46 protein-coding genes and 2 pseudogenes are annotated in these 47,982 nt (G+C 58.2%); 19 read left to right on the plus strand and 29 right to left on the minus strand.

Annotation, left to right across the window (positions count from 1 at the left end; genetic code table 11):
* Positions 1-29: 29 nt before the first annotated feature.
* Positions 30-737 carry an aspartate/glutamate racemase family protein gene (locus HMPREF9371_RS06295; protein WP_040660285.1) on the plus strand — a complete coding sequence of 236 codons (708 nt, stop codon included), beginning with the start codon at positions 30-32 and terminating at the stop codon, positions 735-737.
* On the opposite strand, the gene HMPREF9371_RS06300 is transcribed toward HMPREF9371_RS06295, so the two are convergent.
* The 7 genes from HMPREF9371_RS06300 to HMPREF9371_RS06330 all read right to left on the minus strand — a co-directional run bounded on the left by HMPREF9371_RS06300 (position 683) and on the right by HMPREF9371_RS06330 (position 8,923).
* The gene (locus HMPREF9371_RS06300) at positions 683-2,251 is read right to left on the minus strand and encodes a DNA recombination protein RmuC (RefSeq protein ID WP_009119155.1); all 1,569 of its coding nucleotides are present in this window, start codon (positions 2,249-2,251) and stop codon (positions 683-685) included. The genes HMPREF9371_RS06295 and HMPREF9371_RS06300 overlap by 55 nt on opposite strands.
* 71 nt (positions 2,252-2,322) lie before the next feature.
* Positions 2,323-3,909, minus strand: coding sequence for an inorganic phosphate transporter (locus tag HMPREF9371_RS06305; RefSeq protein WP_040660287.1), 1,587 nt, complete (start codon positions 3,907-3,909; stop codon positions 2,323-2,325).
* A gap of 209 nt (positions 3,910-4,118) precedes the next feature.
* Positions 4,119-5,489 carry an adenylosuccinate lyase gene (gene purB / locus HMPREF9371_RS06310; RefSeq protein ID WP_009119158.1) on the minus strand — a complete coding sequence of 457 codons (1,371 nt, stop codon included), beginning with the start codon at positions 5,487-5,489 and terminating at the stop codon, positions 4,119-4,121.
* Between the two features lie 126 nt (positions 5,490-5,615).
* Positions 5,616-6,596 carry a TerC family protein gene (locus HMPREF9371_RS06315; protein ID WP_009119159.1) on the minus strand — a complete coding sequence of 327 codons (981 nt, stop codon included), beginning with the start codon at positions 6,594-6,596 and terminating at the stop codon, positions 5,616-5,618.
* 136 nt (positions 6,597-6,732) lie between these two features.
* A complete protein-coding gene (rpmE, locus tag HMPREF9371_RS06320) occupies positions 6,733-6,948 on the minus strand; it encodes a 50S ribosomal protein L31 (protein ID WP_009119161.1) in 216 nt (71 codons plus the stop codon).
* 134 nt (positions 6,949-7,082) lie between these two features.
* Positions 7,083-7,877: a thymidylate synthase gene (locus tag HMPREF9371_RS06325; RefSeq protein WP_009119162.1), complete on the minus strand. Its 795-nt coding sequence runs from the start codon at positions 7,875-7,877 to the stop codon at positions 7,083-7,085.
* A 95-nt stretch (positions 7,878-7,972) separates the two neighbouring features.
* The gene (locus HMPREF9371_RS06330; protein ID WP_040660289.1) at positions 7,973-8,923 is read right to left on the minus strand and encodes an AEC family transporter; all 951 of its coding nucleotides are present in this window, start codon (positions 8,921-8,923) and stop codon (positions 7,973-7,975) included.
* A gap of 121 nt (positions 8,924-9,044) precedes the next feature.
* On the opposite strand from HMPREF9371_RS06330, the pseudogene HMPREF9371_RS13410 reads away from it, so the two are divergent.
* Positions 9,045-9,191: pseudogene (locus HMPREF9371_RS13410) on the plus strand (lipoprotein signal peptidase); the annotation flags it as partial.
* A 64-nt stretch (positions 9,192-9,255) separates the two neighbouring features.
* On the opposite strand, the gene HMPREF9371_RS12750 reads toward HMPREF9371_RS13410, so the two are convergent.
* From HMPREF9371_RS12750 to HMPREF9371_RS06365, 7 genes are all read right to left on the minus strand, one after another.
* Entirely contained in the window at positions 9,256-9,678 is a 423-nt protein-coding gene (locus tag HMPREF9371_RS12750; RefSeq protein ID WP_198003616.1) for a DUF5339 domain-containing protein, read from the minus strand.
* 159 nt (positions 9,679-9,837) lie between these two features.
* Positions 9,838-10,851 (minus strand): tRNA dihydrouridine(20/20a) synthase DusA, encoded by a 1,014-nt coding sequence (dusA, locus tag HMPREF9371_RS06340; RefSeq protein WP_009119165.1) that lies wholly within the window; start codon positions 10,849-10,851, stop codon positions 9,838-9,840.
* A gap of 68 nt (positions 10,852-10,919) precedes the next feature.
* Positions 10,920-11,471 carry a ubiquinone biosynthesis accessory factor UbiJ gene (locus HMPREF9371_RS06345; RefSeq protein ID WP_009119166.1) on the minus strand — a complete coding sequence of 184 codons (552 nt, stop codon included), beginning with the start codon at positions 11,469-11,471 and terminating at the stop codon, positions 10,920-10,922.
* A gap of 28 nt (positions 11,472-11,499) precedes the next feature.
* A complete protein-coding gene (locus HMPREF9371_RS06350; protein WP_009119167.1) occupies positions 11,500-12,042 on the minus strand; it encodes a DUF2059 domain-containing protein in 543 nt (180 codons plus the stop codon).
* Between the two features lie 498 nt (positions 12,043-12,540).
* A complete protein-coding gene (gene hpaR, locus HMPREF9371_RS06355) occupies positions 12,541-13,152 on the minus strand; it encodes a homoprotocatechuate degradation operon regulator HpaR (RefSeq protein WP_198003617.1) in 612 nt (203 codons plus the stop codon).
* Positions 13,153-13,482: 330 nt separating this feature from the next.
* Positions 13,483-14,280 (minus strand): aldolase/citrate lyase family protein, encoded by a 798-nt coding sequence (locus HMPREF9371_RS06360; RefSeq protein WP_040660293.1) that lies wholly within the window; start codon positions 14,278-14,280, stop codon positions 13,483-13,485.
* Between the two features lie 11 nt (positions 14,281-14,291).
* A complete protein-coding gene (locus tag HMPREF9371_RS06365; RefSeq protein WP_009119170.1) occupies positions 14,292-15,749 on the minus strand; it encodes an amino acid permease in 1,458 nt (485 codons plus the stop codon).
* A 522-nt stretch (positions 15,750-16,271) separates the two neighbouring features.
* On the opposite strand from HMPREF9371_RS06365, the gene HMPREF9371_RS12530 reads away from it, so the two are divergent.
* The 4 genes from HMPREF9371_RS12530 to HMPREF9371_RS06380 all read left to right on the plus strand — a co-directional run bounded on the left by HMPREF9371_RS12530 (position 16,272) and on the right by HMPREF9371_RS06380 (position 20,410).
* The gene (locus tag HMPREF9371_RS12530; protein WP_156787000.1) at positions 16,272-16,580 is read left to right on the plus strand and encodes a hypothetical protein; all 309 of its coding nucleotides are present in this window, start codon (positions 16,272-16,274) and stop codon (positions 16,578-16,580) included.
* Between the two features lie 19 nt (positions 16,581-16,599).
* On the plus strand, positions 16,600-18,477 hold the full coding sequence (locus tag HMPREF9371_RS06370) for an FAD-binding monooxygenase (protein WP_009119172.1): 1,878 nt from the start codon (positions 16,600-16,602) through the stop codon (positions 18,475-18,477).
* A 74-nt stretch (positions 18,478-18,551) separates the two neighbouring features.
* Positions 18,552-19,853 carry an NAD(P)/FAD-dependent oxidoreductase gene (locus HMPREF9371_RS06375; protein WP_009119173.1) on the plus strand — a complete coding sequence of 434 codons (1,302 nt, stop codon included), beginning with the start codon at positions 18,552-18,554 and terminating at the stop codon, positions 19,851-19,853.
* Between the two features lie 185 nt (positions 19,854-20,038).
* Positions 20,039-20,410 (plus strand): cupin domain-containing protein, encoded by a 372-nt coding sequence (locus tag HMPREF9371_RS06380; protein WP_009119175.1) that lies wholly within the window; start codon positions 20,039-20,041, stop codon positions 20,408-20,410.
* A gap of 140 nt (positions 20,411-20,550) precedes the next feature.
* Here HMPREF9371_RS06380 and HMPREF9371_RS06385 read toward each other — a convergent pair whose 3' ends face one another.
* The 3 genes from HMPREF9371_RS06385 to HMPREF9371_RS06395 all read right to left on the minus strand — a co-directional run bounded on the left by HMPREF9371_RS06385 (position 20,551) and on the right by HMPREF9371_RS06395 (position 22,448).
* A complete protein-coding gene (locus tag HMPREF9371_RS06385; RefSeq protein ID WP_332247803.1) occupies positions 20,551-21,291 on the minus strand; it encodes a Rossmann-fold NAD(P)-binding domain-containing protein in 741 nt (246 codons plus the stop codon).
* The gene (locus tag HMPREF9371_RS06390) at positions 21,252-21,848 is read right to left on the minus strand and encodes an LOG family protein (RefSeq protein WP_040660904.1); all 597 of its coding nucleotides are present in this window, start codon (positions 21,846-21,848) and stop codon (positions 21,252-21,254) included. The genes HMPREF9371_RS06385 and HMPREF9371_RS06390 overlap by 40 nt, the downstream gene beginning before the upstream one ends.
* Before the next feature lie 84 nt (positions 21,849-21,932).
* Complete coding sequence (locus tag HMPREF9371_RS06395; RefSeq protein ID WP_009119178.1) at positions 21,933-22,448, minus strand: hypothetical protein; 516 nt, start codon at positions 22,446-22,448, stop codon at positions 21,933-21,935.
* 38 nt (positions 22,449-22,486) lie between these two features.
* Here HMPREF9371_RS06395 and HMPREF9371_RS06400 point away from each other — a divergent pair, with 38 nt between their 5' ends.
* The 3 genes from HMPREF9371_RS06400 (at position 22,487) to HMPREF9371_RS06410 (ending at position 25,429) form a co-directional block, all read left to right on the plus strand.
* Positions 22,487-24,013 (plus strand): GH3 family acyl-acid amido synthetase, encoded by a 1,527-nt coding sequence (locus HMPREF9371_RS06400; protein WP_009119179.1) that lies wholly within the window; start codon positions 22,487-22,489, stop codon positions 24,011-24,013.
* A gap of 152 nt (positions 24,014-24,165) precedes the next feature.
* Positions 24,166-24,744, plus strand: coding sequence for a DJ-1/PfpI family protein (locus HMPREF9371_RS06405; RefSeq protein ID WP_009119180.1), 579 nt, complete (start codon positions 24,166-24,168; stop codon positions 24,742-24,744).
* 70 nt (positions 24,745-24,814) lie between these two features.
* Positions 24,815-25,429, plus strand: coding sequence for a glutathione S-transferase family protein (locus HMPREF9371_RS06410; protein WP_009119181.1), 615 nt, complete (start codon positions 24,815-24,817; stop codon positions 25,427-25,429).
* A 79-nt stretch (positions 25,430-25,508) separates the two neighbouring features.
* Here HMPREF9371_RS06410 and HMPREF9371_RS13420 read toward each other — a convergent pair whose 3' ends face one another.
* From HMPREF9371_RS13420 to HMPREF9371_RS06425, 6 genes are all read right to left on the minus strand, one after another.
* Complete coding sequence (locus tag HMPREF9371_RS13420) at positions 25,509-25,688, minus strand: lipoprotein signal peptidase (RefSeq protein ID WP_232203081.1); 180 nt, start codon at positions 25,686-25,688, stop codon at positions 25,509-25,511.
* 116 nt (positions 25,689-25,804) lie between these two features.
* Entirely contained in the window at positions 25,805-25,966 is a 162-nt protein-coding gene (locus HMPREF9371_RS13890; RefSeq protein ID WP_332247831.1) for a lipoprotein signal peptidase, read from the minus strand.
* A 109-nt stretch (positions 25,967-26,075) separates the two neighbouring features.
* The gene (locus HMPREF9371_RS06415) at positions 26,076-28,070 is read right to left on the minus strand and encodes a TonB-dependent receptor domain-containing protein (protein ID WP_040660295.1); all 1,995 of its coding nucleotides are present in this window, start codon (positions 28,068-28,070) and stop codon (positions 26,076-26,078) included.
* 377 nt (positions 28,071-28,447) lie between these two features.
* Entirely contained in the window at positions 28,448-30,340 is a 1,893-nt protein-coding gene (gene speA / locus HMPREF9371_RS06420) for an arginine decarboxylase (protein ID WP_009119185.1), read from the minus strand.
* 44 nt (positions 30,341-30,384) lie between these two features.
* Entirely contained in the window at positions 30,385-30,516 is a 132-nt protein-coding gene (locus tag HMPREF9371_RS13425) for a lipoprotein signal peptidase (RefSeq protein WP_083813991.1), read from the minus strand.
* A gap of 138 nt (positions 30,517-30,654) precedes the next feature.
* Positions 30,655-31,812 carry an alpha-hydroxy acid oxidase gene (locus tag HMPREF9371_RS06425; protein ID WP_040660297.1) on the minus strand — a complete coding sequence of 386 codons (1,158 nt, stop codon included), beginning with the start codon at positions 31,810-31,812 and terminating at the stop codon, positions 30,655-30,657.
* A gap of 266 nt (positions 31,813-32,078) precedes the next feature.
* Between HMPREF9371_RS06425 and rimP the strand changes: the two genes are divergently transcribed.
* From rimP to infB, 3 genes are read left to right on the plus strand one after another with little or no spacing between them, the layout of a single operon-like run.
* Positions 32,079-32,510, plus strand: a complete 432-nt coding sequence (gene rimP / locus HMPREF9371_RS06430) for a ribosome maturation factor RimP (RefSeq protein WP_009119187.1) — start codon at positions 32,079-32,081, stop codon at positions 32,508-32,510.
* Positions 32,511-32,538: 28 nt separating this feature from the next.
* Positions 32,539-34,035 carry a transcription termination factor NusA gene (gene nusA / locus HMPREF9371_RS06435; protein ID WP_009119188.1) on the plus strand — a complete coding sequence of 499 codons (1,497 nt, stop codon included), beginning with the start codon at positions 32,539-32,541 and terminating at the stop codon, positions 34,033-34,035.
* Positions 34,036-34,047: 12 nt separating this feature from the next.
* A complete protein-coding gene (infB, locus tag HMPREF9371_RS06440; RefSeq protein WP_009119189.1) occupies positions 34,048-36,831 on the plus strand; it encodes a translation initiation factor IF-2 in 2,784 nt (927 codons plus the stop codon).
* 23 nt (positions 36,832-36,854) lie between these two features.
* Here the strand turns inward: infB and HMPREF9371_RS13430 are convergent.
* Positions 36,855-36,964 (minus strand): annotated as a pseudogene (locus tag HMPREF9371_RS13430) (lipoprotein signal peptidase); the annotation flags it as partial.
* A 124-nt stretch (positions 36,965-37,088) separates the two neighbouring features.
* Between HMPREF9371_RS13430 and HMPREF9371_RS06445 the strand changes: the two are divergent.
* The 6 genes from HMPREF9371_RS06445 to HMPREF9371_RS06465 all read left to right on the plus strand — a co-directional run bounded on the left by HMPREF9371_RS06445 (position 37,089) and on the right by HMPREF9371_RS06465 (position 40,382).
* Positions 37,089-37,421, plus strand: a complete 333-nt coding sequence (locus tag HMPREF9371_RS06445; protein WP_009119191.1) for a hypothetical protein — start codon at positions 37,089-37,091, stop codon at positions 37,419-37,421.
* Between the two features lie 29 nt (positions 37,422-37,450).
* Positions 37,451-37,906, plus strand: coding sequence for a hypothetical protein (locus HMPREF9371_RS06450; RefSeq protein ID WP_009119192.1), 456 nt, complete (start codon positions 37,451-37,453; stop codon positions 37,904-37,906).
* 28 nt (positions 37,907-37,934) lie between these two features.
* Positions 37,935-38,306: a 30S ribosome-binding factor RbfA gene (rbfA, locus tag HMPREF9371_RS06455; protein WP_009119193.1), complete on the plus strand. Its 372-nt coding sequence runs from the start codon at positions 37,935-37,937 to the stop codon at positions 38,304-38,306.
* Positions 38,307-38,386: 80 nt separating this feature from the next.
* Entirely contained in the window at positions 38,387-38,560 is a 174-nt protein-coding gene (locus tag HMPREF9371_RS13435; protein WP_083813992.1) for a lipoprotein signal peptidase, read from the plus strand.
* Entirely contained in the window at positions 38,557-39,465 is a 909-nt protein-coding gene (locus HMPREF9371_RS06460; RefSeq protein WP_009119194.1) for an AAA family ATPase, read from the plus strand. The genes HMPREF9371_RS13435 and HMPREF9371_RS06460 overlap by 4 nt, the downstream gene beginning before the upstream one ends.
* Entirely contained in the window at positions 39,465-40,382 is a 918-nt protein-coding gene (locus HMPREF9371_RS06465) for a DUF58 domain-containing protein (protein WP_009119195.1), read from the plus strand. Before HMPREF9371_RS06460 ends, HMPREF9371_RS06465 begins: the two co-directional genes overlap by 1 nt.
* Positions 40,383-40,410: 28 nt before the next feature.
* Here the strand turns inward: HMPREF9371_RS06465 and HMPREF9371_RS13895 are convergent, their stop codons facing one another.
* A complete protein-coding gene (locus HMPREF9371_RS13895) occupies positions 40,411-40,557 on the minus strand; it encodes a hypothetical protein (protein ID WP_009119196.1) in 147 nt (48 codons plus the stop codon).
* Positions 40,558-40,820: 263 nt separating this feature from the next.
* Here HMPREF9371_RS13895 and HMPREF9371_RS06470 point away from each other — a divergent pair, with 263 nt between their 5' ends.
* Complete coding sequence (locus tag HMPREF9371_RS06470) at positions 40,821-41,924, plus strand: endonuclease/exonuclease/phosphatase family protein (protein WP_009119197.1); 1,104 nt, start codon at positions 40,821-40,823, stop codon at positions 41,922-41,924.
* A gap of 199 nt (positions 41,925-42,123) precedes the next feature.
* Here the strand turns inward: HMPREF9371_RS06470 and HMPREF9371_RS13440 are convergent, their stop codons facing one another.
* From HMPREF9371_RS13440 to HMPREF9371_RS06485, 4 genes are all read right to left on the minus strand, one after another.
* The gene (locus tag HMPREF9371_RS13440) at positions 42,124-42,309 is read right to left on the minus strand and encodes an ATP-dependent exonuclease (protein ID WP_083814025.1); all 186 of its coding nucleotides are present in this window, start codon (positions 42,307-42,309) and stop codon (positions 42,124-42,126) included.
* Between the two features lie 167 nt (positions 42,310-42,476).
* A complete protein-coding gene (gene hsdR, locus HMPREF9371_RS06475; protein WP_009119199.1) occupies positions 42,477-44,879 on the minus strand; it encodes an EcoAI/FtnUII family type I restriction enzme subunit R in 2,403 nt (800 codons plus the stop codon).
* Entirely contained in the window at positions 44,876-46,372 is a 1,497-nt protein-coding gene (locus HMPREF9371_RS06480; protein ID WP_009119200.1) for a restriction endonuclease subunit S, read from the minus strand. The genes hsdR and HMPREF9371_RS06480 overlap by 4 nt, the downstream gene beginning before the upstream one ends.
* Complete coding sequence (locus tag HMPREF9371_RS06485; protein ID WP_009119201.1) at positions 46,372-47,895, minus strand: class I SAM-dependent DNA methyltransferase; 1,524 nt, start codon at positions 47,893-47,895, stop codon at positions 46,372-46,374. Before HMPREF9371_RS06485 ends, HMPREF9371_RS06480 begins: the two co-directional genes overlap by 1 nt.
* Between the last annotated feature and the right edge of the window lie 87 nt (positions 47,896-47,982).

Raw genomic sequence — 47,982 nt, forward strand, 5'->3', positions numbered from 1 at the left:
CTAGTCCCGCCATTCACGAGGAAAAAGCCATGAAAACCATCGGCATCATCGGCGGCATGAGCCCCGAAAGCACGGTACTGTATTACCAAATCATCAACCGCAGCGTGAATGCCCGCCTCGGCGGCAACCACAGCGCCGACATCGTGATGCACAGCGTCGATTTCGAGCGCATTGTCGCTTTGCAAAAAGCCGGCGATTGGGCAGCAGCGGGCGCGATATTGGCCGACAGCGCCCGCCGCCTGGCCGCCTGCGGCGCCGAAGTCTTGGTGCTGGCCACCAATACCATGCACAAAGTGGCACCCGCAATCGAAGCCGCGGTTTCGATACCGCTGCTGCATGTGGTGGACGCCACCGCCGCCGCCATTCGGGCGCAAGGCTTGGACACCGTGGCCCTGCTCGGCACCCGCTTCACCATGAGCGACGGCTTTTACCGCGAACGGATGCAGCGCTTGGGCATTGCCACCCTGGTGCCGACGCCTGAGGAGCAAGATGCCGTCCACCGCATTATTTTTGACGAACTCTGCCTGGGGCACATCGAATCCCGCTCCAAAACCCGCTATCTCGACATCATTGCCGGCCTGCAGGCACAAGGCGCGCAAGGCGTGATCTTGGGCTGTACGGAAATCGGCCTGCTGTTGCAGGCCGAAGACTGTGTGCTGCCCTTATTCGACAGCGCAGAAATTCATGCTTTGTCGGCAGTGGAATTCGCCTTGTCCGGCGTTTCTCCTGCCGCCTGATCCTGTTCAGGTAGCCCGGGCAGCGCCTCGGCTTCCCCCTCCGCCTGCTCGGCCAAGCCGCGATCCAGCTGTTTGCCGGCTTTCACCCCGAGTTGGTAGAGCTTCTGCGCCCGGTTCACCAAATTGCCGCGCCCTGCCGACAGCTGCTTGAAGGCTTGCTGGTAATAGCTTTGCGCCTGTTCCAGATTTTTGCCCACCCCTTCCAGCGTGCTGACAAAGCCGACGAATTTGTCGTACAGCCGCCCGCCTTCTTCGGCGATTTTCAGCGCGTTTTGATTTTGGTATTCGTTGCGCCACAAATTGGCCACCGTGCGCAGCGTGGCCAACAGCGTACCGGGGCCGGTGAGCATGATGCGCTTGTCGAAGCACTCCTGAAACAGCTCGGGATCATGCTGCAATGCCAACAGATAAGCCGGCTCCACCGGCACGAACATAAACACGAAATCCAGCGAGGTCAGCCCTTCGATGTCGCTGTACGATTTGGCCGACAGGGTTTTGATGTGTTGGCGCACGGAAGCCAAATGGGCCGCCAGCGCGGCTTCAGCCTCTTCCGCCGTCTGCGCTTGGGTGTAGCGCACATAGGCGGTGAGCGACACTTTGGCGTCGATGATGAGCTGTTTGTTTTCCGGCAGGTGCACCAAGACATCGGGCTGCAGATAGCGGGTGCGGCCTTCGTCGTCGGTTTGGCGGCCGCCGCTCTGTACGCTGTATTCGCGCCCTTTCACCAAGCCCGAACTTTCCAGCACTTTCTCCAAAATCATCTCGCCCCAGTTGCCCTGGCTTTTGTTGCGGCTGCCCACCAAAGCCTGAGTCAGCGCCTGGGCGTCGTCGTGCAGCTGGTGGTTGAGCTGCTGCAGGCGCTTAAGCTCGTTTTCCAGCGTCAGCCGCTCCTTGGCTTCTTTTTCATAAGTGTTCTGCACCAGCTGACTGAAACCGCTGATGCGCTCGTTTAAGGGGTCCAGCAGCAGGCCGAGCTGCTCGCGGTTTTGCTCGCTGAAACGGCGGCTTTTCTCTTCCAAAATCTCGTTGGCCAACTGTTGGAACTGGCTGCTCAGGCTTTGCCGCGCTTCGCCCAGCAGGGACAGTTTCTCGTCTTGCGCCAGCCGCTCCTGCTCGATTTGGGTGCACAGCCGCTCGTGGCGCAGGCGCAGATCGGCCAGCTCCTGCTGTAATGCAGCATACTCTTGCGCTTCCTCCTGCCGGCTGCGTTCGCTCCGCTCCGCCCGCGCTTCCCATTGGCGCGCCGCTTCCGCCGCCGCTGCGGCACGGCCCTGCTCGCCGTGGCAGCGCTGCTGCCATTCGGCCAGCCGCTCCTCTGCCGCCCGGCGGGCGGTTTCGCTGTCCTGCTGCCGTTGCAGCGCCGCCTGCAGGTTTTCCTGCAGGGCGGTGTTAGCCAATTGCAGCCGGTGGCGGTCGGCCTGGAAGCGGCCGCGCAGCCACAACCACACCAGCAGGCCGTTCAGCACGGCAGCCGCCAAAATAAAAACCACCCACAGTTCAAAAGCAATATTCATGGCGCAACCATTCCAATCAAAACAATCAGGCTACCTGAAAGGTTTTCAGGTAGCCTCTTGAAAACATCCGTTCAACCGAAAATGCCGTTGAACAGCAGGAAACTCACCGCCGCCAGCGTGGCGGCTGCCGGCACGGTAATCACCCAAGCCAGCGCAATCGGTTTCATCAATTCCCAGTTGGCGTTTTTGTTCACCAAACCGATGCCGAGCACCGCGCCCACCAAGATATGGGTACTGGATACCGGTAAGCCCAAGGCAGAGGCCAGCATCACAATGGTGGCGGCCGCCAGCTCGGCGGTAAAACCGGAGGAGGGGTGCATCTTCGCCAGATTTTCGCCCACCGTGGCAATCACTTCTTTGCCGATAAACCACAAACCCACAATCAAGGCCACGCCGAATGTGAGCATGGCAATCGGCGGAATCGCCGCCTTGCTGCCCACCTCGCCGCTGCGCAACACGTCCATGATGGCGGCAAACGGGCCGATGGCATTAGCGATGTCGTTGGAGCCGTGGCTGAAGGCGAAGCCGCAGGCGGTGAACACTTGCAGCCAGCTGAACATGATGAAAGTGGCGCGGTCGGTGCTGTCGCCCGATTTCAGCTGGCGGGCATAAGCGAAAGTCGCCATCCAAATCGCCGCGCCCACCATGCCCATGATGAGGACGTTGTGGGTATCGGTCAGCCCGAGGTTGAGGTGTTTCAAACCTTTAAACAACAGCATGGCCGCAATCATCATGCCGCCCACCGCGCCCACCACCGGCACCCACACCTGCAAGGCGCGGAAAGCGGCCACTTCATGTTTGCGCCGCTCGATTTGGTGCAGCTCGCGGTAATAATCGGACTCCAAATCTTCCACGCGGTAATTGCCCTCATTGTAAATCTGGGCATCGCGCACCATGGCGGCGGTATAGGCCAGCTGCTGCACCTCGGTCATTTGGTCGAACAGCGTTTTGTGGCTTTTTTTGTAGTCCGTTCTCTGCTGGCGCAAAGCGCGAATCTGCATTTCGGCGGCTTCGTTATAACCGAGAATGTATTTTTTGATGCATTTGAAAATCAGATAAGAGGTCAGGCCGCCGAGCAGGGGCGACAGCACCCAAGAAATGGCGATTTCGCCGATTTTGCTCCACTTCACCAGACTCAAACCGCCCTCCGGGCCGCCGATCTGGAAACCCAATACCAGCGAACCGCCCACAATACCGCCGATGATGGCGTGGGTGGTGGACACCGGCCAACCTTTGCGGGTGGCAAACAGCAACCAAAAAGCCGCCGCCGCCAATGCCGCCATCATGATGTAGACAAACTGCAGCGGCCGGATATCCAAACCGCCCAAATCGACAATGCCGCTGCGGATGGTGGAGGTAACCTCGCCGCCCGCCAACACCGCCCCGCTCACTTCAAACAGGGCGGCAATCGCCAAAGCCTGCGGAATGGTGAGCGTACCGGCGCCCACCGAAGTGCCGAAAGAGTTGGCCACATCGTTGCCGCCGATGTTGAAGGCCATGAAAATGCCGAGAAAGGCGGCCAGCACGAACAGAATCGGATGGTTGTAATGGGTGTAGCCCAGTCCCCAATAAACAAAATAGGCCGAAATGGCGAGCAAAACGGCCGCCGCCACAAAATTGACGCCTTTCATACCGACTGCAGGGTTGTGGGAAGTCATCAAAATATCCTTGCGTACTGAGGGGATGTCGGAAACGCTTAACTACGCTCATATTGTACCAAAAGCGGCCCGATGATTGAGGCCGATTGCCCCGCCCTCGGCATTTGTGCAACATCGGCACACCGCTGCGCTTGACAAGCGGCGGCCCAGGCAAAACCAAAGGCTACCTGAAACGCTTTCAGGTAGCCTGTATCCATTTGCGGCAGGGTTTAAATGCGCTTGGCCAAAGCCTCGGCCTTACCCACATAAGCAGCAGGGCTCAGCTTCAGCAGTTCGGCTTTTGCTTCCGCCGGAATCTCCAGCGCCTCCACAAATACTTTCAATTCCTCCGGCGTGATGCCGTCTTTGCCGCGGGTGAGGTCTTTCAGTTTTTCGTAGGGGTTGGCCACGCCGTAACGGCGCATCACGGTTTGGATGGGTTCGGCCAGCAATTCCCAAGTGGCGTCCAAGTCGGCAGCCAGGGCGGCGGGGTTGGCTTCCAGTTTGTTCAGGCCGCGCAGGTGGGCCACCAAGCCGAGCAGGGTGTAGCCCGTGCCCACGCCCATATTGCGCAGCACGGTGCTGTCGGTAAGATCGCGCTGCCAGCGGGATACCGGCAGTTTTTCCGCCAAAAAGCCCAACACGGCGTTGGCCATGCCCAGATTGCCTTCGGAGTTTTCAAAGTCGATGGGGTTCACTTTGTGCGGCATGGTGGACGAGCCCACTTCGCCGGCTTTCACTTTCTGTTTGAAATAGCCCAAGGAAATATAGCCCCACACGTCGCGGTTGAAGTCGATCAGAATGGTGTTGATGCGGCTGAGGGTTTGGAAAAATTCGGCCATGTAGTCGTGCGGCTCGATTTGGATGGTGTAGGGGTTGAAGGTCAGCCCCAAGTCCAATTCGACGAAATAGCGGCAGTGCGCCTCCCAGTCCACATCGGGATAGGCCACCATGTGTGCGTTGTAATTGCCCACCGCACCGTTGATTTTGCCCAAGAATTCCTGTTTTTCCAGCAGGCCGATTTGGCGGTTGAGGCGGGCCAATACATTGGCGATTTCTTTGCCCAGAGTGGTGGGGGTGGCGGGCTGGCCGTGGGTGCGGCTCATCATCGGCACCGCAGCCAGATGGTGCGCCATGTCGCGCAGTTTGTCGGCCACTTCGCGCAATTTGGGCAACAGCACTTCGTCGCGCGCCTGCTTGAGCATCAGGGCGTGGGAGAGGTTGTTGATGTCTTCGCTGGTGCAGGCGAAATGGATGAATTCGCTCACGGCCAACACTTCCGGCACGCCGTTGAAACGCTCTTTCAGCCAATACTCGATGGCTTTCACGTCGTGGTTGGTGGTGGCTTCGATGGCTTTCACGGCGGCGGCATCATCCAGAGAGAAATCGGCAATCACTTGGTCGATTTCGTTGAGGGTGAAATCGCTGAAAGCCGGCACTTCGCGGATGTGCTCTTCGGCGGCCAAGGCTTTCAGCCAGCTGAGCTCCACTTTGACCCGGGCCCTCATCAGGCCGTATTCGGAGAAAATCGGGCGCAAGGCTTCAACGGATTTGCCGTAACGGCCGTCCAACGGAGACAGGGCGGAAATGGGGTTGATCATGGGCGGGCATCCTGTGGGGGAAGTAATCAAAACGGGCGGCATTTTACGCGAAAGCCGCCCCGCTTGCAGCACATCAGGCTACCTGAAAGGCTTCAGGTAGCCTGATGGCGGCCGTGTGCGCAGCGCTTAGTGTTGCGTGGAACCGTTGCGGCGGTTGTGCAGCAGGGAAATCAGAATCGACAAGCCCAAGGCGCCGAAAATCACACCGAGCGAAACCGGGATGGGCACGTGCACCCAATGCACAATCAGCATCTTCACGCCGATGAAGGTCAGCACAAAAGCCAGGCCGTATTTGAGGAATACAAAGCGGTCGGCGATATCGGCCAACAGGAAATACATCGCGCGCAGGCCGAGAATGGCGAAAATATTGGAAGTGAGCACGATAAAGGGATCGGTGGTCACGGCGAAAATGGCGGGGATGCTGTCCACCGCAAACACCACGTCGCTCAGCTCGATCATCACCAACACCAGCAACAGCGGGGTGGCCATTTTTTTGCCGTTTTCTACGGTGAAGAATTTTTCCTGATCAAAGTTCTTGCTCACCGGAATGTGGCTGGTCAACCAACGCAAGAGCGGATTGCGGCCCAAATCGGCGGCCTCTTCTTTTTCCGGCTTCAGCATTTTCAGGCCGGTGAAGATGAGGAAGATGCCGAAGATATACAGTACCCAGCTGAATTCACGCACCAGCACGGCACCGATGCCCACCATCAGCGCACGCAGCACGATGGCGCCGAACACGCCGTACAGCAGCACGCGGTGCTGATACTCGGGCGGCACTTTGAAATAGGAAAAAATCATCAGGAACACAAAAATATTGTCCACCGCCAGCGATTTTTCCAACACATAGCCGGTGAAGTATTCCAACACTTTTTCGGTGGCCACCGCTTTGCCGTAAGCCGGGTTGCCCGCCAGCTCGAAATACAGCCAGCCGGCAAAGGCGCAGGAGACGGCCACCCAAACGGCGCTCCAAAACAGGGCTTCCTTGGCGCTGACCTTGTGGGCGCCGCTTTTTCTCAAGGTCAGCATATCGATGGCAATCATGATCAATACGGCAACGAAAAACACGCCGTAAAACAGGGGACTGCCGACTTGGGGATATTCGGTCATGAGGTTTCCTCTGATGATGGTTTAAGGTGGCGGCCGGCAGCCGCCGTGTGTGATGCGGGCCGCAAAGACGCCGAAAAAACGATTATGGGGGCAGTTGCCCATAAGAAAAGGCTGCCGCAGCAGCCTTAACTCAGATTCAGCGTTTGAACATATTGCCGAATTTTTGATTGAATTTGTCTACGCGGCCGGTACTGTCCACGATTTTTTGTTTGCCGGTGTAGAAAGGATGGCATTCGGAGCACACCTCGATGCTGAACGCTTCTTTGCTCATGGCAGATTTGGTGGTGAACTGGTTGCCGCAAGAGCAGCTTACCTGAACATCGTGGTAGTCGGGATGGGTATTGGGTTTCATGATGTTTTCCTTGAGAAAGCGGGTATAGGGAATGTGCCTATACTTCAAAAGACAAGCGAGTAATTATGCCGCAAAGCCGCGGGTGGCGCAAGAAAAGGCGGACGGATTTACACGGCTGCAACCCAAACGCCACACTACACCGCCACTTCGGCTTTGATGTGCGGATGCGGATCATAATCTTGCAGCTCGAAATCCTCAAAGCGGAAGGCAAACAAATCGTCCACCGCCGGATTGAGCAGCATGTTCGGCAAAGGACGGGGCGCGCGCGCCAGCTGCAGGCGGGCTTGGTCGAAGTGGTTGCTGTACAGGTGGGCGTCGCCCAAAGTGTGGATGAATTCGCCCGGCTGCAAACCGCAGACTTGCGCCACCATCAAGGTGAGCAGGGCGTAGCTGGCGATATTGAAAGGCACGCCGAGAAAAATATCGGCGCTGCGTTGGTAGAGCTGGCAGGAAAGCCTGCCTTCGGCCACGTAAAACTGGAACAGGGCGTGGCAGGGCGGCAGCGCCATCTCGTCCACCAAGGCGGGATTCCAAGCCGACACCAGCAAGCGGCGGCTGTCGGGATTTTTTTTGATCTGCGCCACCACTTGTGCGATTTGGTCGATGTGGCGGCCGTCGGGCGCAGGCCAGGAACGCCATTGGTAACCGTACACCGGGCCGAGGTCGCCGTTTTCGTCGGCCCATTCGTCCCAAATCGACACATTATTGGCTTTCAGGTAGCCGATATTGGTGTCGCCGCGCAAAAACCACAGCAATTCGTGAATGATGGAACGCAAATGCAGTTTTTTGGTGGTGAGCAGGGGGAAGCCTGCCGCCAAATCAAAACGCATTTGATGGCCGAACACCGAGCGGGTGCCGGTGCCGGTGCGGTCGGCTTTATCGGTGCCGCTATCGAGCACATGCCGCATCAGATCGAGATATTGCTGCATAAAAGGCTACCTGAAAAGAAAACGGCGGCATTGTAACACGTGGTGCAAGCATTCTTTGCCTGCCGGCGCAGAAGCGGTTTGCCCCCAATCCGGCCTCACATCCAGCCCAGCAGGTGCATCAACACAATGCCCAGCGAAGTGGTGAGCATGGAAGCGGCGGTGGTGAAACCGAGGATATTGGCCGCCGCCGTGGCATTGCCGCCCAAGGCGCGGGTCATCACATAGCTGGCCGCTGCCACCGGCGTGGCCGACATCAGAAACAGCACCCCCATGTGCAGCCCGCGCAAGCCGAAGGCCAAACCCACCGCCACCGCCAGCACAGGCGCAAACAGCAAACGGCCGGCACTGGCCCACAGGGAAATATCACCCGCGCCGAACAGGCTCTTCATATTGAACGTGGCCCCCGCGCACAGCAAAGCCAGCGGCAGCGCCAAATCGCCCAGATACTTGGCCGTGGTCAACAAAGGCTTGGGCACACTGATCCCGCTTTGCTGCACCAGCATGGCGGCGGCAATGCCCAGAATCAGCGGGTTTTTCAACATGGTCAGCAGCATGGCGCCCAATTTGGGCCGCTGGCCCTGATGGCGGCTGAGCGTCATCACCGCCAGAATATTGTAGAGAATCGTCACCACGCCGGTGTAAACCGCCGCCACGGCCAAGCCGTCCGCGCCATAGGCATTGGCACACAAAGACAGGCCGATGATGGCGAGATTGCCGCGGAACACGCCCTGCACGAAGACGCCTTTGTCCGCCGTCTGCTTGACCCAACGCGCCGCCGCCCACTCGGCCAGAGTAAAAATCATCAGGGTGCTGCCGATGCCGGCCGCCAACAGCACGGATTGGGCGGCATAATCGGCCTCGCCGTTGAGAATACCGAGAAACAGCAGCAAGGGCAGCGACACCAAAAACACGGTGCGCGAGGCCTCGGCGCAAAACGCTTCGTTCAGGTAGCCTATCCGTTTCAAACCCCAACCCAGTAACAGCAACAGGATATTGGGCAGCATGATATTGAGGGCGAACTGCAAGGAGGAAAAAAAGGTATTCATCAGCGCAAACAAACGGAATGGCAGTCAGGATTCAGGGGGCAGCGAGCATGGCCAGCGCCGAAAGCGGGGAGGTTTGCCCCCCAGCACCGCAGCCATACCGCACCGCTGCGCTGCCAACCCCATGCTGAGACCTTTGCAAAACCCCCATCTGCGGCGCATTTCTGCGTTGTGCGCTGCTCGCTCACTTGCCTATCTATATGATATGTCTTCGTTCGCTGCGCTGCTACGCCTTGAACTGCATCCACATCTGGGGGTTTTGCAAAGGTCTCTGCTACCTGAAAAGAGAAAAACAACCCCGCCTGATGCAGGCGGGGTTGGCAGAAGCGGCCGGATTATTCGCAGTTCAGCGCTTTGGCGCTTTCGGCAAACATATCGTTGGCTTGTTTACAAGCAGCAGCCTGTTGTTCGGCAGGCGATTCAGCCAAAGATTTTTTCAGCTCTTCGTTTTGGGTGGCAAAAGAAGCAGCTACGCCTTGGTCCACTTTGGCCAAGCAAGCTTCCACGCGGTCGAAGTAGGCTTGGCAAGTCGCATCCAAAGCTGCCGGGGTGGCAGAAGTGGTAGCGGCTTCGGCAGGCGCAGAAGCCGGCTCAACCGGCGCGGCTTCAGAAGCGGGCAGAGCAGCAGAAGCAGGCATCGCTTCGCTGGCAGCCGGAGCGGCTACTTCGCTGGCAGCAGGCGCAGGGTCAGCGGCTTTGTCGCCGCAGGCGCTCAGGGCAAAAGCCATCATCATGGCGGCCAAAACAGATTGGTTCATTTTCATTGTGAAAGTCTCCGAAACAGTATATTCAGTTTTTTTGAGCGGTATCAAAACCGCCTGAATCATAGCACTATTGTGACCAAATGATGACCGCTACCCCGCAAAAGCCGGTGGCCGGTTGCGAAATGGCAACGGTTTTGCGGGCGTCGGCACCGCTTACTGCTCTGCCTGCCCCACGAAAGGCGCCAGCTCCGCCCATGCCTCTAAAATCAATTCCGGCCGGTTCGGCTTGAGTAAGGCCGCGTCCGACAGCATCCGCCGCCACGTGCGGGCGTTTTTCAGACCGTGCATCAGGCCCAGATAATGGCGGGCCATGTGGCGCACCGTGGTGCCACGGCCGGCGGCAATCTGCGCCGCCATATAGCGGTATAGCCGGTCCACCAATTCGGCATGGGTGGTTTCAGGTAGCCTGCTGCCGTAAAAACGCTGATCCCAATCGCGCATGATCATCGGATTGTGGTAACACTCGCGCCCCACCATCACGCCGTCCACCTGCTGCAGGTGGGCGGCGATCTGCTCATTGTCGGTAATGCCGCCGTTGATGATGATTTCCAACTCGGGAAACTCGCGCTTCAGGCGGTACACATATTCGTATTTGAGCGGCGGCACATCGCGGTTTTCCTTGGGCGACAAGCCGTCCAGCCAGGCATTGCGGGCATGCACGATAAAGGTGCGGCAGGCCGTTTTCCGCGCCAGGGTGCCGACAAAGTCGGCCACGGTTTGGTATTCGGTTTGCCTGTCCACGCCGATGCGGTGCTTCACCGTGACCGCGCACTCGGGGGCCGCCTCCTGCATGGCATTCAAACAATCGGCCACCAAATCCGCCTCCTGCATCAAACAGGCGCCGAACGCACCTTTCTGCACCCGCGGGCTGGGGCAGCCGCAGTTGAGATTGATTTCGTCATAAGCATAAGCCGCCGCCTTTTTGGCTGCCGCCGCCAGCAAGGCCGGATCGCTGCCGCCCAACTGCAAGGCCACCGGCTGCTCGCATTCGTCTTTCAGCAGAAAACGGGCTTCGTCGCCGTACACCACCGCACCGGCATTGATCATCTCGGTGTAAAGCCAGGTATGGCGGCTGATTTGGCGCGCCATATAGCGGTAATGACGGTCGGTCCAATCGAGCATGGGGGCCACAGACAAACGGCGAGGCGGCAGATTCGGGTTACTCATGAGCAGCGGATCATCAAAAAAGCGGGCGATTGTAGCGGAGGGGGCAAACGGAGGCTACCTGAAAGCGCTTAACGCGCCAGGCGTTTCAAACGGGCTTCCAAACGGGCGGCATCATCGCGCAGGGTTTCCACCGCCTCGGCAAACGGCGCGAAAGTGTCGCGGTGGACGGCCAAGGTATCGTCGTGGCGGCGCACATAATCGCTGACGCTGTCGAACACGCCCTGTTTCACATCCACCCAATCGCTGCGGATTTGGCGGCCGGCGGTTTGCGCCTGCTCGGCGGCCGCTTCGCCGAACAGACGGCGGATGTCTTGCGCGGCGTGGTAGCGCAGGCCGCCGATCAGCGGCAACAGCGCCATGCCCAACGCATGGTCGCCCGCCACTTCGATGTCGCCCACGCCGGGCGTCTGCCCCTGCAACACTTTCTGCACCGCGCTGTTGCGAAAGCGCAGCACGGCCTCGGGATCGCCTTGGGCGGCGGCCAGATAACCTTCTTCCGAAATCACGGCACACAGGCGCCAGCCGGCGGCAGCCAACTCGAAGCGGCGGCCGCTGTGGGCGGCCAAGGCGCTGCGCGTTTCGGGATTTTGGGCAATCAGGTGGTTGAGAATCGGATACATGGTCTGCTTTCAGGTAGCCTGAACGGCTTTATTCGGCACGGAAATCGGGATCGACTTGCCGCCAGGCGCGTTCGATTTGCGGGCGGATGCGGTTCATTTCGGCTTCGGTGTAGCGGACGCCCAGCGAACGGATGCGGGTCATGATGAGGGTGGTCAGCTGCCCCTGTTTGCGCAGCAAAGACTGCCCGGCCGGCGAGGCATAAAAAGCCACCAACGCGTCCACTTCCTCTTGGGTATAAGTTTCCCGCAGTGCCTGGCGGACGACGGCCTTCATTTCGCTGTGCAGCTGGGGCGAACTCATCGCCCGCTGCAACGCCTGGTCAATCAAGGGAAACACCGTTTTGCGCAAGGTATTCTGCTGCGCTTCGGAATAACCGCGGCGCTGCAAATCGCGCCGGAATTCCTCTTCCATCACGGCGGAGACGGCCGGCAGCATTTGGCGCACGCTGGCCTCCATATTTTGCACCGCCATCAGCCGCGCCACCGACTCTTCGCTCGGCGGCCGGGCGGCGGCAGGCGCAGCCAGCAGCAAACCCAAAACAGACACACCGGCAGCCAACCATTTGTTCATTTCAACTCCTTATTCTCTGAATCACAACCTGAGACCTTATATATGAAATTCCCAGATGCGGAAGCATCTCAAGGCGCAGCAGCGCAGCGAGTGCAACCCCATTATGAAGATAGGTATTCCCTAAGGCATAAACGCACAACGCAGAAATGCGCCGCAGACGGGCAAAGGCCTCCATTCCGAAAACCGCCTGTTTCCGTACAATGGCTACAGAGAGGCGTTAGAGAAGGGATCAAGAAAATCCCCATCACCGATAAATTCTAGGACGTGCCGTCATCATGCTTGCGAAGCGGTTTTCAGCTTCGCCAGTCCGCTGCACTACCGAGACAAAATCTGCAGCGGCAAGGCTAACCCGAAGAGGGCGGTTTGACACGCTGTGCCGGTAAAACCGGCGCAGCAGGATGGAGCATCTTGCGGGCATTTTCTGCGTCCCCTTGGGGATAAGGCCGCAGATGCGGGTTTTAACCAAACACTCGCCGCAACGCTTGGTGACGGCACGCCCTAAGTACGGGGGTTTTGAAAAGGTTTTAATTCTTCAATGATGATGTCCAGAGCCTGATACAGCCGGGCTATGGGTTCTTGGCCGATTTTTTCGGCAATGCTTTGGTATTCCTGAGCAATACGTTCTTTTGCCCGGGTATAGAGCTGTCGGGCCTGATCGGTCAGATGGATGCGGATGCGGCGCTGATCCGCCATCGGAATCTTTTCAATCAAGCCCAATTCTTCCATGCGCTTCAGCATGCCGGCCATGCTGGGACTGAGAATCAGGCATTGTTCGCACAACTGGCGCGGCTCCAAATCGCCTTGCTCGGCCAGGGCCCGGATAATACGCCATTGCTGCTCGGTCACGCCAAACTCATTGAGTATGGGGCGAAATTGAGTCATAAAGCTTTCCCGGGCCTTATATAGCAACATGGGTAGGTTACGGTATTCTTGGCTCATGGCTGAGGGCTGTTGGCGGCTAATATAATGGCGGTTTTTGATGAAATGCTCCGTCTGCTGCGGCAGTTCCGCAGAGGATGAGGAATGTACGCAGCCGTGCTGATTGCTCGATATGCGGATGGCTTTCCTCGATGGCATCACGGATTGACGAAGCCAAAAACCGCTCATCATACAAATGCCGACAAAACCTGACTGCCGCTGTATGAGCCCAGCTGCGTTTTTGTGGCCTGACCTCGCCATCCCGATACAATATAGAAGCGGTGTCCATAAAGCCATATGATTGTGTATAGGGTAGGCTTGATGGACACCATGTCGGCATCTTATACCAAACCCAACAAATAAGCCATCATTCAGGCCGGCAGGCTAAAGATGCTCTGGAGGCAGGCACACCAACCTCCCCCGTGTGTGCTTGCATAGAAAACCCGCCCTCGGTTTTGCGGGCGGGTTTCGCGGCGAAAAAATGCCGCAGATGGGATTTTGCAAAAATCTCAGGTTTGGAAATCAGTATGGCGCCATATTGTTTTGGGCGGCACCGCCGAATTTGGCCATCAAGGAAGCGGCCGCCTGGCGCAGCAGCAGGGTATCCACCCCCACCAGCATAAAGCTGGCGCCCAGCCGTTCGTAGGCTTGCGCCACTTGCGGATCTGCCGAAAACACGCCGGCGGCCTTGCCGGCTTGGGCGATGGTTTGAATGGCCTGAGCCACCGCTTGTTGGACATCGGGATGCGAAGGCTGGCCCAAATGCCCCATGGATGCCGCCAAATCGGAGGGGCCGATAAAAACGGCGTCCACGCCGTCCACGGTGGCAATTTCGGCCAGGTTTGCCAAGCCGGACACCGATTCTATCTGCACAATCAAACACATCTGCGCATCTGCTTGGGCGAAATAATCGGCCACCGCATTCCAGCGGGCGGCACGCGCCATCGCCGTGCCAACCCCTCGGATACCTTGGGGCGGGTAGCGTGTGGCGCGCACCAGTGCGGCGGCCTGTGCGGCGGTTTCCACCATGGGAATCATCAGGGTTTGTGCGCCCACATCCAGCACCCGTTTGATGGTGGCCGGATTGTGGTCTGCCAGACGCACCACGGCCTGCTGCGCCGGGTAGGCGGCCAATACTTGCAACTGGTCGCGTATGCTGCGCACATCGTTGGGGCCGTGTTCGCCATCAATCAATAGCCAGTCAAAACCGGCGGTGGCCACCACTTCGGCCGCATAGGCGTCGCCCAATCCCAAAAACAGGCCGATTTGACGTTGGCGGGCATACAGTTTTTGCTTGAATTGGTTAATGGGCATATCCATGGCAACACTCCTCATCGGCCAGAAACAAACCGGCAGCTGATGCTGCCCAGGGGGCCGTAGTCGATATGGAAAGTGTCGTTCGGGCGGATGCGCACCGGGCGGGTAAACGAACCGGCCAAGAGGATTTGTCCGGCTTCCAGGGCGATGCCGTAGGGGGCAAATTTTTTGGCCAGCCAGGCAATGCCCTTGGCCGGATGCCCCAGTACCCCTGCGGCAACGCCGGTTTCTTCGATCACGCCGTTGCGGTAGATCATGCTGGCAATGCCCAAGATTTGCAGCACGGGATACATCGGGGTTTTATAGGGGCGGGCATGATGGGGGGCAATTTTGCGCAGAATCATCAAATCCAAATGGGAGATGGCATAGGCCAGTACCCAGGTTGCCGCGGCGGCAATCAGTAAAGTGATGATGGTTTCGACGTTGCTGCCCAAAATCAAGGTAGGCAACAGGGTGATGCCGCCCATAAACAAGATGGCCACCCAAGGCGTTTTGAATTTGGGATGGATTTTTTTAAACACGCCCAATGCCTGGCCGTTTTCCGCCATGCCGTAGAGCATGCGCGATACGCTGGCCAACACGGTATTGACCGTGCTGCCGCTGGCGGTTAAGCACACCACGGCCAACACCCATTTCGAAGACTCGCCGAATACGGCGATAAAGTAGTCGAAATGCGGTACCGGCGAATTGGTCAGGGTTTCGCGGCTGATATAGGTGCCGGCACCCAAGGCCAGTAAGGCATAAATGCCGAAGATCACGAAAGCGCCGATAAACATGGAGCGCGGAATGTCGCGGGCAGGGCTTTTCGACTCCTCAATCAGCGGGCACACAAATTCCAAGCCGAAATAAGCCCACATACCCAAACCCAACAGCGCCAGCATGCTGCCGTCTATCGCGCCCCAATCGGCAAACGGGGTGTGCGGCGGCGGCACCGGCGCCCCCGTCTGGCTGATGGCCACCACGCTGATTACGGCCAAAAACACCAACATCACATAAGTCAGAAAACTTTGCACATTGGCGAAAATATCCGTACCCAAAATATTCAGCAAGGTAAACAGGCCAACCACGGCAATCACCACCACAGTGGGCGAAAAGACACCGGGGAATAAGACATTGAGCACTTCGCCCACCAGCATCACTTCGGCCGACAAGCCGAACATGGTCAGCATGATATAGCCGGTCATGGTGGCCAAAATGGCCGGGAAATGCCCCATGGCCATTTCTGTGTAAGTACTCAGGCTGCCGGCCTTGGGGAACATCAGCGACAGTTCCGCAAAGGTGGAGGCATTGCACAGAGCGATAATCAGGCCGATCACCAGCACCAGTATGAAGTCGGTGCCGCCGTAGCCCACGCCCTGCAACACAGACACAATAGGGCCTTGCCCCACCACCAGCCCCACTGCGATGGCAAGCAGACTGCCAAATTTTAATAGTGGCTTGAATTTGCTGTTTTCAGCATTTGCATTGCTCATGGTTCATTCCTCTGTAGGTTGCGGATGATTGTTATTGGGATATAAGGGGTTGTTTCGATACCGAAGCACGGGGCAGATTCTGGAATGTGTATCTGCCGATATATGTCTTCGGTGTTTCCGGCCAGCATCCCGGGACTGCTGCGTTGTGCTCAAAACGGCAGGGGAATGCCGTCAAGGCGCTCAAATTTGCGTGCGCACCCCTCAGCGGCAGATTTGTACAAAACCGTCTTTTAAACAGACAGTTGGACAAATGCCGAGAAGCTGCTTGTGAAAATAATACTAATATATTCCTAAAAAGGCAAACATTAATTTACATGTGCCGTCGAGACCATGCGGATGCGTGCTTGGGGCGGGGAGCGTATTTATCCTGCAAATTGGCAAACCTGAGATCTCGACCCTCCGTCTGCGGCGCATTTTGTGTTGTGTGTTGATGCCGGTATGGGTATCACATGCCTGCTTGCCCATCTGATGGACGGAGCGCGCAGGAGTGTTCGATGATCATGCTTGCTGTGCTGCTGCGCCTTGAACTGCATCCGCATCCGGAGGTTGGGCAAAGGTCTCAAGATCTCAAACGGCATCAACGCTGTTCTGGCCGTATTGCCTGCTGGCGATCCGGTGGGCTGTCCGGTCTGCGGTTTGGGTACAGCGGGGCATTATCGACAGCCCTCGATGCAAGCGGCTGATGGGCATTTTGCCGGTTTGCTTGAGCGGACAAGGCGTCGCTTGCTAATTTGCAAATATATTAGTAATATGGAGGCAGAAAAATATGGGGATAAGTATTTATCTTTGATTTTAAAGAAAAACATTATCCTTTCTTCTTGCTGCAATTGAGTGTAAAGGAAAAAGAATCATGCAATTTCATCATCACGGTTATGTTTCAACCAATCCGAGAGTGCAGGCGGCGCAAGGGACAGGCGTTAACCGCCCCGACGATTTGCCGGATGTGATGGATGTGTTGATTGTCGGCTCCGGGCCGGCCGGCATGCTGTTGGCCGCCCAGCTGTCCCAATACCCGAGCATTGTGACCCGCATCATTGAAAAACGGAACGGGCGTTTGGAAATCGGGCAGGCAGACGGCATTCAGGCGCGCAGCGTGGAAACTTTCCAAGCTTTCGGTTTTGCCGAGGCCATTACCCAAGAGGCTTATCGAATTTGCGAGATGAATTTTTGGGCGCCTTCCAAGACCGATCCCGGCCACATTGTCCGCACCCACCGTACTCTGGATGATGAGCATGGCGTCAGCGAGTTTCCCCACTTGATTGTCAATCAAGCCCGGGTTTTGGATTATTTCGCCGATGTCGCCAAAAATTCGCCTGCCCGCATTGAACCGGACTATGGGGTGGAATTTGTGGGTTTGCAGGTGGGCGAAGGGGAATATCCGGTGTCGGTGACCATCCGCTACACCGCAGGAAGTAGGGAAGGGGAAAAACGCACTGTTCGGGCCAAATACGTTGTGGGCTGTGACGGTGCCCGCAGCGCTGTCCGCCAAGCCATTGGCCGCCATCATATCGGTGGCGTTTCCCTGCATGCTTGGGGAGTGATGGATATTTTGGCGGTGACGGATTTTCCCGACATCCGTAAAAAATGTGCCATTCAGTCACATGAAAACGGCAGTATTTTGCTGATTCCCCGCGAAGGCGGACATTTGTTCCGCATGTATGTTGATTTGGGCGATGTAGCCGAAAACGACAACCATGCCGTCCGCCAGACCCCGCTGGCCGACATCATCGCTAAAGCCAATGCCATCATCCATCCCTACCAATTGGAGGTGAAAGATGTGGCCTGGTGGTCGGTCTATGAGGTGGGTCACCGGGTTACCGATAAGTTTGACGACGTGGATGCGGGTAAAGAGGGGGAGCAGCTGCCGCATGTGTTTATTTGCGGCGACGCCTGCCATACACACAGCGCCAAAGCCGGGCAAGGCATGAATGTATCCATGCAGGACGGTTTTAATTTGGGCTGGAAGTTAGGATCGGTGCTGACCGGACGCAGCCCGGAATCATTGCTGGCCACTTATTCGGCCGAGCGGCAGATTGTGGCGCAAGACCTGATCAACTTTGATAAAGAGTGGTCCAGTTTGATGGCCAAAAAGCCGGAAGAGTTTGACAGCCCGGACGAACTCAGCGAGTACTATGTGAGAACGGCCGAGTTTCCGGCAGGCTTTATGACCGAATACGCGCCTTCCATGATTATCGGCAGTACCGAACATCAGGCGCTGGCCAAGGGTTTTCCGGTGGGCAAGCGCTTTAAGTCGGCGCCGGTGGTGCGGATCGCCGATGCGGTGCCGGCGCATTTGGGTCATCATGCCAAAGCGGATGGCCGGTGGCGTATTTATGCTTTTGCCGATATCGATAAAACCCGTTTGCATGCATTGGCGCAATGGCTGGGGCATGATAAGGCCTCCCCATTGCTGGCATACACGCCGAAAGATGCTGATCTGGACAGTGTATTCGATGTCAAGGCAATTTACCGGCAGCCGCATTACGAGATTGACATAAGGGATATTCCGGACGTTTTCCTACCACGGGTAGGCCCCTTCCAATTGGTTGATTACGAAAAAATCTATGCCGCCGAGGAAGGACACTCCATTTTCGAGCTGCGCGAAATCGATCCGCAAGGCGCTTTGGTGGTGGTGCGTCCGGATCAATACGTGGCACACGTACTGCCGCTTACCGCCACCGACGAGTTGGCTGCTTTCTTTAAGCAAAATATGTTGACTTGCCGTTAAGCAGATGACTTTTCCTTTACTGCCCCCGGGTGGCGACAACCCCGCCCATGCAGATACGCCGGAGAAACAGACCCATGCACATTGATGAAGCACCCACTTATTATACGGCCACGCGGCGCTACCACCTGTCCTTTCCTTCCCTGGAAACCGATATCCAAACAGAAGTGGTGATTATCGGCGGCGGCTTTTCAGGTATCCACACGGCTTTGGAGCTAGCCGAGCAGGGCGTAACGGACACGGTTGTGTTGGAAGCCCGTTACTTGGGTTACGGCGGTACCAGCCGCAATGGCGGACAAGTCATGGCCGGCATCGGGCATGATATCGACGCCATTAAGGCCGACGTGGGCGAAGACGGATTGAAGGCCATTTTCTCGTTAAGCGACATGGGGCCCGAGATTATGCGCGAACGCATCAAACGCTACGATATTGATGCCGATTTCCACAGCGGATACGGTTACATGGCCTACAACGAGCGGCAGGCAAAAACATTAAGAGCGTGGGAGAAGGAGTTCAAATCACTGAACTCTCCCCATGAAATCCGCTACCTGGAAGGCAAGGAAGTCGGCGAAATTATCGGCTCGGAAGTTTATCACGCAGCCTTGCTGCACCGCGGCGGCGGCCATGTGCACTCGCTCAATCTCTTATTGGGCGAAGCCAAAGCACTCACGGAAATCTATGGTGTCCGCATTTTTGAGTACAGTCCGGCATTACAGGTTACCTATGGCGACCGAATTGAAGTCAGAACCGCCCAAGGCATGGTCCGTGCCAAAAAACTGGTTTGGGCGGTGGACGGTTTCAACAACCGTATCGAACCGGAAATTCACGGCCGTACCATCAATGTTTATGCCTTCAACTCGGTTACCGAGCCGTTAAGCGAAGCGCTGATTCAGCGCATCAGCCCGATTCGCGGCGCCTACAGCGACATCCGCCCGGTTATCAATTATTACCGCGTAACCCCGGACAACCGTCTGATGTTCGGCTCATCCACCGGCTATATCGAATATATGCCCTCGGATTTGAAAGCGTGGAATAAAAAATTGATGGTAGAAGTATTCCCGTATTTGAAAGACGTGAATATCGATATGGCATGGGGCGGCCCCATGGCGGCCTCGCGTAATCTTTTCCCCCAAATCGGCACCTTGCAAAACCAGCCCAATGTTTTTTATGTGCAAGGCTATTCGGGCTTCGGCGTCACGCCCAGCCAAATCATCTGCAAAATTTTGGCCGAAGGCATTTTGGGCGGCTCCGAACGCTATCGTTTGTTGAGCAGTATCCGCCATACCGAGATTGCCCATAAAGACCGTTACCGTGCCCTGCTGGTGAGCTTGGGCAAAATCATGCACCAGACCTCAGGCTATTGGCACGGCCGCAGTTAGAGCCAGCTTTAAAAGCCTGAGAGCCTGCTCATTATTTTCTGACGCAGCAGACGCGGGATTTTGACCAACCGCCGCAACGGAAACTTTGAACCGGTGCTTACCATCCGGAAACAGTTCATGGGCGCAAACTGTTTCGAGATACGGCAAGCGCGCCTACCCATCATTAGCAAAAAAGGATATGTACAATGAGTCTGACACCGCTGAAAAAAGGCATTACCCTGCAAGAATTGGATTTGATTGGTCCGTTAACCGTTTTGGGCGGCGAAATCTTGGAGGGAGGGGAAGTGAAGGCCTATGCCAAAGGCACCTATGGCGATCCAGGGGCGCCGATCAGCGCCGGTTATTTCGGCACCGATAAAGGTCGCTACCGTCTGGTTTACCCGTTTAGCGAACAAGCGACCATTATGCAGGGAGAGGTTCGCATTACGGATGAAAGCACCGGTGAAACCCACCATTTCAAAGCCGGAGATTCCTGGTTTATCACCAAAGGCACTTCCACCGTATGGGAAGTATTGACCGATAACTACACCAAACATTATCTGTCGTTCAACGAATAACCCCTCTCCAAGTCTGAAAATAAACCCGTGTACCGGCCCGCCCGGCCGTGCGGCTTGCATTGGCTGCTGCGAGCCGTTACCGTCTTAAGGGCTCATCCCAAAGCGAATACACTTTTTTGCCGCTGCTGTGGTCGCCCATATCAAATTCCGGCGCCGCCACGCCGAGTTTGGCGGCTTCGCGGCGGTAAAAATCGAGGCGGGACGGATGGGGGGGTTTCCACCACATTGCGGATCAGCCTTCCGGGCCTGTGGCTAGCGGCGGCCAGCAAAGCGGCCACGGCTCGGTCGCGGTGCAGCATATTGGCCGGTGCGTGCGGCGCACGGGCGGGCTGACGGCGCAGCAGGCTGTACAGAGGATGGCGTTCGGCGGCATACAGGCCGCCCAAACGCAGCAGGCTCACATTCGGCACCGCGCTCGCCCACATCAGCTGCTCGGCGGCCAAGACTTTGCGTGCCGACTCGGTATCGGGCTGCGGCGGCGTGTTTTCATCGCAATCGCGCACCGCGCTGCCGTACACGCTGATGCTGCCGCCGTACACGATATGGGCTACCTGAAAACGCTCGGCCAGCGCCAACCAGCGGCCGATCACGTCTGCATAATCGGCCACCGCCGAAGGCGGCAGCAGGCAGAACCAAGTGGCTTTGCCGGCCCAATGTTCTGCCCAAAACGGCTGCGTCCACACTTCGGGCGCGTTGAGATCGGCGGCTTCCAAAGCAATCGGCAGGCAGATGTCGTCGGAAGTCAGCCTGCGTTTCAGCGCCGCCACCGCGCAGCCTTGCTGGTATAGGGCCTCGGCCAGCGGGCGGCCGAGATGGCCGAAACCGAGTATCGCCGCGCCGTTTACACCGCCGCTTCGCGCGTCCATGCCGGCTGAATCCATTTGCCCGCCTCCTGATAACGGTAGGCCGCCATTTCGGCCAATAAACCCTCTGCGGTATCGGCCACGCACAACAGCCCCACATTGGCCGGCGGCATAAAGCCCTGCTCGGCGGTGTGGCGCATCAGCGCCAGCAGCGGATCGAAAAAGCCGCCGCTGTTGAGCACGCCGATGGGCTTGTTGTGCAGGCGCAGCTGGGCGGAAGACAGCACTTCAAACAATTCTTCATAGGTGCCCAAGCCGCCGGGCAGGGCCACAAAGGCATCGGCCAGCGCAATCATCTTCAGGCGGCGGCTGGTCATGTCTTCGGTTTCGATCAGCTCGGTCAGCCCGTCGTGCGCCATTTCTTTTTCGCGCAGAAACACCGGAATCACGCCGGTGACTTCGCCGCCGGCGGCCAACACCGCATCGGCCACCGTGCCCATCAGGCCGATGCGGCCGCCGCCGTACACCAAACGGCTGCCGCGGCGGGCAATCGCCGTGCCCATGGCCTGCGCCGCTTCGTAATAGGCGCGGTTTTCGCCCAAATTGGAGCCGCAATACACGGCAATGTGCTTCATTTCGTTCATGTGTGTGCTTTCAGGTAGCCTCGGCGGGTGCCGGAGCAAAACAGGCGGCATTATATCGCCAAAGCCGCCTTCACCCTAAGCAAACCGCCCGTAATCGAAACCTTGCCGCACCAGCCACCGCCAGCGGTATTGGCGGTAGCGGTAAAACACGTGGGCAAACAGCGCCACCGGCCAAGTCAGCCAACCGGCGGCAATCTCCACCCTATCGCGGTAACGGCAGCCGCCCGTGCCATCCGGCTCGATGGTGATCAGGTGCGACCAGCGGCGGATCAGGCGGCCGTGGCCGTCGTCGAGCAGGGCAAAGGCGGCCTGCTGCGGATAGGAAATCACAATCGCCTGCCCGCCGACAGGCAGCACCCCGCCCAAATACAGACCCGCCCGATAAGTGCCGGGCACCCAGCGCTCGGGCCATGTTGCCGGTTCGCGCGGGCGGAACACCACCAGCGGCCAGGCCACATAGTGCAACAGCCGCGGCCGACACACTTCCGCCGCCGCTTGTTCTGCCGAGCACGGCAAATCGGTGCCGATGTCGATGCGTACCATTTTTTCCTCCCGTATCTCTTGAATGGCTTTGCCAAAACCGCCGCCCATGCCGACAATAGCGCTTTTCTTCTTGCCGCGAGGCCGTCATGCCCCTGCCCACCGCCCTGCTTGCCGCCGTCCTCAAGCGTTTTCAGGTAGCCGCCCGCCACCCCGAAGCCGCCCAGCAGCAGATTCTGCAACAGATTCTGCAACAGAACGCCGCCAGCGTCTTCGGCCGCCGACACGGCTTTGCCGACATGGCGGGGTATTCAGCCTTTGCCCAACAAGTGCCGATCCGCCGCTACGAAGACTACCGCGCCGACATCGACGCCTTGGCTGCCGGCGGCAACGGCCTGCTTACCGCCGAGCCGGTGATCCAGTTTGAGGAAACCGGCGGCTCTTCCGGCGGCGCCAAACTGATTCCCTACACCGCCAGCCTCCTGGCCGCCTTCCGCCGCGGCGTGCTGCCTTGGCTGGCCGATTTGGCGCAGCACCGCCCGCAGGCTTTTGCCGGCCGCCTGTTTTTCATCATCAGCCCGGCCGCCCGCAGCCGCCATCATACCGCAGGCGGCACGCCCATCGGCAGCGGCAGCGATCTGGCCTACTTCGGCGAGGAAACCGGCGCCGCGCTGGCCGCGCAAACCCTGTTCCAAGCCGAGCTCACCCAAGCCCGCAGCGCCACTGAATGGCAATGGCACAGCGCCCGCCTGCTGCTCTCCGCCGCCGATCTAAGCCTGATTTCGGTGTGGAGCCCCACCCTGCTGCTGGCCATTTTCCGCACCCTAGTTGCCGAACAAGACAGCCTGCTCGCCGGCCTGAGCGACCCCCACCGCCGCCGCACCGCCCAACACGCCTTCCGCGGCGGCCGCTTCGATGCGCGCCTGTTGTGGCCGCAACTGGACACCGTGAGCTGCTGGAACAGCCACACCGCCGCCCTACCCGCCACCGAACTGCAGGCCCTGCTGCCCGATGTGTACCTACAAGGCAAAGGCCTGCTCGCCACCGAAGCCGTCAGCAGCCTGCCCTTTTCAGGTAGCCCGCATCCCTTATTGGCGGTGGACAGCCACTTCTACGAATTTGCCGCCGCCGACGGCAGCATCCGCCTGGCCCACCAACTGCACAGCGGGCAGGACTACCGCCTGATCGTCACCACCCAAGGCGGCCTCTACCGCTACGACACCGGCGACCGCGTGGCCGTACACGGTTTTTCCGGCGCCCTGCCCCAACTCGAATTCATCGGCCGCGACCACCTCACCAGCGATTTATGCGGCGAAAAACTCACCGAAGCCTTTGTGCGCCGCGCCCTGCTGGCGGTGGATAAGCGGCTGCCCGAACAGGCGCTGCTGCAAGGCGTGGCCGCCAACCCGCCGCATTACCGCCTGCTGCTGCCCGAGCACACGCCCTGGCCGCCGCAACTGGCCGCCCGTCTCGACGAAGCGCTGGCCGCCAACCCGCAATACGCCTATGCCCGCCGCATCGGCCAGCTCACGCCGGTGCAAGCCGTCCGCCTGCCCGACCCGCAGGCCTACGCCGCCACCCTTCACCGCGCCGACCAGCGCTTGGGCACGCGCAAAATCCCCTTATTGCTGCCGCCGCTTACCCCCGAAGCCGCATTCCGGCCCCAGGCTACCTGAAAGCCTGTCGGCGCGGTTTCAGGTAGCCTGTGGCGTGTCGCCACCAAGCCGCCGCAGATAAATTTGCGCCGCGTCATATAAGCGCGGCCGGAAAAAGCGTAAGATAAGCCCGTGCTCCGGCACCCCCTCAATCACGATAAAAGGAGAACGATATGAGCAAAAAAATCCTGCTGCTGGCCGGCGACTACGCCGAAGACTACGAAACCATGGTGCCCTTCCAATTTCTGCTCGGCTTGGGCTACGAAGTGCATGCCGTCTGCCCCGGCAAAAAAGCCGGCGAAACGGTGGCCACCGCCGTGCACGACTTCGAAGGCGAACAAACCTACAGCGAAAAACGCGGCCACAACTTCAGCCTCAACCACGATTTCGAAGCCGTCAACAGCGCCGACTACGCCGGTCTGGTGATTCCCGGCGGCCGCGCCCCCGAATACCTGCGCCTCAACCCGCGCGTGATCGAAATCGTGCGCGAATTCGACGCCGCCGCCAAACCGATTGCCGCCGTCTGCCACGGCGCCCAGCTGTTGGCCGCCGCCGACGTATTGCGCGGCCGCCGCTGCTCGGCCTACCCCGCCTGCGCGCCCGACGTGCGCGCCGCCGGCGGCGACTATGCCGACATCGCCGTCACCGACGCCGTCACCAGCGGCCATTTGGTCACCGCTCCGGCCTGGCCCGCCCACCCCGCCTGGCTGCGCCAGTTCGTCGAGTTGCTCGGCGCCCGCATCACCCTGTAAGCCGACCGGGCTGCCTGAGTATTTCAGGTAGCCTTTCGGCCTCTTTACCGTCTGAACAAGGACAACTTTAATGAAACTGTATTACCTGCCCGGCGCCTGCTCGATGACGCCGCACACCGCCCTCGAATGGATCGGCCAACCCTACGAAGCCCAGGCCATGAGCGGCGACGACACCAAACAACCCGACTACCTGGCGCTCAATCCGCTGGGCACCGTGCCCTTACTGGTGGACGGCGATTTCACCCTTACCCAAAACGTGGCCATCGTGCTCTACCTCGACTCGCTGCATCCGCAGGCGCGCCTGTTCGGCAGCGACACCCCTCAAGGCCGCGCCCGCGCCTTCCGCTGGCTGGTGTTTCTCAACAGCGATGTGCACAAATCCTTCTCACCGCTGTTCCACACCCCCGACTACATCCAAGACGAAGCCGTGAAACAGGCCATGGAGGCATCCGCCCACCGCCAGATTCTGCGCCAGCTCGCCTTGGCCGACCAACAATTGGCCACGCAAGACTATTTGGCCGACGACATTTCAGTGGCCGACGTGTATCTGTATGTGCTGCTGCGCTGGTGCCACCGCATCGGCCTGGATTACAGCAGCCTGCCGCAACTGGCTCCGTTCTACCGCCGCATGGGCCAAAACCCCGGCCTCCAAGCCGTGCTGGCGCAAGAAGGTTTGGAACCTTAAAGCGCCGCCCGGACCGACAACCGAATGATTTGAGGCTACCTGAAAACAAATGGTGCGTTTTTGTGCACGCATCGGTTTTTCAGGTAGCCTGAGGCCTTTGCAAAACCTCCAGATGTGGATGCAGTTCAAGGCGTAGCAGCGCAGCGAACGCAGACATATCATACAGATAGGCAAGTGAGCGAGCAGCGCACAACGCAGAAATGCGCCGCAGATGGGGGTTTTGCAAAGGTCTCAGCCTCAAACTTGTCTGCGAAACCACATCGCACCTTTCAAGATGCCCGCCCTTACGGCGGGGCGGCCGCTCTTCTTCGTCACGGCTTGCGCCATGATTCGGGCTACCTGAAAACAGACACCACAGTCTGCGCGGCCAAGGGTTCAGGTTTTCAGGTAGCCCGCAGCATGAGACCTTTGCAAAACCCCCAGATGTGGATGCAGTTCAAGGCGTAGCAGCACAGCGAGCGAAGACATATCATATAGATAGGCAAGCGAGTGAGCAGCGCACAACGCAGAAATGCGCCGCAGATGGGGGTTTTGCAAAGGTCTCAGCATGTTTCACCAAGCGGATAACAAGTTTGATGCCCGCCATGCGGGCACGAAAAAGGCAGACCGCGAGTCTGCCTTTTTGCTGCTGCTCAAGCGGTTAGGCTTAGAAGCGGTAGTTCACGCCCAAGCGCACTTCGCGGCCGCGTGAAGGCGGTGCGTTAGGCGCAACACGTTGGCTGTGGCTGTAATACAGCTTATTGCCGATGTTGTTGACGGCGAAATTCACATTCATGTCGGTCAAAGGCTTCCAGTTCAGATACACATCATGCACGCCGTAGCCGGCACGGTGTCGCTGCACATTGTCGGCCGTGTAGTCCTTGCTTTGGGTAAAGCGGCCGCGCCAGCCGATTTCCAGATTGGCCTGCGGGAAGGTGTAGGAGAGACCGGTTACCCATTTACGCCCCTGCGGCACGATATCCAAAGGATCGTTGGCAATCACAAAATCGGCTTCGGGCTTGGCATAAGCCATGGCCAAACGCGCGGTCAGATTGTTCCAGCGGTAGGAAGCGTCCAATTCGTAGCCGGTGGTGCGGAGGGTGCCTCGGTTGTGAACCCGCTTGTCGTTGAGGCTGCTGTAGTGGTTGTACACAGTCTGTTGGAACACACTGCCTTTCACGGAGAAGTGGTTATTATGCCAATGCAGGCCGATTTCGGCCAAGCGGGCACGCTCCAGCTTCAGGTTGGGGTCTACCGTGCGCAAACCGCGTGCGGCAGCGGCACTGCCCCGGGTGTCGGTAAGGGTGTTGGCCGAAGCCAGCTGCGGGCTGCGGGCGGCGTAATTAAGCTTGGCGTTGAAAGCCCAATTGGGGTTGATGTCCCAAGTCAGCCCCAAACTGGGATTCAATTGGCCGTCGGCCGCCTCGCGGTTACCCGAACCCACGGGATTGCCTGTGGTGGTGAGATCGAAGTGGTCGTAACGCAGGCCGGTGGTCAGCGTTACCGGCGACAAAGACCAGATGCCTTCCACATACAGGCCGTATTCGCGCTTGCGCTCGCCGTCCACATAGCCGCTGCGCTTGTCTTGGCTGTTGGTTTTCTCGTTGCGCAGATTGACGCCGTATTTCAACAGATGGCTGCCCGGCAGCTCGCTGGTGAAATTGACATTGCCGCCGGTGGTCAGCGCTTCGGAATGGCGGCCGCCGCCGAGATCCACCGTGCTCCTGTTAATGGTGGCCCAAGCATTGCGGTTGTCTTCGATTTTCAGGTGGTAAAGATTGGCCTCCACGTCGCGGATAAAGCCGAGATTGCGGCCTTCGTAGCTCAGGTTGGTGGTTTTTTGCAGCGATTCGGTGGGGCCGGTACGGTCGTCCATCACAAATTCCAGCCGGTCCGCGCCCACGCCGTAATAGCGCTCGTGCCGGTAGCTGAGGCCGATTTTGTGGTCGTCGTTAAAACGGTAGCCCACTTTGGCCAAGTAGTTGCCTTGCTTGCGGGCGGTATTGTTGGCTTCGGACGATCGGGTTTTGGTGTCGGTATAACCGCTGCCGGCGCGGTAATTGCGGTCGTTCAGCCAGCTGCCCATCAGGAGGCCGTCGAAACCGTGGCTGCTGCCGTACACCGCCAGATTGCCGCTGCCGCCTTTATTGCTGTTGATTTCGGCGCCCACCCGCACACCGAAGTTTTGGCCTTCTTTCAAAAAGTCGGCCGCTTCCACCGTGCGGGCACGCACGGCACCGCTGGTGGCGCCGATACCGGCGCTGGCCGAACCCGCGCCTTTTTCCACGCCGATTACCTTAATCATGGCCGGATCCAATTGGAAGCGGCCTTGGTGGTACCAAGCCTGGGTGGCCGTAGCCGTGCCGTCCACCACTAGGTCGATTTTGTTTTGGCCGGCGGCGCGGATGCTCAGATATTGTGCCGACAGGCTGCCGCCGCCCACATTGATGTCGGCGCGGTCGGCCAAGACGTCGCGGATGCTGGCCACATTGCGCTCGGCAATGTTTTTATAGTTGCCGGTGGTCAGGCTCTTGGCACCGGTTACTTCAATCGTTTCCAACTCGGCGGAATCGGCAGCCGCTTGGGTGTCGGCATGGGCAAAGCCGCACAACAACGACAAACTCAATATGCTCAAACGCAAGCATCGGGGACGGGAAATCATAAATAACCTTTGAAATCAATTGGATTTTAAAAATAAGTCAAAATTAATAACGAAAACCATTATTAATGGCGGGCAAATGTAATTGATTCTGTATTTTATTTCTATTTATTTACATAATGTCCCGCAATCTGTCTGTTCTGCGCCACAACATGATCGGACGGCCGCTGCCCCTGCTCCCGCTTAGGCCCGCCTTCCACCGATTAAGCAACAGCTTTGCGCCAACACTGTTCAGGTAGCCTGAGCGCCGATACCGCAACAAAAATCGCGTCTGCGGCTTGGCAACGGCGACGGGATACAAGTTCGCACGTAACAAGCCGCAGACGCGGGATGCCGGCCATCGGCCAAGCTCGGATATTCTTGGGGCAAGCCCTCGGGGCTTACTCCGCGCTCAAATAAGAGCTCTGTTTTAAAGCACGGCAGAAAGCAGCGGCGTAGGTGTCGCGCTGTTCGGCCGGCAGCTTGGCCCAGCGGATTTTTTCCTCGAAACGGTTGATCACTTCCTGCGGCTGCAAATGCACGTAGCGCAGCATATCTTCCACCGTGTCATGAATCTCGATGCCGCCGAAGGCCACGCTGCCGTCCTCTTGCACATACACATTCACCGAATCGGTGTCGCCGAACAGATTGTGCATATCGCCCAAGATTTCCTGATACGCGCCCACCATAAACACGCCCAAAACATAAGGCTCGCCCGCGGCCGGCACATGCACAGCCATGCTGGACTCGATGCTTTGGCGGTCCACATACTGGCCGACCTTGCCGTCTGAGTCGCAGGTTAAATCCTGCAGCACGGCGCGGCGGGTGGGCCGCTCGTTCAGGCGGTGAATCGGCATAATGGGCAACACTTGACCGATGGCCCAAGTGTCGGGCAGGCTTTGGAACACGCTGAAATTGCAGAAATATTTATCAGCCAGTTTGTCGGTCAAATCGTCGTACACCTGCCGCTGGCTGCGGCCGCCGCCTTGCAGCTGCTGGCGCAAACGACGGCACAGCACGGCATACAGCTGTTCGGCCAGGGCTTTTTCCTGCAGGCCGACTTTGCCTTCCAAGTAGTATTCGTTCACATCGGCCAGATAATGCGAAATGCGGTAATAGGTTTCCGTCACCATTTCGCTGTCGGTATCGCCTTGCAGAATTTCCAGCAGTTTGCGGGCGGGGAAGCTCAAAGCTTCGGGGTCGGCAACGGCGGGAATCTGGTCGGGCAGGGTTTCCACATCGGTCACATTCATCACCAGCACGGCATGGTGGGCGGTGAGTGCGCGGCCGCTCTCGCTGAAAATATGCGGGTGCGGCAGGCCGTGGGCATCGCAGAATTCACCCAGCATCGAGACGATGGTGTGGGAATATTCGCCGATGTCGTAGTTGATGGAACTGGCATTGCGCGAATGGGTGCCGTCGTAGTCCACCCCCAAGCCGCCGCCGACATCGACATAATCCAAGGGCAGCCCCAAAGCGCGCAGTTCGCCGAAATAGCGCACCGCTTCTTTAAAACCGAGGCGGTAGTCGGCAATATTGGAAATCTGCGAGCCCATGTGGAAGTGCATCAGGCGCACGCAGTCGCCCAAACCGGCGGCCTTCAGTTTTTCCGCCGCCGAGATAATCTGCGCCGCCGACAGGCCGAACTTGCCTTTTTCGCCGCCGGTGTCCGCCCATTTGCTGGAAGCCAGCGAAGACAGGCGCACGCGCAGGCCGATGTTGGCGCGCACGCCGAGTTTGGCCGATTCTTCAATCACCAAGTCCACTTCGGCTTCTTTTTCGATCACGATGAACACTTCGTGACCCAGCCGCTGCCCCATCAGGGCCAGGCGGATGAACTCTCGGTCTTTGTAGCCGTTGCACACAATCACGCCGCCTTTGGGCGCAAAGGCCAGCACAATCATCAATTCGGGTTTGCTGCCGGCCTCCAAGCCGATCGACACCGCTTCGCTTTTGGGGACGATGATGTTTTTGACCACGCTTTCCTGCTGATTCACCTTAATCGGGTAAATGGCGGTGTAGCGGCCTTGGTAATCGAGCTTCTCCACCGATTCGTTAAACGCAGCGCACAGCTGCAGCACGCGGTCTTGCAGAATATCGGGGAAGCGGAACAGCATGGGCAAATCCTGTCCGCGCGCCTGCAATTCCGACACCAGCCGGTGCAGGCCGATTTCGGTGCCGGCCTCCGGCTTCGGCCGTACCGTTACTTCGCCGTTTTCGCCGATAAAGAAATAGCCGCCGCCCCAGTGTTTGATGCCGTACAAGGCGGCGCTGTCGCTGATGTTCCAAGTCATGTTCGGTTCCTCTCTCTAATGTTGGTGATACAGGCCAACCGCTTTCAGGTAGCCTGAGACCTTTGCAAAACCCTCAGATGTGGATGCAGTTCAAGGCGTAGCAGCGCAGCGAACGCAGACATATCATACAGATAGGCAAGCGAGCGAGCAGCGCACAACACAGAAATGCGCCGCAGATGGGGTGTTGCAAAGGTCTCAGCTTTATTGTGTGGTTGGCCGCCGCTTTGCCGGCGGCGCGTAAAGAAGGCTACCTGAAAGCCCTGCGGATACGCCGCTTGGCTGTTCAGGTAGCCCGGATGGCATCAGGCACACGGTCAGTAAGTGCCTTTAACCAAAATGTCGCTGGTGACATCGTGAATATTGCGATGGCCGGTGAAGGCCATGGTGATGTCCATTTCTTTATACAGGATTTCCAGGGCGCGGGTCACGCCAGCCTCGCCGTAGGCGCCCAGGCCGTAAATATAGGCACGGCCCACCATCACGCCGCGCGCACCCAGCGCCCAAGCGCGCAGAATGTCTTGACCGCTGCGGATGCCGCTGTCCAGCCACACCTCGATATCGGAACCCACCGCGCTCACCACATCGGGCAGGGCGCGGATGGAAGAAGGTGCGCCGTCCAACTGGCGGCCGCCGTGGTTGGACACCACAATCGCATCGGCGCCGCTCTTCACTGCGGCTTCGGCATCTTCCGGCTCCATGATGCCCTTGATGATGAGTTTGCCGCCCCATTCGTCTTTGATGCGTGCCACATCGTCCCAGCTCAAACTGGGATCGAATTGTTCGGCGGTCCAAGACGACAGCGAGCTCAAATCGCTCACGCCCTTGGCGTGGCCGGCGATGTTGCGGAAGGTGCGGCGCTCGGTGTTGAGCATACCCAAGCACCATTCGGGCTTGGTGGCCAAATTGATGAGATTGCGGATGGTGGGTTTCGGCGGCGCGGACATGCCGTTTTTGATGTCTTTGTGGCGCTGGCCCAACACTTGCAAATCCGCCGTCAGCACCAAGGCGGAACACTTGGCCTCTTTGGCGCGGCGGATCAGGTTGCTCATGAAATCGCGGTCGCGCATCACATACAGCTGGAACCAGAAAGGATCGGGGCTGTTGCTGGCCACGTCTTCGATGGAGCAGATGCTCATGGTGGACAAGGTAAACGGCACACCGAATTTGGCCGCCGCCCGCGCAGCAAGGATTTCGCCGTCGGCGTGCTGCATACCGGTCAGCCCCACCGGCGCCAAGGCCACCGGCATTTTCACGTCCTGCCCGATCATCTTGGTGGCCAGGCTGCGGCCCTCCATGTCCACCAACACTTTCTGACGGAACAGAATATCTTTGAAATCATCGCTGTTGGCACGGTAAGTGGCCTCGGTCCAAGAACCGGTGTCGGCATAGTCGTAAAACATTTTCGGCACTTTGCGGCGGGCAACGCGCTGCAAATCCGCAATGCAGGTCATCTTGCTTAAATCGGGCTTCATGGGCAACACTCTGTATTTTCTGTGATAATCGAAACGGCGCAATGCTTTGCGCCTGCTTGGTCTTGTGTAAAGTGTGCGTATTATGCCGATAAAACGGCGGTTTGTGCATTAGATAAATCAATCAATATCGGCCGCCGCCAGGCAGGCACAAACACGCCGCATTTGCCATCTTTTTTCGGATGCGTTAGAATCACGCCGTTTTTCAGTTATTTAACCGTAAATGAGAAATGGCCCCGCGGCCATTTTTTTGTTTTCGACGGAGCAAAATGGACATCCAGAGCATTCTCGACACCACCCTGCCCGGCTTGGGCTACGAATTGGTGGACTTCGAACTCACCGCCCAAGGCGATTTGCGCGTGTTTATCGACAAAACAGGCGGCATCACCGTAGAAGACTGCGCCACCGTCAGCAACCACCTCAGCCGCGTATTCATGGTGGAAGACGTGGATTACAAGCGCTTGGAAATCTCCAGCCCCGGCCTGGACCGCCCGCTGAAAAAAGCCGCCGACTTCGTGCGCTTTTCAGGTAGCCTGGCCAAAGTAAAAACCCGCCTGCCGATAGAAGGCCAGAAAAACTTCATCGGCCGCATCGAAGGCTGCACCGACGACACCGTCACCCTCCACTGCGAGGGCAAAAACATTGCCATCCGGCTGGCCGACATCGACCGCGCCCGCCTGAAACCGGAATTCAAATTTTAAAAATAACCCATCAGGAGAGTTCATTCCAATGAGCCGCGAAATGTTGCAACTGGCCGAAGCCTTGGCCAGCGAGAAAAACGTAGACACCGAAGTGGTTTTTGAAGCCCTGGAATTCGCGCTGTCTGTGGCCGCCAAAAAGAAAGCCGACCGCGAACACATGGACGTGCGGGTGGAAATCGACCGCCACACCGGAGAATACAGCACCTTCCGCCGCTGGCTGATTGTGGCCGACGAGGATTACACCTACCCCGACACCCAAAAAACCATCGAAGAAATCCAGGAGGAAATTCCCGACACCACGCTGCAAATCGGCGATTACCACGAGGAGCAGCTGGAAAACGTGGAATTCGGCCGCCAAGCCGCCCAAACCGCCAAACAAATCATTCTGCAACGCATCCGCGATGCCGAACGCGAACAGATTCTGGAAGACTTTTTGTCCCGCCGCGAAGACATCGTACTGGGCACCGTGAAACGGGTGGAACGCCACGGTATCATCGTCGAGCTCGGCCGTTTGGACGCCCTGATTCCGCGCGACCAATGCATCCCCCGCGAAAACTTCCGCAGCGGCGACCGCATCCGCGCCCTGTTTTTGCGCGTGGACGAACAAGGCGCCAGCGGCCGCAAACAAGTCATCCTCAGCCGTACCTCGCGCGAGTTCCTGGTGAAACTGTTCGAACAGGAAGTGCCGGAAATCGAAGACGGCCTGCTGGAAATCAAAGAAGCCGCCCGCGATCCCGGCCACCGCGCCAAAATCGCCGTCAAATCCAACGACGCGCGCATTGATCCGCAAGGCACCTGCATCGGCGTGCGCGGTTCGCGCGTCAACGCCGTGACCAACGAATTGGGCGGCGAACGCGTGGACGTGGTGCTTTGGTCGCCCGAAACCGCCCAATTCGTCATCAACGCCCTCTCGCCCGCCGAAGTGAGCCGCATCCTGATTGACGAAGACAACCACTCGGTAGATGTGATTGTGGCCGAAGACCAATTGGCGCTGGCCATCGGCCGCGGCGGCCAAAACGTCCGCTTGGCTGCCGACCTCACCGGCTGGCAGCTCAACATCATGACGGTTGAAGAAGCCGAAGAGCGCCACGAAGCCGAAGACGCCGAGCTGCGCGCCCTGTTCGTGCAACACCTGAACGTGGACGAAGAGACCGCCGATTTGCTGGTGCAGGAAGGCTTCGCCGCCTTGGAGGAAGTGGCTTATGTACCGGCCGCCGAACTGGTGGAAATCGGCTTCGACGAAGCCACGGTGGAAGCCATGCGCAACCGCGCCCGCGACGCCATCCTCACCTTGGCCATTATGTCGGAAGAAAAACTCGAAGACGTGGCCGAAGACCTGAAAACGCTGGCGGGCGTGGATCAGGACATGCTGCGCGATCTGGCCCAGGCCGGCATCACCACCCGCGACGATTTGGCCGAGCTCTCGGTTGACGAACTGATCGAAATCACCGGCGTCAGCGACGAAGAAGCCAAAGCCGTGATCATGACCGCGCGCGAACATTGGTTTAACGAAGAACAACAATAAAAGGAGGCACGCATGAGTCACAACACCGTACAACAATTTGCGGCCGAACTGAAAAAGTCCGTTCCCACCCTGCTGGAACAATTGCAGGCGGCCGGAGTCAATAAACAAAGCGGCGCCGACACCGTCACCCCCGAAGACAAACAGCAGCTGCTGGCCTATCTGCGCCAACGCCACGACAGCGACGACAACGCGCCCATCAGCGTCAGCCGCACCAAAAAAGAACGCAGCACCGTAGGCGGTGTGGCCGTGGAAACCCGCCGCCGCCGCCGCGTGGTGATTCCGCAAGAAGACGCCGGCCTTCAGGTAGCCAAAGCAGAAGCCGAAGCGGCGGCTCAGGCGGCGGCTCAGGCAGAAGCGCAGGCGCAAGCCGAGGCGGAAGCGGCGGCACAAGCTGCCGAACAGGCAGCCGCCCAAGCGGCCGAAGCCGCTGCTCAGGCGGCCGCGGCCGAGTCAAGCGCAAGCGAAGCCCCGAGCCCAGCCGACCCGGTGGCTGCCGATACTGCGCCCGCCGAACCCGCCGCAGCGGCGGATGCCGGCCAAGCGAAGCCGCGCCGCAGCAAAAAAGAAAAAGCACCGGCTGCGGTGCCGCAGCCGGTAGAAGTGGTCAGCGCCGCCGAACAGGCCGCCCGCGACGAAGAAGCCCGCCGTGCCGAAGCCTTGCGTGCGCATCAGGAAGCGTTGTTGCGCGAAAAACAAGAACGCCAAGAGCGCCAGGCCCGCCGCGAAGCGGCCAAGTTGCAGGCACAGCAGGAAGCCAAAGCGGCCAAAGAGCAAAAGCAGGCCGAACAACGCAGCGCCAAACCCACGGAAAAAGCGCCGCTCTCCGCTTCCACCGGCACTGCGGCCGCCGGCAAACCGAAAAAAGACGAACGCCGTTCACAACGCGATGACGACTTGCCGCGCGGCAAAGCCGCCAAAGGCAAAGGCGGCAAAGACAACCGCAGCAGCCGTGACGACGACCGCGTACGCGGCGGCAAAAAAGGCAAAAAGCTCAAGCTGGAGCCCAACCAACACGCCTTCCAAGCGCCGACCGAACCGGTGGTGCACGAAGTCTTGGTGCCGGAAACCATTACCGTGGCCGACCTGGCCCACAAAATGGCGGTAAAAGGCGTGGAAGTGGTGAAAACCCTGATGAAGATGGGCATGATGGTCACCATCAACCAATCGCTGGACCAAGAAACCGCCCTGATTGTGGTGGAGGAAATGGGCCACATCGGCAAACCCGCGGCCGCCGACGATCCGGAAGCCTTCTTGGAAGACGGTGCAGAACACACCGAAGCCGAGTTGCTGCCGCGTCCGCCGGTGGTCACCGTGATGGGCCACGTTGACCACGGTAAAACCTCGCTGCTCGACTACATCCGCCGCGCCAAAGTGGTGCAGGGCGAAGCCGGCGGCATTACCCAGCACATCGGCGCCTACCACGTGGAAACCCCGCGCGGCGTGGTCACTTTCCTCGACACTCCCGGCCACGAAGCGTTTACCGCCATGCGTGCCCGCGGCGCACAAGCCACCGACATCGTGATTTTGGTGGTGGCCGCCGACGACGGCGTGATGCCGCAAACCATCGAAGCCATCGCCCATGCCAAAGCGGCCGGCGTGCCGATTGTGGTGGCGGTCAACAAAATCGACAAAGACACCGCCAATCCGGAACGCATCCGCCAAGAGCTGACCCAGCACGAAGTGATTCCCGATGCCTGGGGCGGCACCACCCAATTTGTGGATGTGTCCGCCAAGCAAGGCATCAACATCGACGCCCTGCTGGAAGCCGTGCTGCTGGAAGCCGAAGTGCTGGAGCTGCAAGCGCCCGTGGAAGCCCCGGCCAAAGGCATCATCGTCGAAGCCCGTTTGGACAAAGGCCGCGGCGCCGTGGCCACCTTGCTGGTACAGAGCGGTACGCTGAAAAAAGGCGACATGCTCTTGGCCGGCACCGCCTTCGGTAAAGTGCGCGCCATGATGGACGAAAACGGCAAACCGATTAACGAAGCCGGCCCTTCCATTCCGGTGGAGATTCTCGGCCTCTCCGACGTGCCCAACGCCGGCGAAGACGCCATGGTGTTGGCCGACGAGAAAAAAGCCCGCGAAATCGCCCTGTTCCGCCAAGGCAAATACCGCGACGTGCGTTTGGCCAAACAGCAGGCCGCCAAGCTGGAAAACATGTTCAACAATATGGGCGAAGGCCAGGCGCAAAATCTGTCGGTCATCATCAAGGCCGACGTACAAGGCTCTTACGAAGCGTTGGCCGGCAGCCTGCAAAAACTGTCCACCGACGAGGTGAAAGTCAATGTGCTGCACAGCGGCGTGGGCGGCATCACCGAGAGCGACGTCAACTTGGCGATTGCCTCCGGCGCGTTTATCATCGGCTTTAACGTCCGTGCCGACGGCTCCGCACGCAAGCTGGCCGAAAGCGAAGACGTGGAAATCCGCTACTACAACATCATTTACGATGCCATCGACGACGTGAAAGCGGCCATGAGCGGCATGCTGGCGCCTGAGCAGAAAGAACAGCAGACCGGCACCGTGGAAATCCGCCAAGTCATCACCGTATCCAAAGTGGGCAATATCGCCGGCTGTATGGTGACCGACGGCGTGGTCAAACGCGACTCCAAAGTCCGCCTCATCCGCAACAACGTGGTCATCCACACCGGCGAGCTCGAATCGCTCAAACGCTTCAAAGACGACGTCAAAGAAGTGCGCATGGGCTTCGAGTGCGGCCTGATGCTGAAAAACCACAACGACATCATGGAAGGCGACGTGCTGGAAGTGTTCGACATCGTCGAAGTGGCCCGTTCCCTGTAACGCACCACCCCGTGCCGTACCTCAGGCTGAGACCTTTGCAAAACCCTCAGATGTGGATGCAGTTCAAGGCGTAGCAGCGCAGCGAGCGAGCAGCGTACAACGCAGAAATGCGCCGCAGATGGGGGTTTTGCAAAGGTCTCGGTTACCTGAAAAGCCCCCCGCCTTTCAGGTAGCCTTCCTGCACCGCCGGGGCAGCATTTGCCCGAGCACACACCCGCCGGTCAGCCGGCAATGCCGTTTTCTCTAGGGGCGACGACATGAGCAACAAACAAACCTACACCTTAGAAACCTTTACCTTGGTGCGCGAAATCCGTCAACGCGAAAACGCAACGCCCCTCTTGGTGGCGACCCTGATCCTGCCCGACAACTTCGTGCTCACCGAACGCATGCCGGTACACCCGGTCGACCGGGAAAACGACATGAACATCATCCGTTTTTTGGAAAAATCCCTCGACTTAAAACCCTATTTCAAAAGCCGCGATTTTGCAGGCAAGCTGGCCGAGTTCGACGCCATCCGCCTGCAGAGCCGCCGCCAGCAATACGACGCCCTGATGGACGCCTTAATCAGCCGCACCAACCAGTTGAAATAAAAGGCTGCCGCCAGGCTTGAAAGCATCCCATGCCCCACGTGTTCATTTCCCAACTGAAAGAAGGCGACACCTGCTTGGTGGAAAACCTGGCGCAAGACGGCCAGGAAATTTACCCCGAGCACTTCATCGAGCCTGCCACCGTCAAATTCCTGTTCGGCAATTCCATTGTGGTGGAGTTCGACAACGCCGACAACCGCTTCCACACCCCCACCATGTCGTTCAACTGCAGCGGCGTCATCGACCGAATCAAAGCCAAGCCGGTGCACATCCGCCTGTTGGCCGACGACGAAGACAACCGCGACATCATCCGCCGTCACGAACGCTTCCAAGAGATGCAGCAGTGCATCGCCGCCATCGGCGCCCTGCATCTGGACCGCCAAAAGTTTCTGGCCCAGGAAGACGACGCCAGCCGCGAACTGCTGGCCCAAATGCAGGCCGTGGAAATGTTGCTGGCCCAAATCTATGCCGCCGACGGCAACACCTGACCCCAAAACATTTTATTCAAAGGCAATCATGGCTAAAGCAAACAAAGGATACGCGCGGCAAGACCGCGTGCAAGAACAAATCATGCGCGAGCTGGCCGAGCTCACCCGCACCGGCCTCAAAGACCCGCGCGCCGGTTTCATCACCATCAACGAAGTGGCCGTTACCCGCGACTACAGCCACGCCACCATCTACTACACCGTGCTCGACGACGCCACCCGCGAAGTCACCGCCGAAGCCCTGGAGCACGCCAAAGGCTATTTGCGCAGCGAGCTTTCCAAGCGCATCAAACTCTTCAAAACCCCCGAGCTGCATTTCAAATACGACGAATCGCTCGAACGCGGCATGAGCCTCTCCCACCTCATCGAACAGGTGGCCGCCGAAAAGCCGGTAGAAGATTGAGCCCGCACACCGCCCCCCAAGGCGGTGTTTTCCCAGCATACCGGCTACCTGAAAGCCTGAGACCTTTGTAAAACCCCCATCTGCGGCGCATTTCTGCGTTGTGCGCTGCTCGCTCGCTTGCCTATCTTCATGATATGTCTGCACTCACTGCGCTGCTACGCCTTGAACTGCATCCACATCTGGGGGTTTTACAAAGGTCTCAGCCTGTTCTTCCTTTTTCAGGTAGCCCTCACCCTTCTCAAAACACATCATGAATCCCGCCCTGCAAAACGCCCTTGCCCAACTCAACCAACTGATTCTCGGCAAAGAGCCCATCCTGCGCCAGATACTGGCCTGCATTCTGGCCGGCAGCCACGTGCTGCTCGAAGACGTGCCCGGCGTGGGCAAAACCACGCTGGCCCACGGCTTGGCCGGCGTACTCGGCCTGGGCTACCGCCGCGTCCAATTCACCAACGATATGCTGCCGGCCGACCTCTTGGGCGTAAACGTATTCCAGCCCGCCGACGGCCGCTTCAAATTCCACCCCGGTCCGATTTTCCAGCACTTCCTGCTCGCCGACGAAATCAACCGCGCCTCGCCGAAAATGCAGTCTGCCCTGCTGGAGGCGATGGAAGAAAAGCAGGTGTCGGTGGACGGCAAAACCTACCGCCTGCCGCAACCTTTTCTGGTGATCGCCACCCAAAACCCGGTGGAACAGCTCGGCACCTTCCCCCTGCCCGAATCCCAGCTTGATCGCTTCATGATGCGCCTGTCACTGGGCTATCCGGTGGCCGAAGCCGAACGCAGGCTGTATTTTCAAGGCGACCGCCGCCAGATGCTGCCCGCACTGAAGGCCGTGGCCGACCCCGCCACGCTGTTGCAATGGCAGGCGCAAGCCGCCCAGACCACCTGCTCCCAGCAGGCCGCCGACTATGTGTACCGCCTGGTGGCCGCCACCCGCCAGCCCGGCCGTTTCGTGACCGGCCTCAGCCCGCGCGCCGGCTTGGCCGTGGTGGCCGCGGCCAAAGCCTGGGCCTTTCTGCACGGACGCGACCACGTTTTGCCCGAAGACATCAAAGCCGTGTGGGTGCCGGTGGCCGGCCACCGCCTACAAGCCCTGCAAGCGCAGCCCGTCTCCCGCCTGCTGGAGGACATGCTGCTTCAGGTAGCCGTGGCCTGATGGCGGCGCCCCAACACAGTCCGCGCCTGCGCGACCTCACCGTGCGCCCCACCCGCCTCGGCCTTGGTCTGGCCGTGATGGTGGTGTTGCTGTGGACAGTCGGCCTCAACTACCAAGTCAACCTCGCCTATGTGGTGGCGTTCTGGCTGGCCGGTTTCCTGCTCGTCGGCGTGCTGCTCAACTGCCTGCAACTGCTCGGCCTGCGTTTGGACATTACCCCGCCGGCCGAAGTGTTCCAAGGCCAAACCGCCGAAGTGCTGCTCCATCCCGCCGGCAGCAGCGCCCAACGCCACCGCCTGCTCTGGTTTACCGTCGTGCCCGAGGACGACAGCCAGACGGCCGAGCACAACAGCCATCGGGCCGAATTCAGCGCCCGACACAGCCGCCCCTTCGCCTGGCCGATACTGGCCAAACGGCGCGGGCGGCTGCAATTGCCGCCGCTGCACTGCAGTAGCGTGTTCCCCTTCGGCATCAGCCGCGTCGAATGCGTTTGGCACTGGCCCGACGAAGGCTTGGTCTATCCCGCTCCTCTGCCGCACACCCCGCCGCCCGGCCATCTCCCCGACGACAGCGGTGAGCGTCGCGCCCGCCCCGGCGGCCGCGAAGACCTCGCCTACCTGCTCGAACACCAACCCGGCCGCCCGTTGCAGCAAGTGGCGTGGAAACAGTTTGCCAAAAGCGGCCGCCTGCTCGACAAACACTTTGAAGAGCCTGTTTTCTCCGCCGCAACCGATCTCATCAGCCACGCCGACTACCCGGCCGCCACCTCAGCCGACCGTTTGGCCGGCCTGCTTTGCCACCGCATACTCGAAGCCCACCGCCACGGAAGGCCCTATACCTTGGTGCTGCCCACCCAAACCATTCCCCCGCAACACGGCCAGCGGGAAAAATGCTTGGCCGCTCTGGCCCTACTCTGATTTATCCGCACCCGGCCCCGCACCGCATTCAGGTAGCCTGAGACCTTTGCAAAACCTCCAGATGTGGATGCAGTTCAAGGCGTAGCAGCGCAGCGAGCGAAGACATATCATATAGATAGGCAAGCGAGTGAGCAGCGCACAACGCAGAAATGCGCCGCAGATGGGGGTTTTGCAAAGGTCTCAGCCTTTTGCCCGCCAAAGCCGAAATCTTTGCAAAGCCCAGGTGCGGATGCCAATCGAGGCCTAGCTGCACAGCGGGCGTGCATGACCCCAAGACATCAAGGCACCACGCAGAAATGTGCCGCATACGGGGCTTTTGCCAAGGTCTCAGGCTACCTGAAAGCACATCCCCGCCCATTCTGCACCGGCCACACTGTCCGCCGCCTTAACAATTCTGCTACACTTCGTTTTCCCATCCCCCCTCCGCCCCATACCGACATGCCGGATCTATCTTGGCAACACAGCCTGCTGCTGGCCGTCCTGAGCCTGCCCGCCGCCGCCACCTTCCTCTCCCTGCTCACGCATGACCACTGGATCATGCGGGTATTCGACTTTCCGCGCCTGCAAATCGCCGTGCTCAATCTGGCCGCCATCGGCGCCGCCTATCTGGCCGCCCCGCCCGGCCAGCTTTGGTTTGCCGCCGTGGCCGCGCTCAACCTTCTCTGCGCCCTGTGGCAGTTTTGGCAAATCAGCGCCTACACCCGCCTGCGCCGCCCCACCGTACTCGCCTACACCGGCCCGGACAACGAGCGCACCATCAGCATCCTCACCAGCAACGTCCTCACCCCCAACCGCCAAGCCGGCAAACTGCTGCGGCTCATCGAAGCGCACCACCCCGACATCGTCCTCACGCTGGAAACCGACCATTGGTGGGAACAACAACTCGCCCCGCTGGAAACAGCCTACGGCTGGCAGGTCAAAATCCCGCTCGACAACCTCTACGGCATGCACCTCTACAGCCGCCTGCCGCTGCGCAACGCCCAAGTGCTCTACCGCGTGCGCGACGACATTCCCTCGATTCAGGCCGAAGTGCAGCTGCGCAGCGGCGAATGGGTGCACATCTACTGCCTGCACCCCATGCCGCCCAGCCCCACCGAAAGCGACACCTCCACCGAACGCGACGGCGAACTGCTCCTGGTGGGCAAAGAAATCGCCCGCCAACAACACAGCTGCCTGGTTTTCGGCGACCTCAACGACGTGGCCTGGTCCGACACCTCACGCCTGTTCCAACGCATCAGCGGCCTGCTCGACCCGCGCGTGGGCCGCGGCCTCTACAACACCTTCCACGCCAACTGGCGGCTGTTGCGCTGGCCGCTCGACCACATTTTCCACAGCAACGACTTTCTGGTATCCGATCTCAAAGTGCTGCCACACATCGGCTCCGACCACTTCCCCGTGTACGGCAAATTCCAATACCACCCGCCCGCCGAAGCCGTGCAGCCCGAGCCGGAAGCCGACGCCGCAGACCACGAACAAGCCAACGAAAAAATCGAAGCCGCCGAGCCGATACACGAGCGGGAGCGGGTGAAATACCGCCGCTAAGAAGCGGTTTGCCATCTTCTCGTGCGGCGTTTTCCGCAGCAGAAGCCGCCGGTGCACAGCGGAAATTTAGTCTCAAAAAACCGCTACGCCAGACCCATGCCGACGGCCCGAGACCGGAGCAAACACTTCGGGCTACCTGAAACCCTTTTCAGGTAGCCCGAAATCCATTGAACACCGAATGTCCGCAGCACAACACCGCCTAAAAAATGCCGATATGAGACCTTTGCAAAACCCTCAGATGTGGATGCAGTTCAAGGCGTAGCAGCGCAGCGAACGTGAACGTCAGGAATCCCCGTGGGACAGATATATCAAATAGATAGGCAAGTGAGCGAGCAGCGCACAACGCAGAAATGCGCCGCAGATGGGGGTTTTGCAAAGGTCTCATATGCCTGAATAGGTTCGGCTGCAACCCCTTGTCAGTCCGCTCCGTCTCTTGGCACAGAATCACAGTCATTTCCCGCCATTCCAACAAAACAACGGTGGTAAATAGGGCTTAGCTTTTTTCGGCATATCATGCCCATGTCCTCCCCAGCAGTCTCTTTATCTCCAACGCTACCTTCCCAACCGCGCCCCTGTGCCGCGTTGATACAGCAAATTAGGCGGAATGTGATACAGATGCCGCTGCACTTCCCTTATCGCGCGCTCGTATTCGCGCTTGCCGCCGAACAGCGAAACAATCTTCATGGGCGTGCCGATGTCGCTGAACGGGGCGTTTTGCAAAATGGCGGTTTGTTCGAGGCTGATGCCTTCGTTCATGTATTTGTCCAAGAGTGCGCTCAACACAGCGCGGCATTCTTCGCTGTATGCCTGCAAAAAGCCGTCTTTTTCCAAGCGGCGGGAGCGTTCTTTTCGGGTCATGGCGGGGCGGTTGTAGGCGATATTCAGGATTAAATCAAAAGGGTCGATGCCCTCTGCTTTGCCATAGGTTTCCTGCAAAATCTCCACCGACAAGCCCGCATCTTCCAGCGCGTCCAGCACCGCCTGTTTTTTCTCTGCGTCGTTCCACGCCTGTAAGAATACGTCGAGCGTGGCGTATTGGTTCAAGATATTGCGGCGGCTGTAATCGGTGAGGCTTTCGGTGATCAGCCTGCCGTTTTCATCGAGAATTTCCACGCGCTCGTTCAAAATGGTAACGTCCACGCCGCGTACGCGCACTTTTTTCTTTTTCGGCTCGTCTTCAGGCGGAACAAAACCGTCGCCTGTTTCGCCGCCGTCCGCCTGTTCTTCGCCGTTTTCAGACGGCCTTCCGCCGTCGGGTACATCGTGAACAATCGCATCATCGCCGCTATCGTCCATCACCGACACCGGCTCGCCGTCAAACTCGGGGTCGGCAAACAGATTGGTTACGTTGCGAAAATCCATGATGGTGAAATATTGCTTGCCGTAGGCATCGTTAATCCGCGTGCCGCGCCCGATGATTTGCTTGAACTCGGTCATCGATTTGATTTCGTTGTCCAGCACAATCAGTTTGCAGGTTTTGCAGTCCACGCCCGTGGTCATCAGCTTGGAAGTCGTGACTACGGCGGGATAGCGCTCGTTGGGGTCGATAAAATTATCCAACTGCGCTTTACCCTCGGGGTTGTCGCCCGTAATCCGCATGATGTATTTGGGGTTTTCTTTCACCCGCTCGCGGTTTTCTTTCATCAGAGCGTGGCGCATCCGATCGGCATGGTCGATGTCGGTGCAGAAGACGATGGTTTTGGCAAAGGGGTCGTTTTCTTCCAGCCAGCGGGTAATGCGGCGGGCAACGGCGGCGGTGCGCTCGTCGATAATCAAATGGCGGTCGAAATCTTCGCGCTCATACACACGGTCTTCCACCAAATCGCCGTCGGTGTCGGTGGTGCCTGCAGGCGGCCGCCAGCCTTCCAAATCCTTATCGATGCCGACACGAATCACTTTATAGGGCGCAAGAAAGCCGTCTTCAATGCCCTGTTTCAACGAATAGGTGTACACCGGCTCGCCGAAATAGTGAATATTGTCCGCTTCCGTGCTCACTTTGGGCGTGGCGGTCAGCCCCAAATGGGTTGCGCTCTTGAAATAATCCAGCACCCTGCGCCATTGCGATTCGTCTCTTGCGCTGCCGCGATGGCATTCGTCCACCACGATCAAATCGAAAAATTCAGGCTTGAACTGGCGGAACGGTTCTTCGCCCACATCGCCCGCCAGCTGCTGATACAGGCTCATATACACCTCATACGAGCTGTCGAGCTTTTTATGTTCTACTTTGGTGATTTTGTTTTTCAGCGGGCGAAAATCGTTTTGTATGGTTTGGTCGATCAAGATGCTGCGGTCGGCAAGATAAAGCACGCGCTTTTTCTGCCCGCTTTGCATCAGCCGCCAAATGATTTGAAACGCGGTGTAGGTTTTGCCCGTACCCGTTGCCATCACGAGCAGCACCCGCTCTTGCCCGCCGCTAATGGCCGCCACGGTGCGGTCGATGGCGATGCGCTGGTAATAGCGCGGCGTGGTTTGCTTGTCGGTATCAAAATGATAATCCGACTGCAACAGCGTCTGCTGGGTAGCCGAAAGCCCGCTTTCACCCGAAAAACGTGCCCACAGTTCGCCGTAGCTTGGAAATTCGTCCAGCGCCAATTCGCGCTCAACGCCCGTTAAGCGGTCGTGCTCCAAAAATCCCGTGCCGTTGCCGGTATAGGCAAAGGGAATGTCCAAAATCTCGGCATATTCGATGGCCTGCTGCATGCCGTCGCCCAGCGTTTTATCGCGGCTTTTGGCTTCGACAATCGCCAGCGGCAGACGGCGGTTGGGCGCGGTGAGCAGATAATCGGCTTTTTTGCGCTTGCCGCGACGGACGGTTTTGCCGTGCACCTGAACGCGCCCGTCGGTAAAGAAATACTCCATCAATATTTGCTCTTTCGCCCAACCCACCGCTTCGATGGCGGGCGTGATGTGGCGCAGCTTGGTGTCTTCTTCGGTGAGCAGGGGGTTGCGGCTCATGACAGGTTCTCCAAGAGTTCGATTTGTGCCAGCAGCGCATCCAGCTTGGCGACAATACGGGCTTGTTCGGCTAGGGGCGGGAGGGGAAATAGAAAACTGCGTACATTTTCTGCGGACAAATTAGGCTGTGCCGTTCCATTTGAAACTTGCTTTATTCCCTCACTAGCCAAATCTGTTTGCAAATAATAAAAAATGAATGGAATAAGCCCTGCATTTATAGTTCGGATAATACAAAGTGATGACCCGATAACACCCTCATTAAAATCTCTGTTTAAGCTAAATTTTCCTAACGAACCACGGAGACAATAAAGAAAATCGTTTTTTTGAATAAAGCCTGCCCGCAATAGTGAGTAGCGTTCTTCTGAAATGTAATTAAAGCCATTATTATCCAATACTGAATTATTCAAAGAACCTGCATTGATAAACGGCTTGCCTTTATCAATCCAAAAGTTTTTTCCAGGGTAATTCTTGCCTCTGTCGCCATTTAAGATTTGTGCCAAATCCCCCAACCTAACCCAAACCCAATTTTTCGGAATGGCAAACGGTTTCTCGTCTTCGCCGATTTCAGGTAGCCCTTTGCTTTTTTTCAGACGGCCTGCTTGAATTTGGGCGGCTTTTTCGGCTTGAATTTGTTCGAGCAACTCTTGGGCGTGGCCGTCTTCGCTTTCCCGTTCGGTGAGTTTGCCTTCAATCGCCGCCTGCAACAATGAAGCACGCAGCATTTTGGGGAAATTTTTCTGCGCGTCGGCCAACGCGGTTTCCTGTGCTTTGAGTGCGTCGGTTTCGGCCAGCAACGCATCCAGCTTGGCAACGATGCGGGTTTGTTCGGCTAGGGGTGGGAGGGGAATTAATCCATTCATCAATCGACTATCGTTAATTGCCGGATATGCAACGCCTTTTGCGTTTTCCAAACTGTTTGCATAGCCGTCAAAAAATGGCGACATCAAAACGCGAAACAGATATTTGTTTAATATCGGATAAGGTGTGCATAAAACGGCAAATCCTGTACTGGCAATCGGTTCAGGCGAAATTTCATGTTCAACAATGCACATATTCAGAAGATAAGGGCGGACTGTGGCGTACAGAATATCGCCTTTGCAAACTATCTTTCTTGCTCTGGACGGCGCGTCTTTTGCGGGCACTACCGCCAGTTTTGAACCCATTTTTTGCTTTGTATTATCAATAGACGCAATATCAATATAAGAAAAATCTTTATCGGGCGCTTTTTGTCCACGATTAAATGTAATCTCCCCCAACCTAACCCAAACCCAATTCTCCGGAATGGCAAACGGTTTTTCGTCCTCACCAATTTCAGGTAGCCCTTTGCTTTTTTTCAGACGACCTGCTTTAAGCAAAGCGGCTTTTTCGGCTTGAATCTGTTTGAGCAAATCCTGTGCGTGGCCGTCGTCGGCTTGGCGTTCGCTGAGTTTGCCCTCGATAGCGGCCTGCAACAGGGCGCGGCGCAGGTTGTCGGAAAGTTGCGGGGTGTGCATTATTCGCCCCCCTGATTCAAGTCATCCAAGTCAAGGCCGTCTGAAAGCCCGATAAGCGTGCGGATATTCGCCAACCGTGCGTCGATTTCGCGGTTTAATCGGCTGCGTTCGGCGTGGTAGCGGGCGATGGTCTCGGCGGGGCTGAGCACTTCGGCTTCGTCGTTAGGGTAGCCGCACACATCCAGATTGCAGCCGCCTGCGAGCAGTTCGGCTTTGTCAAAAGCGCGGGCTTGATAGCTTTCGCGGTCGGGGTCTTGGATTTCACTGCGCTTGTGCCACCACGCCATGCACTCGGCAAAGTGGGCAAGCTGCATGGGCTTGGTTTTGGAAAAGGCTTTGCGGTCGGCGGGTATATCGACGCGGTAGTACCAAAGTTTTTCAGACGGCATTTCGCCCGCCCGAGGTTTGTTAAAAAACAAGATATTGGTGGTAATGCTAGTGTAGGGCGCAAACACGCTTTTGGGCAGGCGGACGATGGTGTGCAGGTCGAAATCGGTGAGCAGGCGGTTTTTGAGTGCGGTTTTGGCGCCGTCGTTGCCGAACAAAAAACCGTCGGGAATGATGATGGCGGCGCGTCCGCCCGCTTTGAGGCGGTACAAAGCCAGCGCGATAAAGAGGTCGGCGGTTTCGCTGGAGCGCAGTTCGGCGGGGAAGTTCTGCTTGATGATGTTCAGCTCGGCGCCGCCGTAGGGCGGGTTCATCAAGATGATGTCGTGGCGGTCGCGCTCGCCGTAGTCGCGCACGTTGTGTTCCAGTGCGTTGCCGTGGCGGATTTGCGGGCTGTCGATGTCGTGCAAAAGCAGGTTGGTAATCGCCAACAGGTGCGGCAGCGGTTTTTTCTCCACGCCGTACAGGCCGGCGTTGAGAGTCTGTCGGTCTACTACAGTTTTGACTTGCGGTTCCAAGCGGTTGAGCGCGGAAACCAAAAAGCCGCCGGTGCCGCAGGCAAAGTCGGCCACGCTTTCGCCCAATTGGGGATCAATCATCTGCACCATAAAGTCGGTAACGGCACGCGGGGTGTAAAACTCGCCCGCATTGCCCGCGCTTTGCAGGCTTTTCAGGATGGTTTCGTAAATGTCGCCAAAGGCATGGCGCTCTTTGCTGCTATCAAAGTCGATGGCATCGATTTCGTTAATCAGTTGGCGCAACAGCGTGCCGTTTTTCATGAAGTTTTTGGCGTCTTCAAACACATCGCGCACGATGCGGTGGCGAAGTTGGGTGTGTTCGGTTACGCGCAGGCTTTTCAGTGCGGGGATTAATTCTTGATCGACGAAACGCAACAGCGCGTCGCCCGTAAGCGCATGGCCGTCTTTGCGGTCGATTGCCCAGTTTTCCCATTGGTACTTGTCGGGAATGATGGATTGGTAGCCGTCTTCGATCAACGCCCAGTTTTGTTCTTTGTTGCTGTAGATTTTGAGGAAAAGCAGCCAGGTCATCTGCTCGATGCGCTGCGCATCGCCGTTAATGCCCGCGTCGCCGCGCATAATGTTCTGAATGGATTTAACGAAGGCGTTTAGAATCATAAATATTTGTTTTTATTGAAATTTAATTCCGTTTGCATATTTTGACACGAAAATATCAAAAATATCAAGAAGAAGCAACCGACTCCG

The sequence above is a fragment of the Neisseria shayeganii 871 genome, from assembly GCF_000226875.1.
In the GTDB taxonomy this organism is placed as follows: Bacteria; Pseudomonadota; Gammaproteobacteria; order Burkholderiales; family Neisseriaceae; genus Eikenella; species Eikenella shayeganii.

Excerpts from the sequence above, each read along its gene's own strand:
- HMPREF9371_RS06295 (WP_040660285.1), top strand. The coding sequence starts at position 30 with ATGAAAACCATCGGCATCATCGGCGGCATGAGCCCCGAAAGCACGGTA.
- HMPREF9371_RS06300 (WP_009119155.1), bottom strand. The coding sequence starts at position 2,251 with ATGAATATTGCTTTTGAACTGTGGGTGGTTTTTATTTTGGCGGCTGCC.
- HMPREF9371_RS06305 (WP_040660287.1), bottom strand. The coding sequence starts at position 3,909 with ATGACTTCCCACAACCCTGCAGTCGGTATGAAAGGCGTCAATTTTGTG.
- purB (WP_009119158.1), bottom strand. The coding sequence starts at position 5,489 with ATGATCAACCCCATTTCCGCCCTGTCTCCGTTGGACGGCCGTTACGGC.
- HMPREF9371_RS06315 (WP_009119159.1), bottom strand. The coding sequence starts at position 6,596 with ATGACCGAATATCCCCAAGTCGGCAGTCCCCTGTTTTACGGCGTGTTT.
- rpmE (WP_009119161.1), bottom strand. The coding sequence starts at position 6,948 with ATGAAACCCAATACCCATCCCGACTACCACGATGTTCAGGTAAGCTGC.
- HMPREF9371_RS06325 (WP_009119162.1), bottom strand. The coding sequence starts at position 7,877 with ATGCAGCAATATCTCGATCTGATGCGGCATGTGCTCGATAGCGGCACC.
- HMPREF9371_RS06330 (WP_040660289.1), bottom strand. The coding sequence starts at position 8,923 with ATGAATACCTTTTTTTCCTCCTTGCAGTTCGCCCTCAATATCATGCTG.
- HMPREF9371_RS12750 (WP_198003616.1), bottom strand. The coding sequence starts at position 9,678 with ATGAACCAATCTGTTTTGGCCGCCATGATGATGGCTTTTGCCCTGAGC.
- dusA (WP_009119165.1), bottom strand. The coding sequence starts at position 10,851 with ATGAGTAACCCGAATCTGCCGCCTCGCCGTTTGTCTGTGGCCCCCATG.
- HMPREF9371_RS06345 (WP_009119166.1), bottom strand. The coding sequence starts at position 11,471 with ATGTATCCGATTCTCAACCACCTGATTGCCCAAAATCCCGAAACGCGC.
- HMPREF9371_RS06350 (WP_009119167.1), bottom strand. The coding sequence starts at position 12,042 with ATGAACAAATGGTTGGCTGCCGGTGTGTCTGTTTTGGGTTTGCTGCTG.
- hpaR (WP_198003617.1), bottom strand. The coding sequence starts at position 13,152 with ATGATGAGCGGTTTTTGGCTTCGTCAATCCGTGATGCCATCGAGGAAA.
- HMPREF9371_RS06360 (WP_040660293.1), bottom strand. The coding sequence starts at position 14,280 with ATGGATATGCCCATTAACCAATTCAAGCAAAAACTGTATGCCCGCCAA.
- HMPREF9371_RS06365 (WP_009119170.1), bottom strand. The coding sequence starts at position 15,749 with ATGAGCAATGCAAATGCTGAAAACAGCAAATTCAAGCCACTATTAAAA.
- HMPREF9371_RS06370 (WP_009119172.1), top strand. The coding sequence starts at position 16,600 with ATGCAATTTCATCATCACGGTTATGTTTCAACCAATCCGAGAGTGCAG.
- HMPREF9371_RS06375 (WP_009119173.1), top strand. The coding sequence starts at position 18,552 with ATGCACATTGATGAAGCACCCACTTATTATACGGCCACGCGGCGCTAC.
- HMPREF9371_RS06380 (WP_009119175.1), top strand. The coding sequence starts at position 20,039 with ATGAGTCTGACACCGCTGAAAAAAGGCATTACCCTGCAAGAATTGGAT.
- HMPREF9371_RS06385 (WP_332247803.1), bottom strand. The coding sequence starts at position 21,291 with ATGGATTCAGCCGGCATGGACGCGCGAAGCGGCGGTGTAAACGGCGCG.
- HMPREF9371_RS06390 (WP_040660904.1), bottom strand. The coding sequence starts at position 21,848 with ATGAAGCACATTGCCGTGTATTGCGGCTCCAATTTGGGCGAAAACCGC.
- HMPREF9371_RS06395 (WP_009119178.1), bottom strand. The coding sequence starts at position 22,448 with ATGGGCGGCGGTTTTGGCAAAGCCATTCAAGAGATACGGGAGGAAAAA.
- HMPREF9371_RS06400 (WP_009119179.1), top strand. The coding sequence starts at position 22,487 with ATGCCCCTGCCCACCGCCCTGCTTGCCGCCGTCCTCAAGCGTTTTCAG.
- HMPREF9371_RS06405 (WP_009119180.1), top strand. The coding sequence starts at position 24,166 with ATGAGCAAAAAAATCCTGCTGCTGGCCGGCGACTACGCCGAAGACTAC.
- HMPREF9371_RS06410 (WP_009119181.1), top strand. The coding sequence starts at position 24,815 with ATGAAACTGTATTACCTGCCCGGCGCCTGCTCGATGACGCCGCACACC.
- HMPREF9371_RS06415 (WP_040660295.1), bottom strand. The coding sequence starts at position 28,070 with ATGATTTCCCGTCCCCGATGCTTGCGTTTGAGCATATTGAGTTTGTCG.
- speA (WP_009119185.1), bottom strand. The coding sequence starts at position 30,340 with ATGACTTGGAACATCAGCGACAGCGCCGCCTTGTACGGCATCAAACAC.
- HMPREF9371_RS06425 (WP_040660297.1), bottom strand. The coding sequence starts at position 31,812 with ATGAAGCCCGATTTAAGCAAGATGACCTGCATTGCGGATTTGCAGCGC.
- rimP (WP_009119187.1), top strand. The coding sequence starts at position 32,079 with ATGGACATCCAGAGCATTCTCGACACCACCCTGCCCGGCTTGGGCTAC.
- nusA (WP_009119188.1), top strand. The coding sequence starts at position 32,539 with ATGAGCCGCGAAATGTTGCAACTGGCCGAAGCCTTGGCCAGCGAGAAA.
- infB (WP_009119189.1), top strand. The coding sequence starts at position 34,048 with ATGAGTCACAACACCGTACAACAATTTGCGGCCGAACTGAAAAAGTCC.
- HMPREF9371_RS06445 (WP_009119191.1), top strand. The coding sequence starts at position 37,089 with ATGAGCAACAAACAAACCTACACCTTAGAAACCTTTACCTTGGTGCGC.
- HMPREF9371_RS06450 (WP_009119192.1), top strand. The coding sequence starts at position 37,451 with ATGCCCCACGTGTTCATTTCCCAACTGAAAGAAGGCGACACCTGCTTG.
- rbfA (WP_009119193.1), top strand. The coding sequence starts at position 37,935 with ATGGCTAAAGCAAACAAAGGATACGCGCGGCAAGACCGCGTGCAAGAA.
- HMPREF9371_RS06460 (WP_009119194.1), top strand. The coding sequence starts at position 38,557 with ATGAATCCCGCCCTGCAAAACGCCCTTGCCCAACTCAACCAACTGATT.
- HMPREF9371_RS06465 (WP_009119195.1), top strand. The coding sequence starts at position 39,465 with ATGGCGGCGCCCCAACACAGTCCGCGCCTGCGCGACCTCACCGTGCGC.
- HMPREF9371_RS06470 (WP_009119197.1), top strand. The coding sequence starts at position 40,821 with ATGCCGGATCTATCTTGGCAACACAGCCTGCTGCTGGCCGTCCTGAGC.
- HMPREF9371_RS13440 (WP_083814025.1), bottom strand. The coding sequence starts at position 42,309 with ATGAGACCTTTGCAAAACCCCCATCTGCGGCGCATTTCTGCGTTGTGC.
- hsdR (WP_009119199.1), bottom strand. The coding sequence starts at position 44,879 with ATGAGCCGCAACCCCCTGCTCACCGAAGAAGACACCAAGCTGCGCCAC.
- HMPREF9371_RS06480 (WP_009119200.1), bottom strand. The coding sequence starts at position 46,372 with ATGCACACCCCGCAACTTTCCGACAACCTGCGCCGCGCCCTGTTGCAG.
- HMPREF9371_RS06485 (WP_009119201.1), bottom strand. The coding sequence starts at position 47,895 with ATGATTCTAAACGCCTTCGTTAAATCCATTCAGAACATTATGCGCGGC.